Consider the following 57671-nt stretch of genomic DNA (forward strand, 5'->3'; position numbering starts at 1 on the left):
TTTACTTGGTTACCGAAAATGTCATCTAATTGACGAAGACGTTCTGCACTTAAGTCGATGATTGTTACATCCGCACCTAGTCCAACTGCAATTTTAGCAGCATTTGTACCAGCTTGTCCACCACCGATAATTGTTACTTTACCACGTTTTACCCCTGGAACGCCTGCAAGTAAGATACCTTTGCCGCCTTTTGTCTTTTCAAGGAATTGTGCACCGATTTGTGCAGACATACGACCAGCTACTTCACTCATAGGTGCAAGTAATGGTAAAGAACGGTTTTCTAATTGTACTGTTTCATAAGCGATAGAAACAACTTTCTTTTCAATTAATGCTTTTGTTAATTCTGGTTCTGGAGCTAAGTGTAAATATGTGAATAAGATTAGACCTTCGCTAAAGTGCTTGTATTCGCTTTCAACTGGCTCTTTAACTTTCATAACCATATCCATGTTCCAAGCTTCTTCAGCTGTATCAACAAGTTTTGCCCCTGCTTCAACATACTCAGCATCTGTAAAACCAGATCCTAAACCTGCACCCTTTTGAATGAATACTTCGTGATTGTTACGAATTAAATGTACAACACCAGCTGGTGTCATTGCCACACGGTTTTCGTTGTTTTTAATTTCTGTTGGTACCCCAATACGCATAATAAAATGCCCCCTTATAATTAACAGAAAAAAGGAATTCTTTTTTCTTTTTATAATAATTAATAACTTATGTCCTTATTCTAGCATAACTTAAAAGTTATGAAAACGCTAACATACTAATTTAAAAGAAGTTTTTATATTGGGAATAGTGTAAATATAAAGAACTTTATTTCACAAGGATGTTTCATGTATTTTTATTATCTTTCCTTCTTTTCTTATTATCTATCATTCTATTTTCATTATAACCATGGAAACTACACATTCCTTGTTTATTATTTGACAATAATATAACAATGTAAAAAACCAACATAAACCGCATACATATGCACTTTAAATTCCCTGTAACATTTTAGAAATATATTCTTTTTATATCAATCCATTTTAATTTTTCACCCTATAAATCGCTACTAGGAAGAACAAAAGGTGATTTACACTCGGTTTCTCTCTCTGTTTTAACCTGGTATGGGGCAGGGCTTCTATGCACGGCCGGATGCTCTCGTCCCTCTAAAAAGAAAGGTTTTTTATGTCAGTTTTCAACTTGTATTTATATAAAACAAACATGCTAAAAATTAAAGAAGTGAATCAACAACAAAGGCCTATCCCTATTTGGGATAAGCCTAGTGAAATAATCTATAAAACAATTCGTTTTTCAGTTTCAGCATCAAAATAATGAACTTTGTCCATATTCAAAGCTAGATCCATCTTTGAGTGACTGTGCACATCAGCAGAGGCGTCAACACGTGCAACAAAGGATTGGCCATTGATGTTGGAATACAGATATGTTTCGGATCCCATTAATTCTGACACATCAATCGTTACCGTTACTTTTGCATTATAAGGTAAGTCTGAAATTGCTTTTCCATAATAAAAGTCTTCTGGACGTATCCCTATAATGATTTCTTTATTAGCATACCCTTTGTTTCGCAAACTTTTCATCTTCTCTTCCGGAACTTCAATTTTCCACTTATCAATCATAACCGTACTTTCTGTTAATGTTCCTTTGAAAAAATTCATTCCAGGAGAGCCAATAAATCCTCCGACAAATACATTCTCTGGATTTTCATAGACTTCTTTAGGTGTACCGACTTGTTGTATAATACCATCCTTTAGTACAACTAAGCGCGTCGCCATCGTCATAGCTTCTATTTGATCATGCGTGACATACACAGTTGTTGTTTGCAGCTGTTGGTGTAATTTTGTAATCTCCGCACGCATTTGAACGCGTAGCTTCGCATCTAAGTTTGACAATGGCTCGTCCATTAAGAACACTTTTGCATTCCGAACAATCGCTCGTCCTAAGGCAACACGCTGACGCTGTCCACCTGAAAGTGCTTTTGGCTTTCTTTCTAAATATGTCTCAAGCCCAAGGATCTTCGCTGCATGTTTCACACGTTGGTCAATCTCCGTTTTACTATATTTTCGCAGTTTTAACCCGAACGCCATGTTATCATAAACACTCATATGCGGATAAAGAGCATAGTTTTGAAAGACCATTGCTATATCTCTATCTTTTGGTGTAACATCATTCACACGCTTTCCATCAATATAAAAGTCTCCCTCTGAAATCTCCTCAAGTCCTGCAATCATACGTAATGTCGTTGATTTTCCACATCCTGAAGGTCCAACCAAAACGATAAATTCTCCATCATTCACTTCTAAATTAAAATCTTTTACGATTGTCACATCATGATCATATTTCTTATAAATATTTTTGAATGATAGCTGAGCCATAATTGCCTCCTATAATTTTAGCTATTTTGAAAGATACTGTTATCGACAATATTGATCACACCGTTGTTTTATCCCGCTATTCGCGGGCAGTAAGATCCCCCCGCCTCAAGATCGAGAGAGAAGCAAAGAAGATAGGTGAGGGATAACTGCCCGTAAAAGCCCGATTGGGCGGGCTTTCCATCAGTGGGGGGATAAAAACCTCCCCCCACTGATGGAAGTTTCACTTTATAAAACTTTGCAAATATCCTTCATGCTGTCTAAAATATAATCCGCTTCTCCTTCTAAATCTTCCTTCCTGCTCGCACCTGATAGGACGCCCACTACTTTAATGTTGCTATTTCTTGCAAATCTAACGTCTGTTAATGTATCACCTACCATTAACACATCGTCTTCAGCCAGTGAGAATTTTTCTTTAAACATATAATAAAAATCACTTTCAGGTTTTGTTTTATTGACACCATCATCTGCACCTAAAAAATCCACATAATCATATAATCCTGTCATTTTAAGTGAATGAATAGCTGCATCAACGTCGTCCGCTGTAACAACCCCAATTACATATCCATGGTCTTTTAAATATTGTAATGTTTCCTTTGCGCCTTCCACTTCTGTAAATACGAGATCATCTGCTGTAGAGTGTTTTTTGAATAATGCACATACATCATGAATAAAGTTTTCTTTATTCACATGTTGATTTTCTAATAACGAAAACCATGCAGCCGCAATAAAGTAATTTGTGCGACAAGCTAGTAAACTTGTACTCTCAAAATCGTTATCACTCATACCAATAATCTTTAGGTAATCATCTCTTTTATTTTTTTCATTTGGATACATTTGAAATATATCATCTAGCACACGATGAACAATTTTGTACCAGACCGAATCTAGCTGTATTAGTGTTCCATCTTTATCAAAAATAATTCCTTTATTCACCTTCTGATCCTCCTAAAACTTCATACCATGTTTTAATACTCTGACGCTTAACGTTATTATGAATAGGATTTATAAACGCTACTAACTCATCATCTTCCCAACCTTCAACCCTAGCATATGCTCCTTCATTTAAAGAAAAATCAAAGGTCACTTGGCCGCCGAATTCTTTTTCGATTATTTGGCCATTCACAATCAATCTCCACTCACACGGTTTATCTGTATGAATATTGTAACGAATATTTCCTTGAACCTCATCGCCAACATAAATGCTTTTACCTTCGTTTTGAATATCTATTTCTAATTTTCTAAATCGAGAAAAATAAATTCTGCCTTTTGAGATAGCATCCTTTAAATTTTTAATAGATAAACCATTACATAATACATACGTTCCTGGGTCACCATAAATCGATGGGTCTTTAGATCCTGGGAATGTTTTAGATGGGTGTAAATGAGAGTCACTTCCTCCTATCCCCCAGATTTTAAGACCATTTAGCCACATTTGATCGAAGAACTTTAAAGCTTCCAAAGTAGATGGTTTGCTCTTTTTATAAGTTGGATCACACATGATTTCCATTGTATGAACATTTTCTAAGTTAATATCAACTTGGTTCGCCCAAGGCTTCATAAATGGATGATTCACGCTAATTAAATAACCTTTTTCTTTCATGAGAGAAAATAGCTCATTCATGCTTTTAGCGTTAAACGATTCATCGAAACACTCTGTAAAATTAACATATTCCTTCATACCGAACATATTGTAATGCCCGTAAGGAGTTGTAAGTTCCATAGATGGTATAATTAATGTGTTTCCTTTTTGATACGAGGGCATGACAATGTTGTGTTCCGTCGCATATAAAAAATCCAACTCTTGTTTTTCACATACGCTCATTCCCAGTTCGTCATCTATCTCGCCATCCGTTAAATTTGTGTGTTCATGAAAATCTCCTTTGTACCAACGATGCTCTTCATTTATTACCTTTTCAAAATTGTATTCATCAATAAAGACATTTTCCTTGCAAAAATGCTCTCGATTATATTCTCGTTCTAACTCGTCATTCACTAATATATTTACTGTATAGTCAACTTTTCTTCCGGCAAACTTTACTGCTTTATTTGCACAATGAGGGATATATACTACTTCTAATTCCCAATTACCAGACGGTATTTCCCCTCCAACACAACCAGCTGAACAAAACTTTGAATCTTTTGCAACAACTAGTTTTTCGTCAACAATTGGTGTTTGATACTGTATACGTACAAAACCGTTAGAGTCTCTCAAGATTAGTAAAAGCGGAATTTTTCGACTGATTCCTTGATCAATAGTTAATGTAAAATTGACAATATCGGTTGAATCCATTAGAAAAGAATGTTTATTTTTTACGAATGGAGACAGAGTCATCGTACCTTTCATTTCAATCATGATTCCCACACCTTTTTTTATATTTTAATGATAGAATCATAGAGGTACTTCTTTCGTTCAAAAGCACCTCACGTTTCTCTTCAAAGTAATACATAAACAGGTTTATTTCTTCTTTTTCAGAACTTTATCCAACTCTTCCTGCGCAACCTTAGCTGCTTCATCTAGCGCTTTTTTTGCAGGGACCCCTTCAATTTCTACTTTATCCTTTGCTACATTTAACGCGTCATTAATTTTGCCGCCTGTTGGATCCGTAAATGGTGCAACTCCATATTGATTTGCTTGCTCTAATGGAACTAATGCTTGTGGTTGTTTTTTAACAAATTCAGCATAAGGCCCATACTCTGTTACATTGTTACGAACGGAGATATAGCCTGTTGCCATTGACCATTCAGCCGTTTTCTCAGTGCTTGTCGCAAATTTCATAAAGTCATATGCACCTTTTGCTACTTCTGGATCAACATTTCTCGTTAATGTGAATAAATACGTTTCTAATTTTGGTGCTGGTTTATGATTACCCCAAGCTGGTTGTGGTAATGCTCCAAATGTGTTAAGGCGTTCTTCCTCAGTCATTCCTTTACCTAACGATTTAAAGACAAATCCTTGGTCACCAGATGATCCTGTAAATCCTAACGTTCTACCTTCAACTAGATCGATTATTGTTTTATCCCAATATTCCCATCCAGTTCCACCTGAATGAATGTTCATAATTTTATCTTCATGAATCCACGTACGGAATTTTTCCCATACCGTAACCCAAGTGTCATCGTTGATTAACACTTTTTTACCATCTTCACTTAATACATTTCCGCCAGCACTGCGAACCGCATCAATTAAGTTTGTCGTACCCCACATCGGCATCCAACCTGCGTATGTGACATTTCCATTTGCATCGCGTTTTGCTGCTTTTTTCGCTACTTTTTCTACGCCTTCCCACGTCTTTAAATCGTCAGCAGTAAAGCCATTTTCCGCTAATGCTTTTTTATTGTAATAAAAAACTTGAGTTGTACCGTAAAAAGGAATTCCATATAATTTCCCGTCAATTGTTGCTTGGTTCATAAAACCTTTTCCGTAATCTTCTTTGTTAAATTGCTTATCATTTTTAACATATTCATCTAGAGGTACAATTAACTTTTTCTTAGCATATTCTTGAATAACGTCTGAACCTAACAACGCAATTGCTTCTTGGTTATTTGCCGCAAATCCACTTTGAAGCTTTTGATAAGACTCATCGTAGTTACCAGCTTTTGTTGTTCTCACTACATATTTGTCTTGGCTTTTATTGTATTCCTCGACAATCTTGTCTACTTTGTCTGCAAGTGAACCACCTACTCCATTAATAAACGGAACAACAATCTTATCTCCCTCTTTACTTGCTTTAACAGTACTCCCTTTTCCACCTGAACAGCCTGCAAGTGCACTAACAAACAATGATACAATTGCTAGAAGCATGAATAATTTTCTCATCCCGAATGTCTCCTTTATATTTAGTTAACCTTTTATTCCTGAATCAGTAACACCTGAGAGGAACCATTTTTGTAAAACTAAAAATACGATTAAGAGCGGCACCGTGGCGATTGTACTTGCAACCATAATGTGTGACCAATCTCGGCCTAAGGAACTATTAATGAAATAATCAGCAATTCCGTTAGTAATTAACTTTTGCGTATTATCTTTCAAGATAAGAGCTGGCCAAATATAATTATTATAATTCCCAATAAATGTAACTAAACCTAATGTTACAAATGAAGATCGCGTCATTGGAAAAATAATCTTCCAAAGAATACGCCAATCACTTGCTCCATCAATTTTGGCTGCTTCTACTATTTCATAACCAACCTTGTGGAATGATTGTTTTAAATAGAAAATACCGAATACACTAACAGCCATAGAAATGATGTATCCAAAATGTGAATCAAGTAACCCAACTTTTCCTAACATCACATATACAGGAACATACGATACAGCTCCAGGAATCATGTAGGTTGCCATGACAACACTAAACGTTAAGTTCTTCCCTTTGAACTTATAAAATGCCAACATATAAGCAAAGAGCGCAGACGAAATAAGTACATATATCGTAATAATGAAAGAAGTATAAAAACTATTAAATATATACGTGTTAAATGGAAGAATTTCTAATACTTGACGATAATTTTCCCAGTGAAATTCCTTAGGCCAAAAGCCGCCTTGTAATACTTCACTAGATGTTTTAAACGAACCAAGTACCATCCATATGAATGGAAAGACAAACAAAATACTTGCTACAGCTAAAAAGAGATGCTTTATGATTAATGGAGTCTTTTTCATATCATTCATCAATAGTTCACCCACTTGTCACCTATTATCTTGTTTATAACAGATAGTAGAATTGTAATGATTAATATAATAAATGCGATTGCCGTTGCAGACCCCATATCAAACTGTTCAAACGCTTGTTGGAAGAATAAATAAAGTAACGTTCGCGTCGATCCACTCGGTCCACCTTGTGTTAAGATTTTAATTTGATCATAAGCCTGTACCGAAGAAATTATATTGACAACAACTAAGAAGAAGGTTGTTGATGAAACCATCGGTAGTGTTACATACCGAAATTTCTGCCATGAATTCGCTCCATCAATACTAGCTGCTTCATACAAGCTATCTGGTACTTTCTCTAGTGCACCGATATAGAAAATCATCGTCCATCCAACTAATTTCCATACTGTTACAATAATGACCGCGAGCATCGCTGTATGACTACTCTGCAGCCAGTCCAATCCCGGTATCCCGAAAAAACCTAGCACCTTATTGATAGCTCCAAATTTAGGTTCATATAGAAGTGACCATACAATGGATACAGCTACTGTCGGCGTTACCCAAGGTGAGAAAATTAGTAATTGATAAATTGCAGAACCTCTGAACTTCTTTCGGAAGAACAATGCAAAACCTAAACCTAATACAATCGTTGGAACGACTGTCCCAATTCCGAAATAAAGAGTATTTAACAATGCCTGTATAAAAGAATCCTGTGTAAACAAATTAAAATAGTTATCTAAACCAACAAAATTAAAGTCATTTGTCATGAAATCCCAGTCTGTAAAACTAATACCTAAACTAATTAAATTCGGAATGATCCAAAATAATATTAGAGGTATTCCAACCGGTAATAAAAAGAACACAGCTTTTGATAATTTTATTTGCATTCTCGTCCCCTCCTAATTCATATTGTACGGGCACATTATTAACACAATGTTGTTATTATGTTAATGAATTGTAAAATCAACATAAAAACAAAACAAAACAATATATTTACAAAAAAATATAACAAAAAAACTATTTCTCATTAAGAAATAGTTTACTTCAAGATTTTCTTTCTATATGGTTATTACTTCAATTCCTTTATTTACTAGGACATTTTGCCATCTTTCATCGAGTTTAGCATTTGTATACAACGCATCAATATCCTCAAAATTTCCGCTTTTATAAAACTTTGTTAAATTAAACTTTGACTCATCTATCATCATCACAACTTGTTTTGCATTTTTCTTTAATTGCTGAAAAATTTGTGCGTCCTCAATATATGAACACGTCAGTTCCTTTTCTAAAGAAATTCCATCACACGAAGCAAATAATTTATTAACAGTAAATTGGTCAAGATAGTTTAACGTCATTTCTCCAGACAATGCTAATGAATTGGAATTTAACATTCCACCAAAAACTATTAATTTGCAATCAAATGAACCATACTGTTCTTTAAGTTCAATAACTTTATTGACAGCAGGTATCGAGTTTGTTAGGATTGTCAAATTCTTTTTATCATGTATAAAATCCAAAATTTGCATCGTAGTCGTCCCAATTTCAATTGCAATAATATCATTATCTTCTACCAGTTTACTTGCTTCCATAGCAATTTTTCGTTTTTCTTCAATATTCTCAGATCGACGTTTGTCAAAATAAAATTCAATCGTATGATCTTTTTTCTTAACTGCACCACCATGTATTTTCGTAAGCTTACCTTCCTTATGCATCATGTCTAAATCTCTTCGAATTGTTTCTGTGGTAACATTTAACGCCTTTGCTAAATCATTCACCATCACTCGATTGTATTTTTCTAACTCATCAAGTATGTATTTTCTTCTCTCAAATTGTGTATAAGATTTCATTCCATTAACACCTCTTTATATTACACAAAATATACATCGCTCTAAAAAAATTTATAAAAACTAGAACGATACCTCTAAAAAACACTATTTCTAGCAGTATAAAACCATTTTCTCTATTCTGTTTCTCTTTACTCATTTACTTAAAGTATAGTGTAACTAGTCAATAATTTCATCTAAAAGGCAAATTGTATAGTTTAAGAATTTTTTATTCATACTTCAGCTGAACATCTACATCACAAAATATGTTCTCTCTTTGTTTTAACCTGGCATGGAATAGGAAAAAACTCTGACCGTTTCTATACATGTCGGATATTCTCTTCCACCTATCTATATTCAGTTTGATTTTCCGTCATATAAATCACGGCTATGAAATTAAAAAGAGATCTCCACTTGTTTTATCCTTTTGGTTTCACACGGCATGGGGCTAAAAAAGGCTCTGACCGCTTCTATGCATGGCCGGATACTCTCTTCCACCTAAAAAGAAAGGTTTTTAATGAAAAAACAGCTGCCGATATTTAACTGGCAGCTGGATAACTCATAAATAATTTGGAAAATAAATCTTCCGTTGTTTCTGTAATCTTATCAAACATATCCGTTCCACTTTCGTCTTGCTCTTTCATCATCTTAATGGTTTCTTTTGCATCCTCAGGATAGTCTGTAATAATCCCATCAACATTAAGCTTATAATATTTCCTTAAGCTTTCCATATCATTTACAGTCCATACATAAATCGGTTTATTTAATTTATGAGCTGATTGTACTAATTGCTTATTCAGCATATATTCTTCTGCTACATAAAAATCTGCTTGAACATATTTTAAATTTGCTATACCTGCATAGAGTACATACCCTACTTTTATATCTGGATTTGCACGCTTAAATTCTTTAATAAGCGGATAGTGCAATGTTTGAATTATACATTGCTTTTCAAAGTCATTATCCTTAATTGTTTTTAATACCTTCTTTACAAAATCTTTTTCATTCTCATTCCCGTGCAATTTCACTTCTATATTAAGTTTTATCTTATTTTTTGCAAGCTTAATAATCTCATCAAGTGTGCTAATTTCCCCAGAGAATCCATCTTGACTAAGATTAAGTTTCCGTAGTTCATCCATCGTCAAATCTGATACATATACATTCGCATTCGCAAGACGCTTTAATTTCAAATCGTGTATAACGGCCAATTCACCATCTTTTGTTTGCAATACATCAATTTCAGCATAATCCGCTTTTGCATCAATCGCACCTTGCACTGCCTCTTTCGTATTCTCTACTCCTTTTGAAGTATATCCACGATGAGCCATAATCACTGGCTCTTTATAGGAATTCGAAATAAACGTCACAATGAACGCAACTACCATACCAACCGTGAAAACCCCAACAATATATACACCAATAAACTTCAAACGATGCTTTTTAAAGAAACATTTATCTGCTTTTGTTTTTGAATAATCTAATCCCTCTTCTAATAGAACATCTTCAACTGAAACCTTTTGTAAATATAGCCTTGTCAATGCCATAATATAAAACGGTGTTACAATAAAGCTAAATAAATACAATGTACTCGTTAAAAATACCGATAGAGTTGATTCTGCTAATAAGGCAAATGTTCCTTTTGGGTTTGTAAATTCATACACCCCCCATAAAAATAGCAAGTATATACCTGTAAGTAAAACAAATACGATTCCGATTGAAAGCAAAAAGCCAACTAAAAAGAACAATACTTTAAAGAAATTTTCTTTTACCAAATTTGCGCTTTTGCGTGCAGCCGTATGAAATGTTTTTTCTTCTAAAACAATAATCGGTAACACAAAAATCCAACGAAGATTCAAGTATGCAACTACAGCAAAGAAAGTGTAGTAACCTATTTGCCCCATTGTCGTTTTAAACAATTCACCAGTAATAAAATTTGGAATTTGAATTTCTGGGATTAATGCAGATTGATATCCCAAGCTTAATAGAGGTAACAATACAACAGCATACAAGATGAATCCTGGCAAACAATATGTGAAAAAAGAAGGTAAATACGTTACCGTTTTATACAAGATCGGGCGTAATTTCACCTTTTGTCGTTTATGTGCAAAATATGAAATAATAATAAGAACTGCAAACTCTGTAAAAATGAGGAAGAGCGCCAATATCGATAAAATTAAAATAGCTGCAATACCATATGGTGTTTTCAAAAACGCTAGCAATTCATCATTTGTCGCATTTGCATAGCCGCCCCAATATAATAACTTATTAAAAATCATACGGAATAGCGGTATAAATACGATCGCCGCTAATAATTTATAAACAAGCTGAAAAGCCAGCACATTCCAAAAAGCAAACCGTACCGTTTGAAAGGAATGTCTCATCACTCCTGGTATAGATAGTCTTTTACGGTGTAGCATAAACCCCTCCAAATTCTAAAACTATATTTGAGATGGATTCCATATATATACATCAATTAAAAAACCGACATAAAAATCCTCCTTTTAGGTGGGAGAGAGCATCTATTCATGCATAGAAGCGGTCAGGGCCTTTTTCTACCACATGCGAAGTAAAAAGTAGGTTGCTTTTTATTCTGCATAGCAGGGATGTAAATGTCGAAAAATTAAAATGGATTTATATATTTCCAGTTCACATCCATCTTTTTTATAATAATATATTCCGCTTAACATGAACACTCTTATACACACTCATAAAAAAGAGTGATGGTTCCTTTCCTCCATCACTCTTTCTTTGGTTTATTTTTTCTCTAACCCTTGTCCAAATGCTTTTAGAAAACTAAAGCCAAATGTAATCGCTCTATTGATATCAGGATCTTTTAAGACTTTAAAAAAGTCCATAACCTTTGTTTTTTTACCTGTTTTTAATTCATCTGTTGCAAATTGTAATCCTGTCACTAAACTTGATGTTACCTGTTTTGTTATTTCTGGATCTACAGAAGATAATGCTTCTCCTGCCCCCATCATATTATTTAATGCATTTTTTACTGGTTCACGATTTAATTGCTCAACAGCAATTTTAGAAACATCTTCTTTTGCGGCAAGCAAGCTGATTGCAGCATCTAAAATTCCTGCTTGCTGTAATTGTGCCAATAGCTGCATCGTTTCTGCTACTGCCTCTTGATTCTCCGCTAATTGTGTTAACAGCTCATCTGATAATTGTTGTTTCTTTTCTTCTTCTGTTATAACTTTCTTTTGAATCAATGTAATTTCTTTTGCCACTTTCTTCGCCCCCTAATTCTGGTCCACAAGTGATACGTATTGTTTTCTTTGCCATTTTTGCTCGATTTCAACACCATTTTGCGGATGACGTTTTTTATCCCTTGGGTTTGAAGCAGGTAACGGACGATTTCCTTTTTCACGCAATACGCGCATTTTCACCATCGTTTGTTTATAAGCTGGTGTACAAGTATATAGGTCTGTCGCTGTTCCTGTTAAAATATTAATCGCTTCTTCATTTACTGTCGCGTGCATCGGTAAATATAACTCGTTTCCAGTTACACGATCTGTAATAAGTGCCTGTACTTTGATTTTTCCAAACGGTGATGTAAGTTCTACAAGGCCACCATCTTTCACATTCCGCTCAGCAGCAAGCTCTGGTGAAATCTCAACAAACACCTCAGAAATTTTTGATAAAATCCCTACTGATTTATTAGTCATATTTCCTTCATGGAAATGTTCTAACATACGACCATTATTTAATAATAAATCGTATTCTTCCGGCGCTACAACTGGTGGCACCCATTCATCTAATGACAGGCGCGCTTTCTTATCAGGGAAGTTAAAACCATCCACGTATAATAATGGCGTATCACTACCATCATGGCTACCCCAACATAAACTATTCCATCCTTCTAAACGATCATATGTTGCTTGTGAATAATACGGCGCGAGTGATGCGATTTCATCCATAATTTCACTTGGGCTTTCATAATTCCAATCACCACCGAGGGCACGGGCTACTTTTTGCACGATCCACCAATCTGGTTTCGAATCACCGAGCGGTTTCATAACTTCATATAAACGCTGAATACGACGCTCTGTATTCGTAAATGTTCCTTCTTTTTCTAGACTTGGTGCCGCTGGTAAAATAACATCAGCAAAACGAGCTGTTTTTGATAAGAATATGTCTTGAACTACAAGGAAGTCGAGATTACTTAAAATGTGTTGCACATGATTTGCATTGGAATCGACTAATGCCATTTCTTCTCCCATTACATACATACCACGTAGTTTTCCTTCCTCTGCAGCCGCAAGCATTGCAATGTTATTCAGCCCTGGCTCTTTTGGAATTTTAGTACCATATGCTTTTTCAAATTTCGCACGAAGTGTATCATCCGACACTGCTTGGTAGCCTGGAAGCCAGTTCGGTAATGTTGCCATATCACAAGCACCTTGTACGTTATTATGACCACGGAGTGGATATGCACCAGCACCTGGGCGACGATAGTTACCAGTTACAAGAAGTAAGTTTGAAATCGCTGCAGATGTTGTACTTCCTCCTGTATTTTGTGTAACACCCATACCCCAAAGTACACAAGTACCATCTGCTTCATATACCATACGAGCCATTTCTTTTAATGTACCTTGAGAAATACCTGTAATATCTTCCGTATAATCAAGTGTATACTTCTCTAACATCTTGCTATATTCATCAAAGTTCTTCACATTTTCATCTAAGAATTTCTTATCGTGCCAACCTTGATCAATAATATATTTTGTTATTCCCGCAAGCCATACATAATCGGTTCCTTGACGCGGATGAACAAATAGGTCCGCACGCTCTGCCATTTCATGTTTACGTAGGTCTGATACAATCAGTTTTTGCTCATGTAATTTATGGGCACGTTTCACACGAGTAGCAAGTACAGGGTGCCCTTCCGTTGGATTCGCTCCCACAATGATAACAAGGCCAGCTTCCGCAATATCTTTCACTGTCCCTGCGTCTCCACCTATACCAACAGTTTTTGTTAAACCATCGCTTGCTGGAGATTGGCAATAACGAGAACAGTTATCCACATTATTTGTTCCATATATTTGACGAGCTAACTTTTGCAGCAAATAGTTTTCTTCATTCGTTACTTTTGAAGAAGAAATAAATCCAAATGCATCGCTACCATATTCAGATTTAATATGCTGCATATTAGATGCAACAACTTCTAACGCTTCTTCCCATGATGCTTCAACGAACATATCTCCTTGACGAATCAATGGTTTCGTAATACGATCCTCACTATTTACAAAGTCCCAACCGAATTTCCCTTTTACACATGTTGAAATCCCATTTACCGGTGCATCTGATACAGGTTGTACTTTTAAAATTTGACGATCTTTCGTCCATACTTCAAACGAACAACCAACACCACAAAATGTACAAACGGTTTTCGTCTTGTTGACCTTCGTTTTACGCATTGCAGATTCCACTTCTGAAACAGCTAAAATACTACTATATCCAGGCTCTACGTCCTTTACAAAATCAATCATTGGGTCTAACACATCCGGTTTCAACCCAGTCATAAATCCAGCTTCTCCTAGCATCGTTTTTTCCATTAATGCGTTACAAGGACAAACTGTTACACATTGACCACAACTTACACAGGATGAATCATTAATACTAACGCCATTGTCCCATATAACACGAGGTCGATCTAAACTCCAATCAATGGATATCGTTTCGTTTACTTGTAAATTCTGACATACTTCTACGCACTGTCCGCAAGCAATACATTGGTTCGGATCATAACGATAGAATGGGTGCGACATATCCACCTCACTCGCACTCACTTTCGGCTCATATGGATATTTCTGCTCTTCAATCCCCATCATATCTACCGTATTATGAATTTTACAGTTACCATTGTTATTATCACATACTGTACAATACAATAAATGGTTCTCTAATATTCGATCCATTGCTTCCGTTTGCGCTTCTTTGGCACGCACTGATTTTCTTTCAATATGCATACCGTCTTCCAATTTTGTTGAACAAGCACGCATAAGTTTTCCGTCTACTTCCACAATACATGTATCACAAGTTTGAATTGGATCTACTTCTGGTACATGACAAATCTGTGGATGCTCTAAATTACTTTCGTTAAATAATTGCAGTATCGTTTTTTCACCAGATGAAAGAAATTCTTTTCCATCAACAGTTACACGAACGTTCTGTTCTGACATGGTTTCCCCTCTCCTTACAACTAACTGTACAATACAGTTATGAATCCGCTTTCACAACTGTACTGCCACACATATTTTTGAAACACCCTGTTGAAATCCTATCTTAGAAGTTGATTCTAGATGATAAAGGTATACTACGAAACCTTAAAAATGACACTATTCTACTACTCTATTATATCGTAAATATACGATAATAACCAAAGTAATCTTCTATATAAATCCATTTTAATTTTTCAACATATACGTTGCTGCTGTGCAGAATAAAACATGATCTACACTCGCTTTCATCCTTACATGTGGCAGGAAAAGGCCCTAACTGCTTCTATGCATAACCAGATGCTCTCGCTAACCTAAAAGAAAGGGGTTTTTACGCCGGTTTTTTAATTTGTATTTATATAATATGTATACATTTTAACTTTTCGACATCTACATCCCTGCTATACAGAATAAAAAGTGACCTACACTCGTTTGCTCTTTCTGTTTTTACTTCGCATGTGGCACAAAAGAGCCCTGACCGCTTCTATGCATGAATAGATGCTCTCTCCCACCTAAAAAGAGGGGTTTTATGTGTTTTTTTAATTGATGTATAGATAACAGATGCTTTTATTTTTTCAATGTTTTATGATGAATAGGGAGAAAAATACATATAAAGGGGAAATTAGTATGGATCCTGTCCAAGAAACATATAAAATGGTGCGTTATCAAGCTGGCGTATTTTCCGAACAAGCTGATGAAATTGTTACAGAATCTCCTATAACGATTAAATTAAACGGTGAAGAATATGTCACAGTTGTATGCACTCCAAATTATATAGAAGATATGGTAATAGGTTTTTTAATTTCTGAAGGGATTATTTCTTCCTATAAGCATATCGATGAATTATGGATACAAAAAGAACAAGGAATCGTTCATATCAAAGCAACACAAATCAATCCACTTTATCAAACTTTATATAACAAACGATACGTTACCTCCTGCTGCGGAAAAAGTAGACAAGGGTTTATTTTTGTCAATGATGCAGCGAAGGCAAAGAATTTACATGATATACATGTAACAATTACTCCTGAAGAATGCTTTCATTTAATGAATACCTTACAACAATCTTCTACTACATTTCGTCAAACAGGCGGTGTTCATAATACAGCTCTGTGTGATCGGAATACCATTCTCCTATCAAGAATGGATATTGGAAGGCATAACGCATTAGATAAAATATACGGACATTGTATACGCAACAACATATCTGTCAAAGGAAAAATTATCGCCTTTAGCGGTCGTATTTCATCTGAAATTTTACTAAAAGTTTCTAAAATTGGCTGTGAAATTGTGCTATCCAAATCCGCTCCAACAAAATTAGCATTACAACTTGCTCAAGATTTAGGCATTACGGTTGTTGGTTTTATTCGTAATCACTCTTGCAATATTTATACACATCCAGAACGGATTGAAGGGTATCAATCCGAAGAAGAATGACTCCTTTACATAGGAGTCATTTTTAGTTATAAAAATGTAATATATTTAACTATTGAATAGTTAATGAAGTTAATATATAATTTCATTACATAAAGTGAAGCGCTAAAACAAATGAGGACACATATCCCTCGCATATATCCTTTTATTCTTTTACAAATTAAGAAAGAATAAGCACAGAATATGTTCGTGAATACACAGTAAGTATTCTATCAATATAACCATCCGACTCTTATGGATTGTAAATCTCTACTTTAAGGAGCTTTTCCTATAGAGCAGGATAAACTGAGGAGGTTACCGATATGGAAATTCGTTTATTAACAAAAGAGGATGCAAAAATTTATTTAAAAGTTTGTATGGAAGGCCTAATAAAGAATCCGGAAGCCTTTAGCTCCTCTTATGAAGATGTGCTAAAACAAGAAGATCCTGTTGCTGCTATGGCAAAACGTTTAGCTAATCCTAATAAGTATACAATCGGTGTCTTTACAGATAACGATTTAATTGGAATTGCCACTTTAGAAACAAAGCCGCTCATTAAACAAGAACATAAAGCAAAAATCGGTTCTGTATATGTCTCTCCAAAAGCTCGTGGTCTTGGGGCTGGGCGAGCTTTAATCAACGCCATAATTGAAAATGCTCATAAATTACATGTAGAACAACTCATGCTGGATGTTGTTGTTGGAAATGAAGCTGCGAAAAAATTATACGAATCACTCGGCTTTCAAACATATGGTTTTCAAGAACGTGCGTTAAAACATAACGGACAATATTGGGATGAAGAACATATGATTTTATTTTTAAATAACTAACCCTATATAGATTTCCTTAAAAGCATCTTTTTCATATAAAGGTGCTTTTTTTCTTACAACAATGTAATGTTCACGTCACCTTTATCGATCGTTCTCTCTCAGCTTCTTCGTTATACTAAAAATACGAAATGACAATAAGGAGATAACAGATGAAAAAAATGATGGAAGTATTCGAAGTAATAGTAAACGAAAAATATGTATATATTCATTTTGATTTTTGAGCATATAAGTCGCTGCTATGAGGAACCAAAAGTGACCGCTACTTATTTTCTCTCTTTGTTTTCACTTGGCATGAGGCTAAAAAAGGAGCTGACCGCTTCTATGCATGGACGGATTCTCTCTTCCACCTATATATATTCCAGGTTGATTTTCCGGCATATAAATCACGGCTATGAAAATAAAAAGAGAGCTCCACTTGTTTTATCCTTTTGGTTTCACACCGCATGGGGCTAAAAAAGGAGCTGACCGCTTCTATGCATGGCCGGATTCTCTCTCCCACCTAAAAAAAGGGGTTTTATGTCGGGTTTTTAATTGATGTATATGTAGCAATGGAATTAAATTACTAGTTAAAGGAGAATGCGAGATGAAACAGAATAAACATTTTATCTTTCTAATTTGTGGTACAGTCATTGTAACATCTGGGTTAGCAATTCTTCCTTGGTTTATTGTTTAACACTTCTATCATTTTTTGATCCGTTATCCCTCCCTAACTAGAATTCTGTATGCGCTCTTGTTAAGGAAAAATAAAAAAGCTAGTTGTTTCTCAAAAGAAACGACTAGCTTTTTTCATCTATTATAAAATCCCAAAAAATTTATTAGCACACTTCACAATGATTAGCATAGATACTGCAATACACATCACAATAGCATTACGCTCTTGCTTTTCTTTTTGTAAACGTTCTTCTTTTTTATTCACGTGTATAGTCCCCTTTATAACAAAAAAGTGTGAGATAGGAAACTTTTCTTATCCGATGCGAGGTGAATACGAAAATCCTCACTATCCCACATACACAATAGAATGGAATTGTCATTTTATAAATAAAATGACATGACGTTATGTCGCAACATAGGGTATTTTGTGTCGCTACATGTTCTATTATAAAAAAGAGTTTTGCAAAAGTAGTGCATTTTTTATGTCAATTGCTTTGGTAGAAAAAATCCAATCACATAAACAGAGTTTTTTATCATTTTCATGTAAACTATACAAGGTAGAATGAATTTTTTGGGGTGCACAAAAATATGATAAAAATTTTATTAGTAGATGATGAAGAACGCATGTTGCGATTATTAGATTTATTCCTAAGTCCACGTGGTTATTTCTGTATGAAAGCCACGTCTGGAGTTGAAGCTCTTGAACTAATTCAACAAAAAGATTTTGATATCATTTTGCTAGATGTCATGATGCCCAAGATGGATGGATGGGAGACATGTTACCAAATCCGTCAAATTTGTAATGTTCCCATTATAATGCTAACCGCCCGTAATCAAAATTACGATATGGTAAAAGGACTCACAATGGGCGCCGATGACTATATTACAAAGCCATTTGATGAACAAGTACTCGTTGCAAGAATTGAAGCAGTATTGCGACGGACAAAAAAAGATGGGTTTGTTAGCTTTAACGGCATTGAATGGGATAAAACAAAGCATGCGGTTACTGTTTACGATGAGAAAATTTCACTTACACCGATTGAGTTTTCATTATTAGGACTGTTTTTACAAAATACAAACCGCGCTTACAGTCGTGATGATTTAATCGAAAAGATATGGGGATATCAAACAGACATTGAATATCGTACTGTTGATTCACATATCCGAAATATTCGCGATAAATTACGAAAGAAAGGCTTTCCTGTCGAAGAATATTTAGAAACTGTCTATAAAGTAGGCTATAAATGGAAAAGTGAATAATTGCTTTGGTCAGTGGGAAAATGAAAAACCCCCACTGATTAAAGTTTCACTTTATATACAATAAAGGTACGGTGAAACAATGAACAAACTTTCACTCAAGATTGGTACATACTTTTTAATATTAGCTTTATGTATTGAAGCAATAGCTTTTTTCTCTTGTCACAGAAGCCTTACTAATATGCGTATCGCTGAAGAAACAAACTCCCTTTTAGATAAAGGAAATCGTTATCGTAATGTTATTGAAAAATCTATGAAAAAAGGACATGCGCCGCGTGTTATTGAATATGTTGCTGAAATAGAATCTCACTCTAATTCAGATACAACATTAGTCATAACAGACACCAATGGAAAAATCTTGTCTGCTTCAGATCTTGTAACAGAAGATATGAAGAAACAGCTTGCTTGCAAAATAAAATCTATTTCAAGAAACGGAACAACAACTGAGAAAGACTGGAAACAGTCTAAATTCATTTCAACTGCAAGTCCAATTATTATTAATGGACACGTTGCTGGATATGTACATATGTTTTTAAATACATCCTTCTTAGAAAAAATGATCCTTCGTTTAACAAATCAATTTATTATTGTCGGGATCGTAACCCTTCTTTTAACTACAATTTCTGTCTTTATCTTTTCTCGCGTCATTACCGATCCACTCATTAAAATGAAACGGGCAACAGAAGGAATGTTAAAGTTAAATAAACCGATTAAATTAGGCATTAAACGCAATGATGAACTTGGTAGTTTAGCGACAACTATTGAAGAATTATCTAGCGAACTAACCTATATGAAAAAAGAGCGAAATGAGTTTCTTGCTAGTGTTGCACATGAATTATTAACTCCGCTTACTTATATGAAAGGCTATGCGAAGGTTGCAAAAAGAGATTCTTTATCGAAAGAAGAGCGCGAAGAATATTTACAAATTATCGAGGATGAAACTGACAGTATAACAGAACTTGTGCAAGATTTATTTGACCTTGCTCAACTAGAGCAGCATCAATTTGTTATTAAAAAGCAAAGAGTATCGATTCAACCATTTCTCGAAAAAATGATTGAAAAAACAAAAACAACACTTACAAAAAAAGAAATGCAGATTCAATTGCACTGTAAGGGTAATCTGGAAGTTTATATGGATGAACGGCGAATGGAACAGGTAATGTTAAATCTATTACATAACGCTTATCAACACTCCCATGAACAATCCATGATTACAATAAGTGTGCTTAAAAAGGAGAATACTTTTACTATATGTGTACAAGATGAAGGAGAAGGTATTCCAAAAGAAGACATTCCTCATATTTTCGACCGCTTTTATCGAGTTGATAAATCTAGAACTAGAGCTACAGGTGGTAAAGGGATTGGATTAGCTGTTGCAAAAGAAATTGTAGAACTACATCATGGATCTATTCACGTAAAAAGTGAATTAGGAATTAGAACAGAATTTATAATTGAATTACCATTTGAATAGTATATACACTACATCATCAGTGGTCCTATAAAACTGCTGGTACTATTATTTGAATAACTAATATCTGCTCACAAAAGGTCAGAAAAACTTATAAGTCCTACTCATATAAGCTGACCTTTTGAAATTATTTTTATTTCAATATAAAATATACATACAACTGGAAACGATTTGGAGGATGATATAATTGGAAATCCATGTATTAACAAAGCAAGAGGCCGAAATTTACTTAGAACTTCGTGTAGAAGGTTTAAAACAAAATCCGGAAGCTTTTAGTTCCTCTTATGAAGATATTATTAATAAAGAATGTCCAATTGAATATAAAGCACAAAAATTAGCACAAGATGAAAACTACACACTTGGTGCATTTAAAGATGATAAGCTAATTGGAGTTGCAACATTGGAAACGAAACCATATGTAAAACAAGAACATAAAGCAAAGATTGGTTCCGTATATGTATCTCCAAAAGCACGTGGACTTGGAGCTGGAAAATCTCTTATTAAAGAATGTATTGAACTCGCAAAAAAATTAGAAATAGAGCAAGTCATGCTTGATGTTGTTGTTGGAAATGATGGTGCAAAAAAGCTTTATGAATCATTGGGCTTTAAAACATTCGGTGTTCAAGAACGTTCGTTAAAATATAATGGTCAATATTGGGATGAAGAACACATGGTTTTATTCTTAGATCAAGAGAAATAATAAAAAAATCCTCGTATACTTGAGGATTTTTTTATGCTGTAAACCACGCATTATATAATAATTGAATAGCCTCTTTAATCTCTACCTCTAATAAAACGGCAAAGCCTACATTTACAACTGAACAAATATGAAATGTCAAAAGAGGTCGTACTAAACTTACAACCTCTTTTTATCATTTAACAGGAATTGTCCCGTCTTCTAGCAAATACAATTACACTAACAATAAAAAATAGGAGTGTGGTTAAATGAAAAAAATTGGCACTGCGCTACTATTCACCTTTCTTATCAGTGGATGTGCAGCAATGCAACAAGACTCCAAAACTCAAAAAAAAGAAATCATTGAAGCCTCAAATCCTCAAACAAATGCACCTTCATTTTTCCACCTTAGCGTCTTAAAAGATGTGAATTGGGAAGAAAGCCCTTCATTTGTAGAAGGTAAAACTCCATTAAAAGGAATCGAAGGAAAAATCGCAATTGCAGATAGCTCGTTTACTTCGAACGAAAAAATGGAACATATGTGGTTTTTTCTCGATCCGCAAATGCCAACCGGAAAATTCTCCATTATTGCTTTAAAACAAGGGTCCACCACTCCAACTCCTGTAATCTTTTCAAATGAAAATTTCGAAAAAAATTGGACAGCACCAAATCAAATCCAACCTGATATAAAAGAAATGCCCCTGCTTATGTCACTACCGTCTTCTGGGTTATGGTTATTAAATGTATATGTAAATGAAAAATATTACGAGCAACTTGTTATTAACGTAGAATAAAGTGACAAATCTTCATTTGCTCCTTACAACAATGTAATTTCTACGTCACCTACTTCGATAGTTACATCTTTTTCTCTCCCTTATACTAAAAGTAAGAACTGAAACAAAAACTGAGGAGAGATGAGAAATGAAAAAAGTAATGGAAGTTGTAGTTGCAGTGTTAGAAGTTTTCGCAAATGGAAAGCAAGTTGCAATGGAGTTGAATCAATAATGCTACGAGAAATAATGATTATTCATATTATCAAAAAATAAACGGAGATACGATTTCCTTATTATTTTAATTTCTTATCTCCCCAAAAAAACAGTGCCTTCTTTTGTAAGAAGGCACTGCTTTTTTATGATTCATAATTTGGCATTTTTGTAATTTGCGCTACCCCTGATTCAATTGCCGCTTTTGCTACTGCAGCTGCAACACTTGGGACAACTCGTTTATCTAGCGGATTCGGAATTACATAGTTTTCATTACGTTCTTCATCAGTAATGATGTTAGCGATTCCATACGCTGCCGCTAGCTTCATTTCTTCTGTGACATCTGTTGCACGTACATCTAATGCACCACGGAATATACCAGGGAATGCTAATACATTGTTCACTTGGTTTGCATAATCAGAACGTCCCGTTCCAACAACAGCTGCTCCAGCCTCTAGTGCTTCTTCTGGGAATATTTCTGGTACTGGATTTGCCATTGCAAACACAATTGGATTTTTATTCATTGTCTTCACAAGCTCTTTTGTTAATACGTTAGGGGCAGATACACCGATAAAAATGTCTGCACCGTCAATCGCTTCTTTTAATGTTCCACGTACAAATTCACGATTTGTTTGTTTCGCAATCTCGATTTGTGCAGGGTTCATCCATGATTCTTCTTCACAAACGATACCTTCTAAACTTACTAACGTCATATGCTCGGCGCCTGCTTTTAATAACAATTTACCAATTGCAATCCCTGCAGAACCAGCACCATTAATAACAATCTTCACTTCATCCATCGTTTTATTTACTACTTTTAACGCGTTAATAACTGCCGCTAAAACAACAATCGCTGTTCCGTGCTGATCATCATGGAACACTGGAATGTTTGTTTCTTCTTTTAAACGCTTTTCAATTTCAAAACAGCGCGGCGCTGCAATATCTTCTAAATTAATCCCTGCAAATGTAGGTTCTAAATTTTTAACGATGGTTACGATTTCATCTACATCAGTCGTTCCAAGACAAAGTGGGAATGCATCGACATTCGCAAACTTTTTAAATAAAATACTTTTTCCTTCCATAACAGGCATAGCTGCTTTCGGTCCAATATCACCTAATCCAAGTACTGCCGTTCCATCTGAGACAACCGCAACCATATTACCGCGCGCTGTATAGTCATAAGCTGTTTCTTCATCCGCTGCAATCGCCTTACAAGATTCTGCTACGCCCGGTGTATATGTCAAACTTAAATCATCAGCTGAATTCACTTCTACTTTACTTGTAATTTCAATTTTCCCTACCAATTCTTTATGAAGCAATAACGAACGTTCTTTAATTTGACTTTCTAACATATAAATAAACTCCTCCTAATTTGACAAGCTAGCTACGTTTTTACATAGCTAGCTTGTATGATGATAAATTATGAAAACATTTTTAATAAAATTGTTGCAGCTACAACCATTGCAGCTCCGCCTAAACGCGTTGAAATTTGTGCAAACGGCATTAATTCCATACGGTTTGAAGCTGATAAAATCGCAACGTCGCCTGTTCCGCCTAATCCACTGTGACATCCAGTTACAATTGCAGACTCAACTGGGTACATTTTCATAACTTTCCCAACAATAAAACCAGTCGTGATCATTGTTATTACCACTGATGCGCACACCGCAACATATCCAACTGAAAGAACAGCTGCTACATCTTTTAACGGAATGTATAACAATCCTAAACCAACCATTAATGGCCACGTTAAGTTTGTTGAAATAAATTTGTATAAGTGATACGCACCTTGCTCCATTTTTGCTGGCATTAATTTAAAGTATTTCACAAGTGCTGCTGAAAAGATCATAATGATTGCCCCTGGAATACCAATAAATTTAGAAGCAAGTCCACCGAAAATAAAGAACGTACATGCAATTAATAAACCTGCTCCCATTAATGAGAAGTCAATTGGTTTTTCTGTATTTTGTTCTTTTAATAAGTCATCTTGATTACCTGTTTTTACTAATATACCATTACCGCTAAGTTCTGGTTTTTGCTCACCTAATCGCTTCATATATCCAGCGCCTACAATCGCAAACATATTTCCGATAACCGCTGCTGGAATAAGCTGAGATACAAATGTTGCTGATGATTGATTTAAAATCTCACTGTAAGCTAAGGAAAGTGGTAAAATACCTTCTCCGATACCACCGCTCACAATTGGTACAATGATAAAGAAGAATGTTCTCTTCATTTCAAATCCAAATAATGACCCAACTAATAATCCAACCGCAATTGAAGCGAGTGTTCCTACAACTAACGGAATAAACATACGAATAAACCCTTGTACTAACACTTTACGATTCATTCCTAAAACACTTCCGACTACTAAACAAGAAATGTATAGATATAAAAAGTTCGATTTTTTCATTAACATATTCGCAGCATTCATTGACGCTGGGTTCATCCAGTTAAAGAACACAAGCAATGAAGGAATAAATAACGAAAGAATTGCTGGTCCACCAATGTTCTTTAAAATTGGAATTCTCATTCCGATATCGCCTAAGAAAATACCCATAATCATAATAACTGCAAATCCGCCAATCATATCCGCAGGCAACTTATTATATACAGATGCTGCGTAAATAACCGCTGCTAGTACAACATATAACGGTAAAGGTATAACACCGATTTTAATATTCATTATTTTAGAAGCGAAAGATTCTTGCTTTGGTTCTGTTCCCTCTACAGATGACATCGCTTCCATATTGTTTTGAATCCCCATATGGCACCCCCTTATATTCTTATTTACAATATTAAAACGCTTCCAATAGGAAAAATAGTTTTTGTAAGTTTTGTAACTGGTTTTGTAATTAAAAAAAGCATAAGCGGCTTATATAAGCCGCTTATACATACAAATCTATTTTCTTATGGTCAATGCACCTTAGTTTACTTACCGGTCTCCCTACATGTTGATAAACCATTTCATTTTCTAAAACTCCAATTTCAGTTAAAAACATTACATACTTTCGAATAGAAACCCTTGAAATTCCCACTAATTGCGCCATTTCATCTGTTGTAAAAGCTTGTCCATGAAGCAATTCAATTTGGTTCCATATTAACTGCAACGTTTGCTTTGTTAATCCTTTTGGAAGTTCTTGATTTGTGTAGGGTTCTACTTTTTCTTTTTGTAAAATTAGTGTATCTAATTCCGATTGGCTAATCTTTTGTTGTTCTTTCATAAATTTAAATTTCTCTCGGTATGCGGTTAATGCCTCTTTAAATCGTTCAAAGGTAAATGGTTTAATTAAATAGTCTACAACTCCATATTGCAATGCTTTTTTTATACTTCCCATATCATGTACAGCTGAAATCATCATAATATCAATTTCCTTTTCTTGATTCCGAACATACATTAACAACTCAAAGCCAGTATCTTTAGGCATAAAAATATCAAGTAATATGAATTCTACTTGGGATTTTTCTAGTATCCCTATCGCTTCTTTTACAGAATGAGCTATATGAACAAGTTCAAATCCTCCTACTTGTTCTAAATAATGCTTATTTAGCATCGCTACCATCGGATCATCTTCCACAATCAAAACTTTAATCATCTTTGTATATCATCCCTACTTTTATATGGTATTTCAATTGTTATTGTCGTTCCCTTTCCTAACAATGAATGAAAATAAATTTCCCCATCTATTCTCTTTATACTTTCATTTACAAGATATAAACCATAGCCCCGATTATCTCCTTTTGTGGAATATCCTTTCATGAATATTGTATTAAATTTATCTTTTTCTATTCCGGTTCCCGTATCTTGTACTGTAATTATTAATCTATCTTCATAACGAATCAAAACCTGGACCTGCTTCTTTTCACAATTCATTACTGCATCTACTGCATTATCAATTAAATTTCCTACAATAGTAATAAGTTCATGAATAATACTTTCATCATTTGTCTCTGGCAAATAAGAATCTTCACTTACAATCAGCTGTATATTCTTTTCTCTCGCATAACTAAGTTTACCAAGCAAAAATCCAGCAAATACAGGATTTTTAATTTTCCTCATAATCCCGCCGATTTCATATTGATGCTCTAATACCATACTACTCACATATTTCTGTAATTCTTCATACTGTTTCATATGTGTAAGTCCTAATACGACATGCATTTTATTCATAAACTCATGGGATTGCGCTCGCAATGCTTCTGCGTACAGCCGAATACCTGTTAATTCCTCCGCTAATTTTCTAATTTCTGTTTTGTCACGAAACGTCGCAATTGCACCAACTATTTCCCCTTTCACATATAGAGGAACACGATTTGTAACAATTGTAATGCCATAAATATTCTGTTCTTCATGTAATTGCGCTTCCCCCGTTTGTAAGACTTCTTTTATACGTGAGTTCGGCATATATAGTTCAACATCTTTACCAATAAAATTTTCTTCAAGGCCGCTTTTCTTAAATAACCGTTTTGCTTCATTATTGATTAAAGTAACCCTCGCCTCTTTATCTACGGCAATAATTCCTTCTTTTACAGATTGTAGCATCGTATCTCTTTCTTCTAAAATTTTTACAATTTCATGCGGCTCAAGACCAAATAAAATGTTCTTAATATGTCTAGCTAATAATATTGCTCCTATAATCCCAACTAATATTCCGACACCAACGCCAATATAAATAATATGTCTACTTTCCTTGACTCTTTCTTGTACATTGTCAGCTGAAATTCCAACAGCAACTGCACCAATTTGTTCTCCCGCTTCAGAAAAGATGGGTACAAATACTCGCATTGAAGTCCCTAAAGTTCCTTTAGCCAAAGACACATGTTCTTTTCCCTTTAAAGCTATCCCTTCATCTCCTCCAACAAAATGCTGACCTATTTTGTTTGGATCTGGATGTGACTTTCGAATTCCATTCATATCCATAACGACAATGAACTGAACACCTGTATTTTTTAATAGCCTGTTCGTATACGTTTGAATTTCAGTGACATCTTCTCTGCCCGTTAAACCTTCGATTACAATTGGCGAGTTTGCTACAATATGTGCAATCGTTTTTGCTTTCTCGGCTTGGCTTTCTTCTGTCGTACGCTCAACGTTATGACTAATTAAAACATCTGTTACAAGTAAAGAAAGTATAACGACAGTACACACTAAAAATGTAATCGTTTTCCATAAACTTAATAGCCTTTTTCTATTTCTCATCCCATCAGTGACTCCCTATTTCTTCTACACTACTTGAATTATTTTACTTAATTTTTTTATACATATAATACTTCTTTAAATATATAAATACATTTTAATTTTTCGCCATCTAAATCCTTGCTATGCAGAATAAAAAGTAACCTACACTCGTTTGCTCTTTCTGTTTTTACTTCGCATGTGGCAGAAAAAGGCCTTGAGCGCTTCTATGCATAAATAGATGCTCTCTCCCACCTAAAAAGAGGGGTTTTATGTGGTTTTTTAATTGATGTATATATAGAAAAATAAGTAAGATGATAAAATCCTCATCTTACTTATTTCTTACCATTATACTTTAAATTTACTAATCATTTCTTGCAGTTCTTCTGCCATCTCTGCTAAGTTTTGAGCAGACGAGCTAATTTCTTCCATTGAATTAATTTGTTCTTCTGCCGAGGCTGCGACACTTTGCATACTTGCTGTATTTTCTTCTGCTGCTGCCGCAATTTCATCAATGGCATTTGTCACTTCATTTGCATCTCCCGCCATAAGTTTTGTTGTTTCAACCATTTGATCAACTTGCGAAACAATATGACTAGTCGAATCTAAAATTTCTGTAAAGCTTGTTTTTGTTTTGTTTACAACTTCTAGACCACACTGAACTTCTTCGCTAACATGATCCATTGATTGTACAGTATGCTCAATATCCATCTTAATTTCTTTAATTAAATTTGCAATTTCACCTGATGACCCTTCCGATTGCTCTGCTAGCTTTCTAACCTCGTCTGCCACAATTGCAAATCCGCGTCCTTGTTCACCTGCTCTTGCTGCTTCAATCGCTGCATTTAAAGCGAGTAAATTCGTTTGCTGCGCAATAGTTTGAATCACTTCCGAAATGGCACCAATTTGTTTTGATCTCTCATCAAGCCGTTTAATAATACTATCTGATTGGGAAACAGATTGAGAAATAGACTGCATTTGCTTCGCTGTTTGCTCTACTAGTCCTTCACCTTCATCTGCCTTTTGTCTTGTATGTGATGAAGAAACCGAAATAGATTCTGCACTTCCTGTCACATTTTGAATTGCTGTATTTACTTGTTGTAGCGTAGCTGCGCCTTCCTCAACACCCCGACTTTGTGATTCAGCCCCACTCGATACTTGTTCCATTGCAAGTGTAATTTGGTCAGTTGCATCATTTGCTTGTTGTACATTCGCTGTTAACTCCTCCGCTGAGGCTGCTACATGTTCTGCAGAAACGCTAATTTGCGAAATAACACTACGTAGAGAAGTAGACATTTCATTAAATGAATCCCCTAATTTTCCTATCTCATCCTTTGAATGAACAGTAATTTCTTCTGTTAAATCTCCTCTGCTAATTTTATGTGCAGAATCTACAATTTTACGTAGTGGCCTTGTAATAGACTGTGTAAGGAAATAAACTAAAACACTGCCAAGTGCAATAGAAATTACAATGACAATTAACGTTTTATAAAAGACTGGATCAGCTGCTTGAATCACTTCATCTTCAAACATAACACCAACTATTTTCCAGCCTGTTTTCTCATTTGTTGTAAAGATTAATTTCTTTTCATCACCTTTTTCGGTATAAGACACAGTCCCTTCATTTTTTTCATAAATTGGTGTCACCCAAGGATCTGTAACCTTTGATCCACCTTTTCTAGATGGATGGCTAACAATTTGTTTGTTTTGATCTAAGATAACAGCATAACCCTTCTTACCAATATCAATCATTTTTGAAATCTTTAATATGTTATCCAGATTTAAGTTAATCCCTATAACACCTTTACCATCTTTCGTCTGCTTTGCGATCGTTACCACCATATTTTTTGTAGAAGTCGACTGATATGGGGCAGTAACAATTACCTTATCTTTATTTTCACTTGCCTCTTTATACCATGATCTTTCTGTTGGATTATATCCTTCTGGCATTTGAATAAATGGTTCTCTTATAAATTTCCCTGTTTGCGTTCCAATATAAATGCCCTCTACTTCTGGATGAAGCTTTATATATTCTGTTAATTTCGTTCTTACTATGTCTTCTTGTCCATTTGGATATGTATCTTCTGTTAAAGCATCGGCAAAATATGCCGCATCAACAAATTTTGCTTCTATATTTTGAGTAATAACACCATTTAAAACTGAAATATTTTCCTTGGCTTTCCCCGTAAGTTGCTGCTCAAAATTCGTTTTTGCAGTCTGATAGGAAACACCACCAATAATAAACCCAGGTACAGTTAAAAGAATGAGAAATGAAAAGATTAATTTCTTTTTAATACTAGTTCCTCTAAATCGCTGAAATATATTTTGCATAATAAGCCCCCCTTTATTTAAATATAAAGCGTCTGTGTAATTTTATATAATCATAATTAATAAAACAACATATAATGATAATTTGCAAAGATTTTATCAATTACATATTTCAAAGTACTCATTTATTCTTACAGTCTCACTGCTGTGTCACCTATTTTAACAATTGCTTTTTTCACGCGTTCTCATAAAAAATAATGAAATGTATAATGGAAGCATTCATAAATGAAACACAAAAATAAGAGGAATTCAGTATACTACATATGCTGAATTCCTCTTATTTCTTATTTTGAAAATGGAAATGTACTATCGTCATCACTTTCTCTTCTTAAAAATACTTTTTACAAACCGTTCTTTATGATCCGTATATTCTCTTATCCCAGTCGAACGTATCTTTACATAGTCTAGTTTTAAATTTGTATATTCTTCTCTCGCTTCTTCATGTTCATTTAAATAGTCTCGAAAAAAAATTAAGTTATTCCAAAGATCTTTTTTATACTCAACTAAATGAATATAATGTGTTCGTTTCTCAAAAGAATCATCTGTAAATTTTGCAAAAACAATTTCACCCGGTCGTTTCACTTTTAATTGTAAAAAACCGATTTTTTTAAGCCCCTTTATAATGGATTCCTCCACTGAATTTAAATCATTCACCGCGACTAATATGTCCACAATAGGCTTAGCTAAAATTCCTTCAATAGCTGTACTACCTATATGCTCAATACGATTCTCTTCTATATTGACATTTTTTTGTATATCATTTTTCACCTTAGTAAATTCTTTCCGCCATTCATCCGTATAATGAACGAATTTAATTTCATCTCCCTTTAATCCTAGTTCCATGTCTCTTCTCCTTTAACATAGTATAAGATGGTAAAACTTCTCTCCCACTCACTCCATTTCCTGTCTAGTTCATATAGCTAATTGCTTGACTCCCCATTTGTACCCATGCTTGTTCAAAATTTTCTCTTGGGACGCTGACATTCGGCGTATCACTAAGCGGATCATGGATATATACCGATTCTTTATCATAACCAATAAGAAGAACGCAATGTTCATTGTACGTAATCGAAACATTGCCTGCATCTGTTTCCCATGTATCAAATTCATCTTCACCTAATGGAGCATATGTTGCATTTGTAATCATAACAACTGGTTCGCCCTCTTTTACAGCTCTATAAATTTCATTTATATTTTTACCTGTTAAATCAACAGCTCGATTTGGTAAGTATTTATTTGCTAACTGAAAAAGCGGCTCATGATACACTCCATACCCTGATTCAGAAAAGGTATAAATATCCCCTACAAATCCTTCATTCGGATTACCACGTACACCGTTATTTGAGAAGGGAACTTTCGGTATTTCATCAGCCAGTGTCATCTTATCTACCGAAACACCTGCGTACTGTAACATCATAGCTAAACTGGTTACTTCGCATCCCCGATCTAACTCTGGCAACTGCTGGATAAAAGGTACATTTTGCAGTAATACTTTTTCTTCATCTGTATTCACAAATCCCTTTTTCTGTTGAGCATGTTTAGTCGGAATGACGAGTTGATTCTTACCGCTTTTCTTTTGAACAGATTGATTTGAGACAAGGCTCTTTACTTTCTCTACATGTTTAGTAACGGGAATTATATCGCTCTTTTTCATATATACGCTACAAATAACCATTCCTAATACAACCACACATATATACATCTTCCAACTCCGTATCATTCTTCTATCTTCACATCCTTTTTCATTCGTTAAATGCAAATAAAATGCATCCACATCTGTTTGGACCATGGGTAAAAAGATAAGTTCTTTTCCGTTAGCTATTGAATATTTATATTTGTTCCATCTATTCCAAGCCCATCTGCCATTTGGATGACTTTTTGCTCATTTATTTTCTTAGCACTTGGTAACTATCTTTACCATATAAATCAATATAAAACTTTTTTCTCCTTTAGCCACTTCTTCCTTATAAAATTCATTCTAAAAAACGTTCCTTAACTTTCTCTTAAAAAAAGACGACCTTGTAAAAAAACAAGGCCATCCTTCATTTCTCTTATACTTTTTGTTTTTTTGGAAAAACAATTTCAAAACAAGTACCTTCGCCAAGTTTACTTTTTACTGTTATTTTTCCGTAATGCTTTTCCACAATCCAACTAGCGATCGAAAGTCCTAAACCTGCTCCCTCTGATTTCGTTCTGGCTTTATCCCCTTGATAAAAGCGGTCAAACAATCTCGAAATATCTTCTTCCTTAATCCCTATTCCATCATCTTTTACTTGCATGATAATTGATGTACCTGTTTGTATACAGCTTATTTGGATCTTTCCTCCCTCATTCGTATATTTCATCGCATTATCTAGTAAAATTACAATCAATTGATGAATTCTTTCCCTATCCCCAATAAATGATACTTTAGATTCCACTTTCAATATCATCTCTTTTTCTCGGTATGCAGCAATTTCCTTATACGGATCTACTACCTCCTGTAATAACTCATCTAGTGCAAAATTCTTTTTATCCATTTCGATTTGATTCGAATCTGAACGCGCTAATAACAATAGATTGGCAACGAGCTTTGATAGCCTCCTGCACTCTTTCGAAATAGTAGATATATCAATTGCTTTTTCTTCTATTGTCGCGGAAGGTGATTGAAACAATACGTCTGTTTTCGATTGAATAACTGCTAGCGGCGTTCGTAATTCATGTGATACATCAGAAACAAACTGTTGTTGTTTCTCCCAAGAATTTCGAATAGGTATAAGGGCCTTTCCGGCTAAGAAGAATCCAAGTCCAATTGCACATAAACTACCTATACCGCATCCAATTATAAGAATGAGCAATAATGTATGTAACATATCTCTTTCCGCAGTTGCATCGCGCACAAATTGGACAATTTCGGTATCACGTTGAAACGCAAACACTCTAAAGCTTCGCCCTTCTATTTGAATATCTTGAAACTCTCCCAATTCTTCTGGAAAAAACTTCGAAATATTTTCTTGAAAAACAGGGTCAAACTTGAATCCCTTTTCATCTATTACAACTTGTTTTCCACGCCATATTAATTTCGTAATCCGCGGATCTCCAATATGAATTTTAGCAACTCCTTTTGGTGGAAACCTAGAATCTTTCTCCTCTTTTGCTTTAGCGATTTCTATAGAAGTATCTATTCCGCTATAAATCCGATTGTACATGTATGCATAGATAACACTCCCTAACACCCCAATCAATATGATGAATACCAATGAATTTAAAATGGTAAGACGAATACGTGTTTTTTGAAACATACTTTCCCTCTTCATTGCTCTTTTAATATATATCCAATACCGCGAACGGTTTGAATATCTTTCTGATAACCAAATGGCTCTAATTTTTTGCGAAGATGATGCACATACACTTCAACAATCGCTACTGTTGTATCCGAATCAAATCCCCACACACGATCAAAAATTTGTTCACGCATTAAGATTTTCCCTCTATTTTGAATGAGATATTCTAAAAGCTCATATTGCTTTAACGTTAATTTTATTGCTTCTCCATCTACTTGAATGTCCTTGTCTTTTCCAAACAGCTCAATTCCACGATACTTGATGGTCTGCTTTGTTGTTAAACTACCGCTTCTACGTAATAGAGCGCGAATTCTCGCTTTCAGTTCAGGAGCTTGAAATGGCTTAACTAAATAATCATCTCCTCCAAAATCTAATCCTTTTACTCGATCCTCCAAAGAATCTTTAGCTGTTAAAAATAAGACAGGAGTCTCAATCTTTTCATCACGTATTCTTTGAATGACTTCAAAACCATCCATCCCTGGCATCATTACATCAAGAAGAATCGCATCATAAATATTTTGCAGTGCCAAATACAATCCATCTTCTCCATTTACCGCTGTATCCACTTCAAATTCATCACGTAAAATTTGTGTAATTGATTCCAATAAAGGTGCATTATCTTCTACAACTAATAAGCGCATGCCACTTTCTCACCTTTCATCCATATAAATCCATTTTCATTTTTCGACATCTAAATCCCTGCTATGCGGAATAAAAAGTAACCTACACTCGTTTGCTCTTTCTGTTTTTACTTCGCATGTGATAGAAAAAGGCACTGACCGCTTCTATGCATGGCCAGATGCTCTCTCCCACCTAAAAAGAGGGGTGTTTTATGTCGTTTTTTTAACTGATGTATATATAACGCTCTATATAGACTTTATTATAAAATCTATTTCTTAACTTTCCCTTAGCAAAAAATATTTTCAAATAGAAATTACATACCTTACAACACTGTAATCCTCACGTCACCTAATTCGATGGTTACAGGACTTACCGTCAGCTATACTGAAAATAAGAAATGAGATAACAAAGGAGAGATAAGCGATGAAAAAAATGATTGAAGTTGTAGTAGCTGTGGTAGAGGTTTTCGTAAATGGCAAGCAAGTTGCAATGGAGTTAAATCAATAATGAATCGTAGTAATAATTTCACAAATTATGTAAACACATAAAAGAGATAAGGTTTGATCTTTGTTTTGATCCCTTATCTCTTTTATATATTATTCTTTCACTACATATACATTTTGACTTGGTAATTCTAAACAGTTCAACTGGCCGCCATATACTGCCCCGCCATCAATTCCTACAATTCGGTTATTCCCAAAATACACATTACAATTATTATCACCATGCAGTGTTTTTGTTTCCGTATGTCCAAATACAACAATCTTTTCACCATCATAGCCACTATGAAACTCATTCCGAATCCACATTAATGTGTATGGCTCCGACTCAGTAACTGGCTTTGCAGGTTCAACACCTGCGTGCACAAATATATACTCTTCTGTTTCAATGAAATGATCTAGTTCTTGGATAAAACTCAAATGTTCTTCTAATATATCAGACTTCAAATTTGGTTTTTCAAAAGCTCCTTCAGTGACAGCAATATCGCTCTCTAAAAAACCATAACTATATAACGTTTGATCTCCACCATTTCTCTTTACCCAATGATTCCATGATTTTTCTTCATTAGTTGTTAATGCTTTAATCATCATATCTTCGTGATTTCCTTTTAAAACGAAAGCTCCTTCTTTCTTTAATTGCTTTACTTTTTCTATTACAGCCTTTGCATTTGAACCACGATCAACATAATCCCCTAGTAAAATTAACTGATCCTCTTTCGCGTTATATTTTGCTTCTACTAACAGCTTTTTAAATTTCTCTATTTCCCCATGAATATCACTTATTACAAGAATTCTTTTCATCTATGCCCCTTCTTTCTAAAACCAGTTCTTCCATATTATACCCTGAAATATCTAATTTTTCAGATTAAAGAAACTGAACTAATTTCAAAAATGGATTTCTCCCTTACAGCTCAACTGTTTTTTCTTACAATACTGTAAGTCTCCCGTCACCCAATTCAATGTTTGTCTTCCTAATCTTTGACTATACTTAAAGTAAGGAATAAAACAAAAAACAAGGAGAGATGAGAAATGAAAAAAGTAATGGAAGTTGTAGTAGCAGTGGCAGCAGCTTTAGTAAATGGTAAGCAAGTTGCAATGGAGTTAAACAAATAATGCAACGAGAGGAATTCATTATGAAGCATCTAATCACATAAAAAAGATAAGGTTCCATTATGCTTTTGATCTCTTATCTCCCTAATAGTAAGAATGAGGTTGTCTCTAAAATAGCTGAATAGCTACTTTTGGGACAACCTCGTTGCAGTTTCAAATACCTTTTTATGAATTTTAGATGTAATTATATAAAAAGAGATGAGTTCGCATACTTTCTTTGCTCCCTCACCTCTTTTTATAACAGCTTATATTATAGTGTAGACTATTTTATTTCATTTGCTCCAGCTAATTTCAACATATTAACAATTTCTTTAAACCCTCGTTTTTCTGCATGCTGTAAAGGAGCGATTCCTTCACGATTAGCCATGTTTACATCTGCTCCATGGTCAATTAGTAACTGAACGATTTGTTTGTGATTTTCACTACCATTTCCTAAAACAATTGTTTCCAACAATGCGGTCCCACCATGATCATTCTTATAATTCACATCGATTTGTGTACGATTTAATAGCTCTTTTACAACTTCGACATGTCCTCTTTCAGCTGCTGCAATAAGCGCTGTGTTACCAGAATGATTTGTTTCCTTTATATTCGTCCCTGCATCAATTGTTAACTTCACAATATCAATATATCCTTCTTTACTTGCATACAGAAACGGATTATTTTGTTTTTTATCTTGTAACTCAATATCAGCCCCTGCATCAATCAATGCTTTTACTGTGTCAACATGATTGTGGTATGTCGCTGCCATTATCGGTGTTTCGCCTTGATCGCCTACTACATTTATATTTGCTCCATCTTTTATCAACTTCATAGCTGTTTCTGTATCACCAAGTGTTGCGGAAAGCAATAATTGCTTATCCATTAAGTCCATACCCGTCGCGTCTTTTTCTTCTTTTTCCTTCTGCTTCTTCTCGTGATTTTTTTCATTTTTCACTTGAACTGGTTTCGTTTCAGTTTCTTCTTGCTTATCACAAGCTACTGTCATAATTAAAAGCCCTAATAACATAAATAATAAAATTTTTTGTTTCCTCACAACTACAGCTCCTATGAAAGATAATGTTTTTTTAACCATTCCTTCATCACATGTAATAACTCTTCTTCAATAGATTTATCCATAAGCCTCTTATATTCCTTCCTTAATCGAATCATTGTATGCTTATGTTCATAATGTTTCATGTTCGGAATGATATGCCATTCTGCTTCACCACTAACGTATAAAGCAATTCGTTTAGCATGTTCAGGTGGCACTTGTATATCCTTGTCTCCCGTTATTGCTAAAATATGGCATGACACTTTCTCTAAATATGTAACTACACTTATCATAATGAAGTACCGCCAAGCCTAAAAAGGTCAAATACTCCGCTAGTTCTTTATTATAAGTTTACCTGTAAACGCCCCGTATTTCCATCCCGATTAATTTTTTCAAGTACTACCGATTAATCCAATAGCTGAATATGCTTCTAAAGGGCTTCTGTACTTCTTTAGTCAATCCCCAAAATTTTTCATCTCTCATATGTACAGTGAAACTTTGAACAGCAAAAGCTTTCTTCATATATCCCCTGATCCCCAATATATCCCATGTCTATATTATCAAAAATAAAAACAAGTATATAATACAAACAGCTGNNCAGCTGTTTGTATTATATACAGAACTATTACTTACGGTGAAGTTTCAATAATTGTAATATCAAACTTTCCGTGTTCCCATCATTCCTTATCTCTTTTGTAACCTTACCTTCATTCATAAAAAGCACCACATCTCCAACTTCTGCGGCTACGTCCATCATATGTGTTGAGAAAACAATGATTGTACCACTTCTCTTTATGCCTTTTAATAAAGTAACAAATTCACTGACCCAATAAGGATCTAAACCATTTGTTGGTTCATCTAATATCAATAATTTAGGCTTAGCAAGCCAAGCTTGGCCAAATAATAGCCTTTGTCTCATACCTTTTGATAATCTATGTAAGCATTCGGTTTTCTTTTCTTCTAATCCAAGTAATGTAATTACTTCCTGCACTCTCTCTTTTCCTATCTTTCGAAAAGCTGCATAGAATGATAGAAACTCGTGTACAGTCATGGATTGCTGTGCATGAAAATCATCTGGCATATATCCAATTTCAGCTACATATTGCTTCCGATCCTTATGTAATTCTATCCCCTGCAATTTTACCATTCCAGATGTGGGTGAAGAAATTCCAGCCAGTATATCAAGAAACGTACTTTTCCCAGCTCCATTTCCACCACATAATACAATACACTCTCCATCTTTCCCTTGCAATGTAGTAGGAAATAATGCTGTCTTCTTTTTATACTGTTTACAAATCCCCTCAATTTGCAATATCGTCATTAGTTTCTTCTCCTTTCTAATCGCCAGACTGCTATTAATAAGAAGAATGCTGTATAAATTGCAATATATACGAAAAGAACTATTACTACTGTCCCGCCCTGCATAAATATCACAAGTTGATCATATGGCTGACCAAATATGGCTCCCCCTCCTAATTGAATAACAAATATAATTCGCAGTAGTTCAGCAGGATTACAAAACAAAAAAACTTTTATGAGCGGGGCTATCATCGTGTATGGAACAAAGTTAAGAATACTTATTATTGCTGTAGGCCACATCATAATAAGTAAAAACCAAACTGCAATTGAAATTGCTAATGCTTGCCATCTTGTCGAAGAAAATCCACCAATTGCTATACCTAAAACTAAAAAAAGGAATATGAGAATAACAGAAAATAAATAAATTGCTAGTATCCAGCTACTTTCAAACCTACTTCCACTTAATAATCCAATCATTACACTACTTCCAAAGCTAAGTGTAAAAATAATAATTTGTCCTATAAATTGACCCGCGATTTTTCCTATTACATATGAAGATGTCGCTAGAGGATACGTACATAGTAGCCTCCACTTTCCATTTTCAAGCTCATTTGCAATTGAAAATGAGCCTGTAATTAACATAAATAACGGTATAATATATAAAACTAGATTTAAAATTGTTCCCGTTGTGTTTGTATATCCCGCTAAAGATGGTACATTTCGTTCCATTAAAAATAATAAAGAGAGTATCACAACCCAAAGCACTAAAAACGTGTACGCAGATCTTTCCCTTACTGTACTACGCCACTCTGAATAAAATATATTCCACATATCATCACCCTTTTTATAGAAAAAGACAACCGCCTAAGGTTGTCTTTTATCCAGCTATTTTGGAGCTATATGGCCCCATTTCATTTCATATTAATGGGAGTGACCCGTGCTATTCTCTTTCCCATGCTCTTTCTTCATTTCGTCCATCATTTCTTTATTCTTTTCCCATTTATGATCCGCTAACTCTTTATATGAAATTACTTTTCCAGCATGTTTAGATACAAAGCTTTCAGCGTCTTTTTTCTCTTTAAAAGAAATTACATTGTAAGCCATTGGTGTTTTAATTGTTTTATCATACACATAAGTCGCTTTATCTAATGAAACCCAATCCTTTGTATTATAATCTCGGACAAATTTTTCCTGTGTTTTTTCATTTTTGTGCTTATCCATCCATTTGTACATACAGCCAATGTCATCAAATTTTAACGCTTTTCCATTTTCTAAAATAACTTCCGTAGCAAATTGATTGTCCATTACTGCCATATTACAATTATCACACTTATCATTTTTCCCATCGACTGCAACTGCCTCTACACTCTTCTTTCCACACCCTACTACCGCAAATGCTAAACATATACACATAGCTAATACAATATGTTTTAATCTCATCAATAATTCCTCCCTAAAATAAACAATACACTCCCTATTAGCAACATACTTAAACTAATTATCCAAGCTCCAAATTGAGGTGTTGTATCCCTTTCTGTCTTATAAAACTGCATCTTCATACTTGGCTTGTAATCAATCAACATTGACTCATCTGGAATTTTTATCAGATTTTGTAAAACGAGCATCCCTGGTGCATGAAAAAATATCTGGTATTCCGGAATATCTTGCGTTAAAACAAGAAAGAACGAATCGGCTTTATACGGTAATGCACTGATACCTGTATGATTTACATCGACTTTCAAAGAAGCATCCCAATAATTACGATGAATGATATTATTTGTACTTTCCGTAGCTTGCGATCCATTAATATTAGCTAAAAAGGTATTTTCAGCTATTTCATTCTCATTCGCATTTTTAAACTGCAAGCCAATAAAGTTATTTGTAACGTCATTTTTTATAATCTGATTGTCTTTCGCCTTTTCGACATAAATTCCCACTCTATTGTTAGCAACTTGATTCTGCATAACTTCCGTTTCTACCGAATCATACAAGAGTAACCCTTGCGCATGAACATTCTTTCTGTTATTTATAAATTGATTTTCCTTTACAGTCGTTCTTTTTGTGCCCATAATCATCGCACCAGTTATATTATTTTGTGATAGATTATTGTTCACAATCGTACCATCAGAATACATAAGATGAATACCGTAACGAGATTGCTCAATGGAATTTCTTAATATTTGATTATTATTACTTTGTTCTAAATAAATTCCATCTCGTACATGTTTTATTTGAACATTTTCAATTTGATTCTGGTGAGATTGCCATAAATCAATTCCATTGGCATTTTCTTTCCCTAGAATACTGCTATTTTGTACTTTCGTATTCCAGGCGTCCTCCATCTTAATTCCGATTTGCTGTGTACGAATTTCTAAATCAGTTAAATGATGTCCAGTTCCTGAGACAGATACAGCAGCTGTTCCTTCTTTATTGTTACACTGCTCTATTTTTATGCGTTTAACGGTAACATTTTCTCCACTTATTGTAATAATAGGTTTATTACCGCAAAAACGAATCTCCGTATTTCTTTCTCCTTCTAATATAATAGGCTTCGATATTTCAATCGCTTCATTATAAACGCCATCTTTTAGTTTCACAGTTCCATATGCAGGAGCAGCATCAATTTGTGATTGTATTGTCGTTTCAGCATGACTACTAAATGGGATACAGAGTAATACAAAAAATAAGAGAAAAGAAAATTGAATTATTTTCATATGTAATTCCCTTCTCTAATCAAATTCGATTAACTTTCTCATTTAAGAGGATATCAAACGTTTGTGTGAAATTTGTGAAAAAACAATGTGTTTTTTGTAATAAATGGGATTATTACTAATAAAAAAAGATGTGTAGCAATTTCTACACACCTTCTATTATTCACAACCAGTAATCAACAAATCATCTTCTAATTTAAATAACAATGTATCCATATCGATTTCCTGACCAACCTCTATATTTACAGATCTTATATGACCACTAATTCCCACCGCTACTTTCTCCAGTGTTCCGTCATTTTTTCGAATCGTCATTAACTTTTCCCATTCATATACGTAAGCTGATTCATCAACGAAAATTTCTTCTACTCTTCCTTGATATGAACTATAAATCTCTTCAATCCTTGCTTCCATTCAAAATCTACTCCCTACTGCACGCTTCTCTATTTTCTCATCTATTCTATCACCCTTGTAATGAATAAGTTATCTTTTTAAAAATTCGAATTTCACAAGCCAAATTAACATCTTTGTTTCAGTTGTACTCGTAGCCCTACTTCTCACACAAGAAATCCTAATTTAAATATTGCATGATCCATCCTAACTAAAATATCCAATTTTCTTTATTGTTCAAAAAATATTAAGTAAAATGAAAAGATACGGCTATAAGAAAGTAGGGTGAAAGATGGAGTCCAAGGACATTTTATCAAGGGAACTTACTATTATTGAAAAATGGGAGAAAGAACAAGAAGATGACCTATGGTTCTTTGAAAAATGGGGAAAAATTCCGTTTGCTGTGCTTGATAAATTAACACCAAAGTTTATCCATAAAAAAATTAATATTTTATTAGATGAACTCATTCAGTATCTCAATTCTGGAAGCAAATATTTAATTCACCCAGCAACAACAATAAAAAAATTTGAAAACGCAGCTTCTTTAGATGATATTCAAAACTTTCCTTTACATGAGATGGATGCAATTGTTGATAAAATCATCAAAAATAGAAAATCTATGGCTATTGCACAAGGTGCTACAACTGGCTTTGGTGGTATTTTCACCCTTGCAATTGATATTCCAGCTATTTTAAGTATGTCATTAAACATTTTACAAGAAATCGCAATTTGCTATGGCTATAATCCAAATGATATGCAAGAGAGGCTATTTATCGTAAAATGCTTACAGTTCTCTTCATCTGATATTGTAGGAAAACAAACAATTCTTCATGAGTTAAAACATTTTGATACTCGTGCTACTCATGCTGATAGTATTTCACAAATGAAATCATGGCGTGAAGTATTTACTGTATACCGCGATAACTATGGTTGGAAAAAGCTCTTTCAGATGATTCCCATTGCTGGCATGCTTTTTGGTGCTTATTTAAACCGAAAAACAATTGAAGAAATTGCAGAGGTCGGTAAAATGCTATATAAGAAAAGAAGAGTGTTAGACAGACTAGAAAAAACAAAACATCTATCTAATAATAAGTAAAACGGAGTAGGGAACCTACTCCGTTTTATATATCCACTGTAATTTTTCGACATCTAAATNNGCATGTGGTAGAAAAAGGCCCTGACCGCTTCTATGCATGGCCAGATGCTCTCTCCTACCTAAAAAGAGGGGTTTTTGATGTATATATAGAATATAAAAATCTTTTTACACTTTAAATTTCCCAATCATTCCTTGTAACTCTTCAGCCATTTGTGATAAATGAACTGCCGCTGAATTAATTTCTTCCACGGAAGCCAATTGTTCTTCAGAAGAACCAACAATATTTTGTACACTTGCCGCATTTTCTTCGACTGTTGCTGCAATTTCATTAATGGATGCACTTACTTGTTTTGCATCTACTGTCATACGTTTTGCTATATCTACCATATTATCTATTTGTAAAACTGTATCATTTGTAGAACGTAATATTTCTGCAAAGCTTTGTTTTGTCTCGTTAGCAACTACAAGCCCTGACTGTACTTCTTTTCCCACTTGATTCATAGAATTTACGGTTTGTTTTATATCGGACTGTATTTCCGATACTAGCTTTCCGATTTCTGTAGAAGATTGTCCTGATTGTTCCGCTAACTTCCGCACCTCATCTGCTACAATTGCAAAACCTCTTCCATGCTCACCAGCTCTTGCTGCCTCGATTGCTGCATTTAATGCTAATAAATTTGTCTGCTCCGCAATGTGTTGGATTACCTCAAGAATTTCTCCAATTTGTTTCGACTTATCATCTAATAAAGCAATGACTGTATCTGAATGCGAAACAGATTGATGAATTAATTGCATTTGATTAACTGTTTGTTCTACTAATTTCCCGCCATCTTCAGCTTTTTGCTTTGTATATACAGATGCATTTGATACTAATGAAGAACTATCTGCAACACGTTGGATTCCTTCTGTAACTTCTTCTAATAAATTTGCTCCCTCTTCAACTTCTCGATTTTGTATTTCTGCACCACTTGATACTTGCTCCATAGCTTGTGTAATTTGTCCTGTCGCTTCACTTGCTTGTTTTACACTAGCTGTCAATTCTTCTGAAGAAGCCGCTACATAGCCTGCTGACTTATTAATCTGAGAAATCACAGTATGTAAAGATGTCGACATTTCATTAAAGCTTAGCCCTAATTGTCCAATTTCATCTTTCGAATAAATAGCAATTGATTCTGTTAAATCTCCTTCACTAATTTTCTTTGATGACATAACAAGTTCTTTTAACGGTTTAATAATAGAGGCGATAATGAAATAAATTAACACTCCACCAATTAATAATGAAATCCCTATTACAGTCAATGTTTTATAAAGAATAGGCTCAGCTGCCTGAATGATTTCTTTTGAAGGCATAAATCCCACTATTTTCCATCCTGTTTTCTTATTTGTCTTAAATATTACATTTTGGTCTTCACCATCTAGAGAATACTGAAAATCACCTGTCTCTTTTTGATAAAGTTCTTTCGCCAATGAGTCTTCTAGTTTCTCACCTGATTTTTTAGACGGATGTGCGACTACATTCTTGTTTTGATCAAAAATTGCTACATATCCATGTTTTCCGATGTTAACCATTTTGGAAGTCGTCACAATTCCATTAATGATTAAATCAATACCAATTACACCGCTTTTATCTTCATTTTGTTTCGCAATTGTTACAACTATATTTCCTGTTGTCTTTGATGTATAAGGAGCTGTTACAACCACTTCTCCACTCTTTTTCACTGCTTCTTTATACCAATCCCTTTCTGTAGGATTGTATCCTTCTGGCATTTGAACAGCTGGTGATTGAATAAATTGTCCATTGCTAGAAGCAGTATAGATTGCTTCCATTTCTGGATGTACCTTATTGTATTCTTCTAATTTATTTTGAACATTTTGAAGCTGATCTTCTTGATAACTTGCTTGCGTAAATAACTTTGCGTAATACGTCGCATCTACATACTTATTTTCTATGTCTTTATTTACCACATTATCTAAAATCTTTATATTATCTTTTGCTGCTTGTAAAATCGCTTCATTAAAATTTGTTTTTGCTTGTTGATAAGAGGTCCAGCCAATTACAACACTTGGAAGAATTAAAATGATAATAAACGATACAAGTAATTTCGTTTTTAAAGGTACTCCCCTTAGTCCCTTTGTCCCTTGAAACATATCTCTTTCCCCTTTATACGTTTTTGTTTAAACCGCAAAACTTTTAACATTTTTATCCTTTTATATAAATCTTATAATGTAAATAAAAATATTATCCTGTAGAAACATATCTTTAATTCTATATAAATTAAATAATTAAAACAACATATAAGCATGTGTATTATTAAAATTTTTTAAGTAGCAGCAAAAAGCCTCTGATCATATGATCAGAGGCTTTACTCAACACTATTCTTGATGCTCTTTATTCTGTTCTTCTACCACTTGCACTACAGGCTTTTCGCTAACCGCCTGCTGCACTGCACCTTTTCCAGCAAAACTTTCTAATAGCTCTTTCAAATCAATACCAGAAGAAGCTTTTAATGTTTCCTGCATCGTTGCCATTAAGTCAGTCGCATATCCTGCCACTTTTCCAGCACCGCTGTTTTTTCCACCGCCGCCTGTATCAACAACAGTAATTTTATCAATGTTGCTAAGTGGACTTGCAATTTCCTTCGCATAGTTTGGAAGCATTTTAAGGACCATATCCATAATTGCTGCTTGCCCATATAATTCAAATGCTTCGGCAATTTTTTGTTTCGCTTCTGCTTCTGCTAAACCTTTTAACCTAATAACATCCGCTTCTGCTGTACCTTGTGCTTTTTGAACTTCAGCTTTAGCTTGCCCTTGTGCTTTTTCAATTTCAGCTTTTGCTAAACCTTCTACACGCACTTCTTCTGCACGCGCTTTTGCCTCTGCCTCAATTTTATATTGCTCTGCATCTGCTTTTTTCATTTGTTTTACTTTTTCTGCTTCCGCTGATTGTTCAACTGCATAACGATCTGCATCTGCCTTTTTCTTTACTTCCGCGTCATATTGTTTTTCACGACGTGCAATTTCTTTTTCTTCTAATTCAATTTGTTTTTCACGCTCAATGATTTTAACGCGCATCTGTTCTTCCGTTACATTTTGTTGTGCTTTTGCTTGTTGTAATTCATACGAAAGATCTGCATCAGCACGAGCTTGTTCTTGCTCCCGCTTATATGATTGTACTTTTAATTCCTTATGCTTTTCAGCTTCTGCAATTTGTGCATCACGTTGATATTCAGCTGCTTTCGCTTCTTTCTCTGCACGCGCTTTTTCAATACGTGCCTCTTTTTCACGCTCTGCATTTGCTATCTGTGCATCACGTTTTACAGTTGCAATTTGCGGCTGGCCAAGTGCATCTAAATAGCCGTTTTTGTCCATTATTTCTTTAATTGTAAAAGAAACAATGCGAAGACCCATCTTTTTCAAATCAGTCGAAGCTACTTCATGCACCTTTTGCGCGAATTGCTCTCTATTACTATAAGCATCTTCTACTGTCATTGAAGATAAAATGGCACGTAAATGCCCTTCTAATACCTCTTTCGCTTCTACTTTTAACTCTTCTGTTTCTTTCCCTAAATATTGTTCAGCTGCTGTAGATACTTCTTCAATTGTTGATCCTACTTTAATAATGGAAACGCCGTTTACTGTAACAGGTACCCCTTGCTTTGTATACGTATCACGTGTTCCAACTTCTAATTTATAGTTTAATAAACTAAGAGGTTCTGCTCGTTGCATAATTGGTACAACAAAAGTACCACCACCACGAATGATCTTAATCTTCTTTCCATCATCTGTTGTTACAACATTCTTTCCACCGCCGAGCCAGTTCCCTGTTACAATGAGTGCTTCATCTGGACCAACTGTACGATATTTTGTGATGAACACCAAAATAAGTAAAAGTAAAATTGCGAGTAAGACACCACCGATAATTAATGGAATCATTCAAATTCCCCCTTATAACTTTGGTTTTTTTAAAGAATAAGCGATGTTTTGTACAAGCAAAACACCATCTTGAACTTCCTCAATAATGACTTCGGTTCCTTGCAAAATCTCTTTCTTGCCAATTGTCTTAGCTGGTATCGCATTGCTTCCAAATTGTGACGAAATTAATACTTCTCCAAAACCTTCTTTCGGGATTGTAATAATTACTTCCCCTCGACATCCAACAAACTCATCCATACGTTGTACTGTATTTTGCTCAGCCTCTGCAATTGGTTTTAAAATTAATATTTTCATCGCAAAAACTCCAAGAAAAGATACACAAAATGCAAGACTAAAAATAACGATACTATTTAAAGAAAATAAATACTCGCCTATATAACTAAAACCACAGAGCATAGCAAAGAAGCTGAGTAGTAACGTTACAATAGATGTGGATCCACCCCCGAAGCTAAATATTGATTCAAATATATCCCCAAAAAAGATATAGAGAACGGTAAGTATAGTGGCAACAATAAATCCATATAAATAAATTGTCTCAAGCGGATAACCAAACACTATCATTTCTTATCCCCCTTTCTTAAACAATCCCTTTCTGTTATGTGTATGCCTCACCTCTTCTAAAGATTATTTATCTTAATTTTCAGTCACTTGTTTTTTAAAGAAAAACCTGTACGACAGGTTTCCTAAAAAAGAACAGGAGGAGCCTATAGTGACAGGCTCCTCCTAGAAAATAACTGATATATTGTATATCTATATAATATATCAATTTCCACAAAAAGTAAAGTTATATATACATTGGAAATGAATTTATCTTGCTAATTTAGATTTCTATACAATCTTAGATTATGTTATTTTGCATTTTCACAAATATATTATATCGTTATAAAAAGATTAATTGTATAATGTATGTAGTTATATTGTTTTCCTTCGGATTTTTCAATAAATAAATTCATACTATGCTTCAAATCAAATTGTATAACTTATCTATAAAATTATATATTAGGAGGAAGTATTATGAACACGAAACTATTAAAATCAATTACATCATTAACACTAATAGGCAGTGCTTTATTATACTCAAATAGTAGTCTTGTAAAAGCTGCAGAAACCCCTAACAATCAGACGTCTGCTTCATTTTATGATGTTCCTCAAACGCACTGGGCATATCCTGCTATTACGAATTTGGCAAATCAAAATATTATTGCCGGCTATGGAAATGGAATGTTCGGTTTAGGTGACGTTGCGACGAGAGAACAAGTAGCTGCTTTAATTTATCGTGTTTTACTTCCCAATAAAAAAAATGGCACTTTTAGTAATGATAATTCTCTTTATGTAATGCAAGACGGCTCTAAACTTAAAAATCCATATAGCGATATCAATTCTACTTCTACAATGTTTCCAGAAGAGATTTTAACTCTAACTGATTTAGGAATTTTTAAAGGCGATGAACGTGGAAGTTTCAGACCAAAAGATTCTGTAAGCCGTGCGGAAATGGCGCAAATCATTAAAAATGCTTTCCATCTTTCCATTCAAAAACCACATACATTTAACGATGTACCAGGAAATTTTTGGGCCAATGATGCCATTAGCGCTGTACAATCAAATAATATCGCATCAGGTACAGGTGATGGGAAATTCGAGCCGAATAAGAAGGTGACACGCGAACAATATGCGCAGTTTTTATACAATGCTTTAGAATATAAGAAACGCACTGAAGGAAATACACAAACAGATCCTAGCACTCCACAAGGAGAAAATAAGCAAACAGATCCTAGCGCTCCACAAGGGGATACACAACTAATAGAAGAATTTAAGAAAGAATTACAGAAACATATCGATACTTATGAAACAAATATTACAATTCCATACAAAACAAAGAATACGAATACTCAGGAAGTTATGGATACACTTTTTAACGCATATAAAGAAGTCGTACATACAAATGAATATGTGGATTATACTATAGCACAAACTTCCTATTCTCTTTCTGGTTCACCTGGAAACTATACTTTCACCTTAAACATTACATATCGTGAATCAAAAGAGCAAACAGAATATGTAATGCAGCAAACAAAAACAGTTGTTAATTCCATCATCCAAAATGGAATGGATGAGCATGAAAAGGTTAAAGCCATTCATGATTATGTTGTAAAACATGTGGCTTATGATACTTCATATAATTCTTACACAGGATACGGGGCATTAGCAAACCATTCTGCTGTTTGTCAAGGTTATGCACTATTAACCTATCAATTGCTTAAAGAAGCAGGGATTGATTCTCATATCGTAACTGGAACTGGAAACGGAGAAGCACACGCTTGGAATTTAGTGAAAATTGATAACAAATGGTATCACCTTGATACAACATTCGATGATCCAATACCAGACGAACAAGGAAGAGTATTATATTCATATTTTAATTTATCTGATGAACAAATTGCAAAAGATCATCAATGGAATCGCAGTGAGTACCCACAGGCTACCACAAATTACTATGATGAACTTACAAATAAGATAACAGCTGGTAGCTCTAAATCATCAACATATGAACAAATACTAAAAGATACAAAACTGGTTTACTTATCTACACAATATATTGCTAATAACTATGATGAACTAAAAGACAAATTACAACAGCAATTCTCATCAAAACCAGAAAAAGTAGAGGTTCTTTATAAACAATCTACGGACGGATCCATACAAGATGTGAAAAAAATATTCAAAGAGGTGGATTGGCCAGAAGGCTCACAACGCGCTTCTTATCAAGCAGCACCATATAGTGCAAAACCAGGCTATTCATTAGTAACTATTACTTTTACATATTAAAAACTAACAAAGGCATCTTTTTTTGGATGCCTTTGTTAGTTTTATGAGCAGGTAAATTCTATCTTACTTTATTCATTCGCTATATTTTCAATAACAATATAAATTCTGATTCCCTTATATCGTTACGCCATTTTCTCACCTGATTCTTCCCTAAAAAAACTCTTCATCGCGTGAAATACATCAGCTTTTTGTTTTAAAATATAATATCTGAAATTCTCATCTTTAATATTTTTATATGCTGACATAAGCGTACTGTGGCGATTATACTGGTTCACTTCTCCATACCCAAACATACTACATACCTTCATCAGTTCTTGTACAAGCTTCACGCAACGAGCATTATCTGATGTTAAGTTATCCCCATCTGAAAAATGAAATGGATAGATATTATAGCGTTCTGGTGAATACTTTCCATCTATAAGTTCAAGTGCTTTTCGATAGACAGAGGAACATATCGTTCCACCGCTCTCTCCTTTTGAGAAAAATTCCTCTTCTGTTACAACTTTTGCTTCTGTATGATGCGCAATAAATTCAATATCTACTGTTTCATACTTTGTACGTAAGAAGCGTGTCATCCAAAAGAAGAAGCTACGCGCCATATATTTCTCCCAAATTCCCATTGATCCGCTTGTATCCATCATTGCCAATACAACAGCCTTCGATTCTGGCTTTAATACTTCATTCCACGTGCGAAACTTTAAATCTTCTTTATGAATTGGATGAAAAGATGGTTTTCCACTCATCGCATTTCGTTTATAGGCTGCTATCATCGTTCGTTTTTTATCAATATTGCCCCATAGCCCTGTTTTTCTAATATCGTTAAATTCAATATGTTCAATACGATTTTCATCCATTTCTTTGCGCTTTAAGTTAGGTAGCTCTAACTCTTTGAAAAACGCTTGCTCCAATTCTAAAATAGATACTTCAGCTTCATAATAATCTTCACCAGCTGTATCTCCTGCACCTTGCCCTTTTCCTGGTCCCTTCTGCTTTTGGGCACTTGATCCATCTCTTGCTACTACATCTCCGACTTTACTATCACCCGTTCCTTGCCCAACATGTTTATTCTTATCATAGTTATATCTAATTTTATATTCATCTAAAGAACGAATTGGTATTTTTACAACATCCCTACCATTAGACATAACGATACTTTCCTCTGTTACAAGATCTGGTAAATTATTCTTAATTGCATCTTGCACCTTTTCTTGATGGCGTTGTTGATCGTCATATCCTTTGCGATGGAGGGACCAGTTTTCCTGTGAAATTGTATAATTAGGTTGATTTTCTTCGCCCATCCCTTTCCCTCCTTACTGTAATTTTTTTCATTCCATTCCAACAAACAGTACGACTACATATAAGTTTGTGATGTGACAAAAAATAACTGTTCATTAAAACCTATTTTCCTTTTAATCATCACTTTACGTAATACGCCGAACGTTCCCAACAAAAACTTTGACACTCGATTAATAGAACGAAACATTCTGTAGTTGATAAGAAAGAAACACAATGCATTGTTGCACATTTTTTTGCTCTGCAACATATTGTATTGTGTTGGCTTTTTTCTGTATGAATGGTTGGTTACTCTATCATATGCGTATTGTAAAAATAATTGACAATAAATTCATGAAATTGCATCTTAATTTATTATATTTGGACAAGTCCCCAGGAAACATTCACTATATAAATACAGATTAAAAAACCGACATAAAAAACTTAATCTTTAGGTGGGAGAGAGCATCCGACCATGCATAGTAGCGGTCAGTTCTTTTTTAGCCCCATGCCACGTAAAAACAAAGAGAGAAAATAAGTGGAGATTTCCTTTTGTTTTCATAGCCGCGACTTATATGTCGGAAAATCGAAATGGATTTATATAGTAAAGTTCCATCACTTCAATCAGATAGATACAAAAACGCTGCCTCTGCTTTCATAAGAGACAGCGTTTTATTATCAAACTATCGATTCAATAGACTGCCCACATAGCGTAACAATTCATTTGCTGATGAAGAGTTATAACCATGTTCATCGATTAAGCGTGCTACAACATCATTAATTTTCTTAAGTTGATTCTCATCTGGTGTTTTAGTGGATGTTGTAATTTTTACCACATCTTTTAAATCAGCAAATAACTTTTTCTGAATCGCTTCACGAAGACGTTCATGTGAATTATAGTCAAAGCGTTTTCCTTTACGAGCATAGGCAGAAATACGAATTAAAATTTCTTCACGGAATGCTTTCTTTGCATTTTCCGAAATGCCAATTTGTTCTTCAATTGAACGCATAAGCTTTTCATCTGGACTCATTTCTTCTCCTGTTAGTGGATCGCGTAATTTTGATTTATTGCAATATGCTTCAACATTATCTAAATAATTATCCATAAGTGTCTTAGCTGATTCTTCATATGAATATACAAACGCTTTTTGCACTTCTTTTTTCGCAATTTCATCGTACTCTTTCCTTGCTAATGAAATGAAATTCATATAGCGCTCTCTATCTTCATTACTAATAGATGGATGTTGATCTAATCCATCCTTTAAAGAGCGTAATACATCAAGTGCATTAATCGATGGAACTTCTTTCCGGATAATTGTAGAAGAAATCCTGTTAATCACATAACGAGGATCAATACCACTCATACCCTCATCCTGATATTCACGCTGCAATTCTTCGACATCAATTGCATTATAACCTTCTACCATCTCACCATCATATAAACGCATCTTTTTAATTAAATCAATATCTGGACGCTTTGGATCCTTTAAACGAGTTAAAATTGTAAACATTGCCGCAACGCGAAATGTATGTGGCGCAATATGCACATTCGATACATCACTTTCACGAATCATCTTTTCATAAATATGTTCCTCTTCACTAACACGCAAGTTATATGGAACTGGCATTACAATAATTCTTGAATGTAATGCTTCGTTTTTCTTATTGGATATAAAAGAGCGATACTCTGTTTCATTCGTATGGGCTACAATTAATTCATCTGCTGAAATAAGCGCAAACCTTCCTGCTTTGAAATTCCCTTCTTGTGTAAGTGATAATAAATGCCATAAAAATTTCTCATCACATTTTAACATCTCTTGGAATTCCATCATGCCACGATTCGCTTTATTTAACTCTCCATCAAATCGATAGGCACGCGGATCCGACTCTGAACCATATTCTGCAATTGTAGAAAAATCAATACTACCTGTTAGGTCAGCAATATCTTGTGACTTTGGATCAGAGGGACTAAATGTACCAATCCCCGTCCGACGATCTTCAGAGAAGAAAATACGCTCGACAACTACATCTTCAATTCTTCCACCATATTCCTGTTCTAATCGCATTACATTTAATGGTGACAAATTCCCCTCAATTCTTACGCCATATTCATCAAAAAAATCGTCCCGTAAATGATGCGGGATTAAATGAAGAGGATCCTCATGCATCGGGCATCCTTTTATAGCGAAGATAGCCCCCCGATCTGTACGTGAGTATGTTTCTAATCCTCTTTTTAGCATTGTAACTAATGTCGATTTCCCTCCACTAACTGGCCCCATTAATAATAAAATCCGTTTTCTAACATCTAAACGTTTCGCAGACGGATGAAAATATTCTTCAACAAGACGCTCTAATGCTTCCTCTAATCCAAATAATTGATTACTAAAAAAATTATATTTTTTTCTGCCATCTACTTCTTCAATCCCAGCTTCTTTAATCATATTATAAATGCGAGAGTGTGCTGTTTGAGCCACCCATGGTCTTTTCTTCACAAGCTCCAAATAATCCGCAAACGTACCTTCCCATTGTAAACGTTCTTCTGCTTCTCGATGCTGTTCAATTTTTTTTAAAATATCCATTATAGCTCCTCCCCCATCTCCTTGTTCAATCGGATTATTATAAAAGGTATGCGAGGATGTCCTTAAACATTCTTTAAATCAAAATGAAATATCTAATACTCCTTAAAAATTTCATTACCAAAGTTCAAAGAAAATTCTGTATAATAAAAATATTAGGGAGCTCACCTTTTTATTCATTCTTATATAAATCCCTTCTTTACTTCCACAGAACTTACATAAACTCCGCTATTCATATATTAAAAGAGAGGGGGAATTAACATGAAATTATTACTAATTTTAGGTGTCTCACTCACATTCCTTACTGCAATTTTCACATCTGGATATAATGATAAACCCGGAACAAACAAAAAGTGATGAGCCTAGGCACATCACTTTTTTTCCTTCTACTTTTTAACTAGGTTTTCGTAAATCTTCCTATCAGCTTGTTTGGATTACATATTTAACTATATAAATCCATTTTAATTTTTCGACATCTACATCCCTGCTATGCAGAATANNTTCGTATGTGGCAGAAAAGGACCCTGACCGCTTCTATGCATGGCTAGATGCTCTCTCCCACCTAAAAAGAGGGGGGTTATGTCGTTTTTTTAATTGATGTATATATAAAAATAAATATTTTCTACATCCTTTTAAAGAAAAAAGCCGCCAAATGACGACTCTTAGTACACAATTTCTAAATCTAAACCTGGATAATTTTGCTGACGGAACGCTTCATAAATTAAAATTGCTGCTGTATTTGATAAGTTTAATGAACGAACTTTATCTGTCATCGGAATACGTAAACAATGATCAAAATTTTCTTCGATTACGTTTGCCGGTAATCCATTTGTTTCTCTTCCAAATACAAAGTAGTAATCTTTTTCACGATTACTATAATCAAACGCTGTATGTGCCTTTTCACCATACTTTGTTAAATAGAAAAATTCACCATCTTTATTTTTTTCATAAAACTCTTCAATTGAATCATAATACGTAATTTTTACGTGCTGCCAGTAATCTAGACCAGCACGTTTTAACATTTTATCATCCGTTGAAAATCCAAGCGGTCGAATTAAATGTAATTCTGTTCCAGTGGCTGCACAAGTACGTGCAATGTTCCCTGTATTTGCTGGAATTTCTGGTTGATATAAAACAACATGTACTCCCACGTGATATTCACCTCTATTTTTTGTCTACTACGTATTATACCACTTGAGCGAAAAATCTCTACCCATTAATAATATGAAAAAATTTATATTTCATTTGTGGTGTGTACTTACTCGAATCTTCATAATTCCAATAACGACGGCGACTGTTAGCAGAATGTGCATTTACAAGCGGCATACCATCCGCATCCTTTGCTACTACAATTGTTGTATGATTCCACCTTCCATCATCTTCAAAATCATAGGCAATTACATCTCCAAGTATAAGTTCTTCGGGTTTTTCCATTGCTTTAGCCTGAAGTCCTGCTGTAGCGCCTGACAAATACCAATAAAATGAATGAGCTACTGCCCAGCTCCAACTCCACTGATTTTCCCTTTGCCACCAGCCTTTACGAATGTTAGGATATCCTGTCATTGGTGTCTCCCCTGCATGTAGACACTGTGAAATAAAATTCGTACAATTATCAGGAAAATTGCGATATGCTGGGTTTCGATCATCCCACCAGCGTTCCGCATATTTAACCGCTTCTAGACGATTATATTGATATGAACTAGACTTCCCTTTCTTTCCCTCACGTTCTAGTGTTCCACTATTTACAGTTTCTTCTTTCATTTCAATAACATGATCTTTTGCAATACATCCATCTTTTAAACGCAAACGTCGTATTAATTGTTCCTCTTCAATATAAAATAATTCTTTATGATGGATTAAATATTTCAAATGTACTTGATAATCAACTTCTTGATATGCCCTGCTATTTAATTGTCTAATAAAAGAAACATCTGCTGTTGCTTTTACTATTTCAGCACCACGTTTTTGAAACAAGCTTTTTTTTCTTTGCAATACTTGCAATAAATCTGCAGGAATTTCATCTGCATTTATACGTTTATTTGTTATAAATGCTAAAAATTGTTTCATCTGTTTTTCAATATGTGATCTTACAATCATTTCCTCTCCCTCCCATATTACAATATGAAGAAGGATAATATTATCTACTGTTTTTTCTGTGCCAACAATTCAAGTCCACGATTCATTTCATGAAGGACTTCTTCATCTTTCTCACGTTCCATTGCTTTTTCAATGGCTGCTCCTACTTCATCGCCGCCAATTTTACCAAGTGCCCATGCTGCGGTCCCCCGCATTACCGGTCTTGGATCATCTTTCATAACACCTATTAAATCAGGAATTGCTGCCGTTTCTTTAAAATGAGCAAGCGCTAAAATTGCATTTCGTTGCAGTGGTTTTTTCCCCCGCCACGATCCTGACATAATACCATACTTCTCTTTAAAATCTCGATTGCTAATCGTTAAAAGTGGTAATAATAACGGCTTAACTAACTCTGGATCCGGCTCCATTTCAGGATGATTATGAAAATCTTTCCCTTTATTTTTCGGACAAACTGTTTGACATGTATCACATCCGTATATACGGTTTCCAATCTTATCTCGATATTCTTCAGGTAAGAAACCCTTCGTCTGTGTTAAAAACGCAATACATTTTTTAGAATCCAATTGTCCGCCCTGTACAAGTGCTCCCGTTGGGCAAATATCAATACACTTTGTACAGCTGCCACATTGATCTTCTATCGGCTGGTCAGGGGGAAATGGTACATTCGTAATCATTTCACCTAAATATACATAAGAGCCAAATTCAGGAGTAATAATAGAACAATTCTTTCCACTCCATCCAATGCCAGCACGTTCCGAAACAGCGCGATCACTCAATTCTCCTGTATCCACCATTGACTTCACTTCTATATCTGGAAGTTTCTCAATTAAATATGCCTCTAATTTCTGCAAGCGATCTCGTAAAACAAGGTGATAATCTTGTCCCCAAGAAGCTCGACAGAAAATACCTCTTCGCTCTCCTCGCTTACTTAACGGCGCATTTTTCAACTTTGACGGGTATGCTAACGCAATCGCAATAATTGACTTTGCACCAGGCAATAACAGCTGTGGATTTGTTCTTTTTTCAATATCAGGTTCTTCAAAACCAGACTGATAATTTAATTGTTGCTGCTGAATTAAACGCTGTTTTAATTCTTCAAATGATGAAGCACTCGCAAAACCTATTTTATCTATTCCAATCGTCTTACTATACGCTATTACTTCTTGCTTTAATTTCTCAAAATCCATGCTTAAGCTTCCTCCTACGATGAATACATACACCTCATCTAACAAGTAGCCACCTACTGTTGGTTAGCAATTCACTTCGTAATCATACTCTTTCATTCTATTTTCCCATAAAATTATCATTTCCAAACATTAAAAAACGCAATGCCTCGTTTATCTTAGAAACGAAACACTGCGTTGATCACAATTTATTATGAGAATATGAAATAAGATCTGGAGCGGGTGAAGGGAATCGAACCCTCGACCAGAGCTTGGAAGGCTCTTGTTTTACCACTAAACTACACCCGCAAATATGAAAAAACATAAGTCATTGAAATAACTTATGTAAAATATTATAGCATGTAACAAAAATCCAAGCAAGAATTTTATCGAAAAAAGTCGAAAAAGTGATGATATACTCATCACTTTTTCAATTCTTTATCAATTTCCTTTTTGATACTATCATAATCTGGATTCGCAAGATTTCCATTTACATATACTGAAGGAGCACCTGGTACTTTTAGTTTTTTTGCGTGATCTGAATCCTGTCGTACTTTATCTTGCATTTCCTTGCTATGTAAATCTTTTTTAAACTGCTCCACATTCACTTTCGGAAGTTTTTCCTTTACTATATTAAGAAGCAGTTCTTCTGTAATCCATTCTTCATTTTCTTTCTTCTGATTCTGATAGATTTCATTATAGAATGTCCAGAATGATTCTGGATCCTGTTTATAAATCGCCTCACCAGCAGCAGCACCTAAATCAGAATCTTTTCCGATAAATGGGAAGTTAATAAAATAAAACTTTACTTTACCTTTATTAATATAATCTTCTTTTAAACGAGGTAATACTGTCGAATCCCAAGTTCGACAAGCTGGACATTTAAAATCTCCAAATTCTACAATCTTAACAGGAGCATCTTCCTTACCTAAAGATTGTTGTGTGGAATAAGCAAACATCTCATCCCCTTTATCTTTCTTGTCATTTATAATACTATACACAATTGTCCCTATTACGATTAATACTGCGACAGAAAAAACAATACCAAGAACCATGATTTTGTTTGATGATTTCATATACATTCCTCTTTAAATTCATATTCTGTATACATTTTTGTATACATTACACATAATATCAATACTTATACAAGTCACGCAATGAACACGCTCACATAATTTCCAAAAACATAACAAATGTGACGATATTGTGTCCCCTTTTTTCATATTTTATTCATAAAAAAGAAGCTCCTATATAGGAACTCCCTTTAGCTTACAGCTTTTTCACGTGCTGTCTTTTGCACGGAATGCTCTGTTTTAATATCGTGACGAATCACTAATTTCTCACTTACAGCTTGCATATATTCATCATGATTAATGTATCCTTGTCGCTCCATTAGTTTTAAAACAACATTTCGTCTTTCTACTGCTTTATCATAATTCTCTGCAGGTGAATAATAGGCAGGTGCCTTTACTACAGCAGCCATCATAGCACTCTCACTCAATGTTAATTGATTGACCTTTTTACCAAAGTATAAATTTGCCGCCTTTTCAATTCCCCATGCACCTTCTCCATAATAAATATTGCTCACATATAATTTTAAAATCTCATCTTTAGTAAATGTGCGCTCAATTTTTTTTGTATAAAAAATTTCTTTCCATTTCCGAGAAAACGTACGTTCATTAGATAAAAAAACATTTTTTGCAAGCTGTTGTGTAATTGTACTTCCGCCCTGTACAACACCACCAGCTTTTATATTTTCAATAGAAGCACGCACAATTGCTATATAGTCTAAACCGTTATGATGATAAAACCTTTTATCCTCTGTCGCAATAAATGCGTGAGCTAGTGAATCTGGTATCACTA

At 34.5% G+C, this 57671-nt stretch carries 46 protein-coding genes, 1 tRNA gene and 2 pseudogenes (1 of these 49 running past the window's edge); 8 read left to right on the forward strand and 41 right to left on the reverse strand.

Annotated features, from left to right (window positions below):
- The 11 genes from COO03_RS07760 to fdhF form a co-directional block, all read right to left on the reverse strand.
- Positions 1-644: alanine dehydrogenase (locus COO03_RS07760; protein ID WP_141523105.1), on the reverse strand; the 644-nt coding region annotated here is incomplete at its 3' end.
- A 630-nt stretch (positions 645-1274) separates the two neighbouring features.
- Positions 1275-2375 (reverse strand): ABC transporter ATP-binding protein, encoded by a 1101-nt coding sequence (locus tag COO03_RS07765; protein ID WP_097896546.1) that lies wholly within the window; start codon positions 2373-2375, stop codon positions 1275-1277.
- A gap of 225 nt (positions 2376-2600) precedes the next feature.
- Positions 2601-3308, reverse strand: coding sequence for an HAD family hydrolase (locus COO03_RS07770; RefSeq protein WP_097896548.1), 708 nt, complete (start codon positions 3306-3308; stop codon positions 2601-2603).
- Complete coding sequence (locus COO03_RS07775; protein WP_097896550.1) at positions 3301-4728, reverse strand: CehA/McbA family metallohydrolase; 1428 nt, start codon at positions 4726-4728, stop codon at positions 3301-3303. The genes COO03_RS07770 and COO03_RS07775 overlap by 8 nt, the downstream gene beginning before the upstream one ends.
- A 102-nt stretch (positions 4729-4830) precedes the next feature.
- Positions 4831-6192, reverse strand: a complete 1362-nt coding sequence (locus COO03_RS07780; RefSeq protein ID WP_097896552.1) for an extracellular solute-binding protein — start codon at positions 6190-6192, stop codon at positions 4831-4833.
- A gap of 24 nt (positions 6193-6216) precedes the next feature.
- Positions 6217-7035 carry a carbohydrate ABC transporter permease gene (locus COO03_RS07785; RefSeq protein ID WP_097896625.1) on the reverse strand — a complete coding sequence of 273 codons (819 nt, stop codon included), beginning with the start codon at positions 7033-7035 and terminating at the stop codon, positions 6217-6219.
- Positions 7036-7043: 8 nt separating this feature from the next.
- The gene (locus tag COO03_RS07790) at positions 7044-7910 is read right to left on the reverse strand and encodes a carbohydrate ABC transporter permease (RefSeq protein ID WP_097896553.1); all 867 of its coding nucleotides are present in this window, start codon (positions 7908-7910) and stop codon (positions 7044-7046) included.
- Between the two features lie 171 nt (positions 7911-8081).
- On the reverse strand, positions 8082-8870 hold the full coding sequence (locus tag COO03_RS07795; protein ID WP_097896555.1) for a DeoR/GlpR family DNA-binding transcription regulator: 789 nt from the start codon (positions 8868-8870) through the stop codon (positions 8082-8084).
- Between the two features lie 515 nt (positions 8871-9385).
- The gene (locus COO03_RS07800) at positions 9386-11263 is read right to left on the reverse strand and encodes a glycerophosphoryl diester phosphodiesterase membrane domain-containing protein (protein ID WP_097896557.1); all 1878 of its coding nucleotides are present in this window, start codon (positions 11261-11263) and stop codon (positions 9386-9388) included.
- Positions 11264-11599: 336 nt separating this feature from the next.
- The gene (locus COO03_RS07805; protein WP_097896559.1) at positions 11600-12082 is read right to left on the reverse strand and encodes a DUF1641 domain-containing protein; all 483 of its coding nucleotides are present in this window, start codon (positions 12080-12082) and stop codon (positions 11600-11602) included.
- A 12-nt stretch (positions 12083-12094) separates the two neighbouring features.
- Positions 12095-15037, reverse strand: a complete 2943-nt coding sequence (fdhF, locus tag COO03_RS07810; protein ID WP_097896561.1) for a formate dehydrogenase subunit alpha — start codon at positions 15035-15037, stop codon at positions 12095-12097.
- Positions 15038-15700: 663 nt separating this feature from the next.
- Here fdhF and fdhD point away from each other — a divergent pair.
- Both fdhD and COO03_RS07820 read left to right on the forward strand, forming a co-directional pair.
- Positions 15701-16510 carry a formate dehydrogenase accessory sulfurtransferase FdhD gene (fdhD, locus tag COO03_RS07815; protein WP_255257248.1) on the forward strand — a complete coding sequence of 270 codons (810 nt, stop codon included), beginning with the start codon at positions 15701-15703 and terminating at the stop codon, positions 16508-16510.
- A gap of 299 nt (positions 16511-16809) precedes the next feature.
- Positions 16810-17316, forward strand: a complete 507-nt coding sequence (locus COO03_RS07820; RefSeq protein WP_097896565.1) for a GNAT family N-acetyltransferase — start codon at positions 16810-16812, stop codon at positions 17314-17316.
- A 793-nt stretch (positions 17317-18109) separates the two neighbouring features.
- On the opposite strand, the gene COO03_RS27510 is transcribed toward COO03_RS07820, so the two are convergent.
- Positions 18110-18232 (reverse strand): hypothetical protein, encoded by a 123-nt coding sequence (locus tag COO03_RS27510; RefSeq protein ID WP_097896567.1) that lies wholly within the window; start codon positions 18230-18232, stop codon positions 18110-18112.
- Between the two features lie 323 nt (positions 18233-18555).
- On the opposite strand from COO03_RS27510, the gene COO03_RS07830 reads away from it, so the two are divergent.
- From COO03_RS07830 to COO03_RS07845, 4 genes are all read left to right on the forward strand, one after another.
- A complete protein-coding gene (locus COO03_RS07830; protein ID WP_097896568.1) occupies positions 18556-19227 on the forward strand; it encodes a response regulator transcription factor in 672 nt (223 codons plus the stop codon).
- 79 nt (positions 19228-19306) lie between these two features.
- Entirely contained in the window at positions 19307-20695 is a 1389-nt protein-coding gene (locus COO03_RS07835; RefSeq protein WP_097896570.1) for a sensor histidine kinase, read from the forward strand.
- 184 nt (positions 20696-20879) lie between these two features.
- On the forward strand, positions 20880-21392 hold the full coding sequence (locus tag COO03_RS07840; RefSeq protein WP_097896572.1) for a GNAT family N-acetyltransferase: 513 nt from the start codon (positions 20880-20882) through the stop codon (positions 21390-21392).
- 245 nt (positions 21393-21637) lie between these two features.
- Positions 21638-22162: a DUF4871 domain-containing protein gene (locus COO03_RS07845; protein ID WP_097896574.1), complete on the forward strand. Its 525-nt coding sequence runs from the start codon at positions 21638-21640 to the stop codon at positions 22160-22162.
- A 335-nt stretch (positions 22163-22497) separates the two neighbouring features.
- Here COO03_RS07845 and COO03_RS07850 read toward each other — a convergent pair whose 3' ends face one another.
- The 18 genes and pseudogenes from COO03_RS07850 to COO03_RS07930 form a co-directional block, all read right to left on the reverse strand.
- Positions 22498-23703, reverse strand: coding sequence for an NAD(P)-dependent malic enzyme (locus COO03_RS07850; protein WP_097896576.1), 1206 nt, complete (start codon positions 23701-23703; stop codon positions 22498-22500).
- A 68-nt stretch (positions 23704-23771) separates the two neighbouring features.
- Positions 23772-25118, reverse strand: coding sequence for a 2-hydroxycarboxylate transporter family protein (locus COO03_RS07855; RefSeq protein ID WP_097896578.1), 1347 nt, complete (start codon positions 25116-25118; stop codon positions 23772-23774).
- A 121-nt stretch (positions 25119-25239) separates the two neighbouring features.
- On the reverse strand, positions 25240-25947 hold the full coding sequence (locus COO03_RS07860; RefSeq protein ID WP_097896580.1) for a response regulator: 708 nt from the start codon (positions 25945-25947) through the stop codon (positions 25240-25242).
- Positions 25944-27551: a sensor histidine kinase gene (locus COO03_RS07865; RefSeq protein ID WP_097896581.1), complete on the reverse strand. Its 1608-nt coding sequence runs from the start codon at positions 27549-27551 to the stop codon at positions 25944-25946. Before COO03_RS07865 ends, COO03_RS07860 begins: the two co-directional genes overlap by 4 nt.
- A gap of 324 nt (positions 27552-27875) precedes the next feature.
- The gene (locus COO03_RS07870; RefSeq protein WP_097896583.1) at positions 27876-29858 is read right to left on the reverse strand and encodes a methyl-accepting chemotaxis protein; all 1983 of its coding nucleotides are present in this window, start codon (positions 29856-29858) and stop codon (positions 27876-27878) included.
- Positions 29859-30170: 312 nt separating this feature from the next.
- A complete protein-coding gene (locus tag COO03_RS07875; RefSeq protein WP_097896584.1) occupies positions 30171-30698 on the reverse strand; it encodes a GrpB family protein in 528 nt (175 codons plus the stop codon).
- 64 nt (positions 30699-30762) lie between these two features.
- Positions 30763-31575: a C39 family peptidase gene (locus tag COO03_RS07880; protein WP_097896627.1), complete on the reverse strand. Its 813-nt coding sequence runs from the start codon at positions 31573-31575 to the stop codon at positions 30763-30765.
- A gap of 24 nt (positions 31576-31599) precedes the next feature.
- Positions 31600-31798 (reverse strand): annotated as a pseudogene (locus COO03_RS27515) (transporter); the annotation flags it as partial.
- 108 nt (positions 31799-31906) lie between these two features.
- Positions 31907-33151 (reverse strand): sensor histidine kinase, encoded by a 1245-nt coding sequence (locus tag COO03_RS07885; RefSeq protein ID WP_097896586.1) that lies wholly within the window; start codon positions 33149-33151, stop codon positions 31907-31909.
- On the reverse strand, positions 33148-33819 hold the full coding sequence (locus tag COO03_RS07890; protein WP_097896588.1) for a response regulator transcription factor: 672 nt from the start codon (positions 33817-33819) through the stop codon (positions 33148-33150). Before COO03_RS07890 ends, COO03_RS07885 begins: the two co-directional genes overlap by 4 nt.
- 576 nt (positions 33820-34395) lie before the next feature.
- Positions 34396-35100 carry a metallophosphoesterase family protein gene (locus COO03_RS07895; RefSeq protein WP_097896590.1) on the reverse strand — a complete coding sequence of 235 codons (705 nt, stop codon included), beginning with the start codon at positions 35098-35100 and terminating at the stop codon, positions 34396-34398.
- Between the two features lie 571 nt (positions 35101-35671).
- Entirely contained in the window at positions 35672-36484 is an 813-nt protein-coding gene (locus COO03_RS07900) for an ankyrin repeat domain-containing protein (protein WP_097896591.1), read from the reverse strand.
- Positions 36457-36738: pseudogene (locus tag COO03_RS07905) on the reverse strand (alpha/beta hydrolase); the annotation flags it as partial. The gene COO03_RS07900 and the pseudogene COO03_RS07905, both read right to left, overlap by 28 nt.
- 329 nt (positions 36739-37067) lie before the next feature.
- On the reverse strand, positions 37068-37763 hold the full coding sequence (locus COO03_RS07910) for an ABC transporter ATP-binding protein (protein ID WP_097896593.1): 696 nt from the start codon (positions 37761-37763) through the stop codon (positions 37068-37070).
- Positions 37763-38572: an ABC transporter permease gene (locus tag COO03_RS07915; RefSeq protein WP_097896594.1), complete on the reverse strand. Its 810-nt coding sequence runs from the start codon at positions 38570-38572 to the stop codon at positions 37763-37765. Before COO03_RS07915 ends, COO03_RS07910 begins: the two co-directional genes overlap by 1 nt.
- A gap of 90 nt (positions 38573-38662) precedes the next feature.
- Positions 38663-39181, reverse strand: a complete 519-nt coding sequence (locus COO03_RS07920) for a nitrous oxide reductase accessory protein NosL (RefSeq protein ID WP_097896596.1) — start codon at positions 39179-39181, stop codon at positions 38663-38665.
- Entirely contained in the window at positions 39181-40455 is a 1275-nt protein-coding gene (locus COO03_RS07925) for a right-handed parallel beta-helix repeat-containing protein (protein ID WP_097896598.1), read from the reverse strand. The genes COO03_RS07920 and COO03_RS07925 overlap by 1 nt, the downstream gene beginning before the upstream one ends.
- 156 nt (positions 40456-40611) lie before the next feature.
- Positions 40612-40866 carry a hypothetical protein gene (locus COO03_RS07930; protein ID WP_097896600.1) on the reverse strand — a complete coding sequence of 85 codons (255 nt, stop codon included), beginning with the start codon at positions 40864-40866 and terminating at the stop codon, positions 40612-40614.
- Between the two features lie 268 nt (positions 40867-41134).
- Between COO03_RS07930 and COO03_RS07935 the strand changes: the two genes are divergently transcribed.
- Positions 41135-41938, forward strand: a complete 804-nt coding sequence (locus COO03_RS07935) for an EcsC family protein (protein ID WP_097896602.1) — start codon at positions 41135-41137, stop codon at positions 41936-41938.
- A 165-nt stretch (positions 41939-42103) separates the two neighbouring features.
- Here the strand turns inward: COO03_RS07935 and COO03_RS07940 are convergent, their stop codons facing one another.
- The 3 genes from COO03_RS07940 to COO03_RS07950 form a co-directional block, all read right to left on the reverse strand.
- Positions 42104-44086, reverse strand: a complete 1983-nt coding sequence (locus COO03_RS07940; RefSeq protein ID WP_097896604.1) for a methyl-accepting chemotaxis protein — start codon at positions 44084-44086, stop codon at positions 42104-42106.
- A gap of 225 nt (positions 44087-44311) precedes the next feature.
- Complete coding sequence (locus COO03_RS07945) at positions 44312-45874, reverse strand: flotillin family protein (protein ID WP_097896606.1); 1563 nt, start codon at positions 45872-45874, stop codon at positions 44312-44314.
- A gap of 12 nt (positions 45875-45886) precedes the next feature.
- Positions 45887-46435 (reverse strand): NfeD family protein, encoded by a 549-nt coding sequence (locus COO03_RS07950; RefSeq protein ID WP_097896607.1) that lies wholly within the window; start codon positions 46433-46435, stop codon positions 45887-45889.
- Between the two features lie 453 nt (positions 46436-46888).
- Between COO03_RS07950 and COO03_RS07955 the strand changes: the two genes are divergently transcribed.
- On the forward strand, positions 46889-48700 hold the full coding sequence (locus COO03_RS07955; RefSeq protein WP_097896609.1) for an S-layer homology domain-containing protein: 1812 nt from the start codon (positions 46889-46891) through the stop codon (positions 48698-48700).
- A gap of 122 nt (positions 48701-48822) precedes the next feature.
- Here the strand turns inward: COO03_RS07955 and yhbH are convergent, their stop codons facing one another.
- The 8 genes from yhbH to COO03_RS08005 all read right to left on the reverse strand — a co-directional run.
- Positions 48823-49998, reverse strand: a complete 1176-nt coding sequence (gene yhbH, locus COO03_RS07960; protein ID WP_097896611.1) for a sporulation protein YhbH — start codon at positions 49996-49998, stop codon at positions 48823-48825.
- A 657-nt stretch (positions 49999-50655) separates the two neighbouring features.
- Positions 50656-52551 carry a PrkA family serine protein kinase gene (locus COO03_RS07970; protein ID WP_097896613.1) on the reverse strand — a complete coding sequence of 632 codons (1896 nt, stop codon included), beginning with the start codon at positions 52549-52551 and terminating at the stop codon, positions 50656-50658.
- Positions 52552-53210: 659 nt separating this feature from the next.
- Positions 53211-53699 carry a tRNA (uridine(34)/cytosine(34)/5-carboxymethylaminomethyluridine(34)-2'-O)-methyltransferase TrmL gene (gene trmL, locus COO03_RS07980; protein ID WP_097896614.1) on the reverse strand — a complete coding sequence of 163 codons (489 nt, stop codon included), beginning with the start codon at positions 53697-53699 and terminating at the stop codon, positions 53211-53213.
- A gap of 58 nt (positions 53700-53757) precedes the next feature.
- Positions 53758-54645, reverse strand: coding sequence for an amidase domain-containing protein (locus tag COO03_RS07985; protein ID WP_097896616.1), 888 nt, complete (start codon positions 54643-54645; stop codon positions 53758-53760).
- A gap of 44 nt (positions 54646-54689) precedes the next feature.
- Positions 54690-55832 carry a tRNA epoxyqueuosine(34) reductase QueG gene (gene queG, locus COO03_RS07990; RefSeq protein ID WP_097896618.1) on the reverse strand — a complete coding sequence of 381 codons (1143 nt, stop codon included), beginning with the start codon at positions 55830-55832 and terminating at the stop codon, positions 54690-54692.
- A 211-nt stretch (positions 55833-56043) separates the two neighbouring features.
- A tRNA-Gly gene (locus tag COO03_RS07995) sits at positions 56044-56117 on the reverse strand.
- A 113-nt stretch (positions 56118-56230) separates the two neighbouring features.
- Positions 56231-56884 (reverse strand): DsbA family protein, encoded by a 654-nt coding sequence (locus COO03_RS08000; protein ID WP_141523279.1) that lies wholly within the window; start codon positions 56882-56884, stop codon positions 56231-56233.
- Positions 56885-57072: 188 nt separating this feature from the next.
- Positions 57073-57671, reverse strand: the 3' portion of a protein-coding gene (locus COO03_RS08005) for a transglycosylase domain-containing protein (RefSeq protein ID WP_097896621.1). The gene runs 178 nt beyond the window's last position; 599 of the gene's 777 nt are visible here — the last part of the coding sequence; the start codon falls outside the window, past its right edge; it ends in the stop codon at positions 57073-57075.

The sequence above is a fragment of the Bacillus sp. AFS098217 genome (assembly GCF_002551815.1).
In the GTDB taxonomy this organism is placed as follows: domain Bacteria; phylum Bacillota; class Bacilli; order Bacillales; family Bacillaceae_G; genus Bacillus_A.

Bases quoted from the DNA above. Each gene is read 5' to 3' on its own strand.
- COO03_RS07765 (WP_097896546.1), bottom strand. From the start codon at position 2,375: ATGGCTCAGCTATCATTCAAAAATATTTATAAGAAATATGATCATGAT.
- COO03_RS07775 (WP_097896550.1), bottom strand. From the start codon at position 4,728: ATGATTGAAATGAAAGGTACGATGACTCTGTCTCCATTCGTAAAAAAT.
- COO03_RS07780 (WP_097896552.1), bottom strand. From the start codon at position 6,192: ATGAGAAAATTATTCATGCTTCTAGCAATTGTATCATTGTTTGTTAGT.
- COO03_RS07785 (WP_097896625.1), bottom strand. From the start codon at position 7,035: ATGAAAAAGACTCCATTAATCATAAAGCATCTCTTTTTAGCTGTAGCA.
- COO03_RS07790 (WP_097896553.1), bottom strand. From the start codon at position 7,910: ATGCAAATAAAATTATCAAAAGCTGTGTTCTTTTTATTACCGGTTGGA.
- COO03_RS07795 (WP_097896555.1), bottom strand. From the start codon at position 8,870: ATGAAATCTTATACACAATTTGAGAGAAGAAAATACATACTTGATGAG.
- COO03_RS07800 (WP_097896557.1), bottom strand. From the start codon at position 11,263: ATGCTACACCGTAAAAGACTATCTATACCAGGAGTGATGAGACATTCC.
- fdhF (WP_097896561.1), bottom strand. From the start codon at position 15,037: ATGTCAGAACAGAACGTTCGTGTAACTGTTGATGGAAAAGAATTTCTT.
- fdhD (WP_255257248.1), top strand. From the start codon at position 15,701: ATGGATCCTGTCCAAGAAACATATAAAATGGTGCGTTATCAAGCTGGC.
- COO03_RS07820 (WP_097896565.1), top strand. From the start codon at position 16,810: ATGGAAATTCGTTTATTAACAAAAGAGGATGCAAAAATTTATTTAAAA.
- COO03_RS07830 (WP_097896568.1), top strand. From the start codon at position 18,556: ATGATAAAAATTTTATTAGTAGATGATGAAGAACGCATGTTGCGATTA.
- COO03_RS07835 (WP_097896570.1), top strand. From the start codon at position 19,307: ATGAACAAACTTTCACTCAAGATTGGTACATACTTTTTAATATTAGCT.
- COO03_RS07845 (WP_097896574.1), top strand. From the start codon at position 21,638: ATGAAAAAAATTGGCACTGCGCTACTATTCACCTTTCTTATCAGTGGA.
- COO03_RS07850 (WP_097896576.1), bottom strand. From the start codon at position 23,703: ATGTTAGAAAGTCAAATTAAAGAACGTTCGTTATTGCTTCATAAAGAA.
- COO03_RS07855 (WP_097896578.1), bottom strand. From the start codon at position 25,118: ATGGGGATTCAAAACAATATGGAAGCGATGTCATCTGTAGAGGGAACA.
- COO03_RS07860 (WP_097896580.1), bottom strand. From the start codon at position 25,947: ATGATTAAAGTTTTGATTGTGGAAGATGATCCGATGGTAGCGATGCTA.
- COO03_RS07865 (WP_097896581.1), bottom strand. From the start codon at position 27,551: ATGAGAAATAGAAAAAGGCTATTAAGTTTATGGAAAACGATTACATTT.
- COO03_RS07870 (WP_097896583.1), bottom strand. From the start codon at position 29,858: ATGCAAAATATATTTCAGCGATTTAGAGGAACTAGTATTAAAAAGAAA.
- COO03_RS07875 (WP_097896584.1), bottom strand. From the start codon at position 30,698: ATGGAACTAGGATTAAAGGGAGATGAAATTAAATTCGTTCATTATACG.
- COO03_RS07880 (WP_097896627.1), bottom strand. From the start codon at position 31,575: ATGATACGGAGTTGGAAGATGTATATATGTGTGGTTGTATTAGGAATG.
- COO03_RS07885 (WP_097896586.1), bottom strand. From the start codon at position 33,151: ATGAAGAGGGAAAGTATGTTTCAAAAAACACGTATTCGTCTTACCATT.
- COO03_RS07890 (WP_097896588.1), bottom strand. From the start codon at position 33,819: ATGCGCTTATTAGTTGTAGAAGATAATGCACCTTTATTGGAATCAATT.
- COO03_RS07895 (WP_097896590.1), bottom strand. From the start codon at position 35,100: ATGAAAAGAATTCTTGTAATAAGTGATATTCATGGGGAAATAGAGAAA.
- COO03_RS07900 (WP_097896591.1), bottom strand. From the start codon at position 36,484: ATGGTTAAAAAAACATTATCTTTCATAGGAGCTGTAGTTGTGAGGAAA.
- COO03_RS07910 (WP_097896593.1), bottom strand. From the start codon at position 37,763: ATGACGATATTGCAAATTGAGGGGATTTGTAAACAGTATAAAAAGAAG.
- COO03_RS07915 (WP_097896594.1), bottom strand. From the start codon at position 38,572: ATGTGGAATATATTTTATTCAGAGTGGCGTAGTACAGTAAGGGAAAGA.
- COO03_RS07920 (WP_097896596.1), bottom strand. From the start codon at position 39,181: ATGAGATTAAAACATATTGTATTAGCTATGTGTATATGTTTAGCATTT.
- COO03_RS07925 (WP_097896598.1), bottom strand. From the start codon at position 40,455: ATGAAAATAATTCAATTTTCTTTTCTCTTATTTTTTGTATTACTCTGT.
- COO03_RS07930 (WP_097896600.1), bottom strand. From the start codon at position 40,866: ATGGAAGCAAGGATTGAAGAGATTTATAGTTCATATCAAGGAAGAGTA.
- COO03_RS07935 (WP_097896602.1), top strand. From the start codon at position 41,135: ATGGAGTCCAAGGACATTTTATCAAGGGAACTTACTATTATTGAAAAA.
- COO03_RS07940 (WP_097896604.1), bottom strand. From the start codon at position 44,086: ATGTTTCAAGGGACAAAGGGACTAAGGGGAGTACCTTTAAAAACGAAA.
- COO03_RS07945 (WP_097896606.1), bottom strand. From the start codon at position 45,874: ATGATTCCATTAATTATCGGTGGTGTCTTACTCGCAATTTTACTTTTA.
- COO03_RS07950 (WP_097896607.1), bottom strand. From the start codon at position 46,435: ATGATAGTGTTTGGTTATCCGCTTGAGACAATTTATTTATATGGATTT.
- COO03_RS07955 (WP_097896609.1), top strand. From the start codon at position 46,889: ATGAACACGAAACTATTAAAATCAATTACATCATTAACACTAATAGGC.
- yhbH (WP_097896611.1), bottom strand. From the start codon at position 49,998: ATGGGCGAAGAAAATCAACCTAATTATACAATTTCACAGGAAAACTGG.
- COO03_RS07970 (WP_097896613.1), bottom strand. From the start codon at position 52,551: ATGGATATTTTAAAAAAAATTGAACAGCATCGAGAAGCAGAAGAACGT.
- COO03_RS07985 (WP_097896616.1), bottom strand. From the start codon at position 54,645: ATGATTGTAAGATCACATATTGAAAAACAGATGAAACAATTTTTAGCA.
- queG (WP_097896618.1), bottom strand. From the start codon at position 55,832: ATGGATTTTGAGAAATTAAAGCAAGAAGTAATAGCGTATAGTAAGACG.
- COO03_RS08000 (WP_141523279.1), bottom strand. From the start codon at position 56,884: ATGAAATCATCAAACAAAATCATGGTTCTTGGTATTGTTTTTTCTGTC.